The sequence below is a fragment of the Carnobacterium sp. genome (assembly GCF_040274945.1).
Classification (GTDB): domain Bacteria; phylum Bacillota; class Bacilli; order Lactobacillales; family Carnobacteriaceae; genus Carnobacterium_B.
Window position 1 is genome coordinate 173,015 of the sequence record NZ_JBEMAR010000002.1, and the last position, 57,671, is coordinate 230,685.

At 35.4% G+C, this 57,671-nt stretch carries 49 protein-coding genes (2 of these 49 running past the window's edge); 16 read left to right on the forward strand and 33 right to left on the reverse strand.

Annotated features, from left to right (window positions below; all coding sequences use genetic code 11):
* A protein-coding gene (locus tag ABS916_RS03225; RefSeq protein WP_350450535.1) for a YeiH family protein crosses the window boundary here: on the forward strand, positions 1–49 show its 3' end. Its footprint begins 935 nt before the window's first position; the window shows 49 of its 984 coding nt (coding positions 936–984); its start codon lies beyond the left edge, outside the window; it ends in the stop codon at positions 47–49.
* Positions 50–185: 136 nt separating this feature from the next.
* Positions 186–1,010, forward strand: a complete 825-nt coding sequence (locus ABS916_RS03230) for an undecaprenyl-diphosphate phosphatase (RefSeq protein WP_350450536.1) — start codon at positions 186–188, stop codon at positions 1,008–1,010.
* A gap of 345 nt (positions 1,011–1,355) precedes the next feature.
* On the opposite strand, the gene ABS916_RS03235 is transcribed toward ABS916_RS03230, so the two are convergent.
* Entirely contained in the window at positions 1,356–2,708 is a 1,353-nt protein-coding gene (locus ABS916_RS03235) for an aspartate kinase (RefSeq protein WP_350450537.1), read from the reverse strand.
* A gap of 311 nt (positions 2,709–3,019) precedes the next feature.
* Between ABS916_RS03235 and ABS916_RS03240 the strand changes: the two genes are divergently transcribed.
* Positions 3,020–3,394 (forward strand): DUF4828 domain-containing protein, encoded by a 375-nt coding sequence (locus ABS916_RS03240; RefSeq protein ID WP_350450538.1) that lies wholly within the window; start codon positions 3,020–3,022, stop codon positions 3,392–3,394.
* A 139-nt stretch (positions 3,395–3,533) separates the two neighbouring features.
* Positions 3,534–3,890, forward strand: a complete 357-nt coding sequence (locus tag ABS916_RS03245) for a hypothetical protein (protein WP_350450539.1) — start codon at positions 3,534–3,536, stop codon at positions 3,888–3,890.
* Between the two features lie 110 nt (positions 3,891–4,000).
* Here ABS916_RS03245 and ABS916_RS03250 read toward each other — a convergent pair whose 3' ends face one another.
* Positions 4,001–5,674 (reverse strand): peptide ABC transporter substrate-binding protein, encoded by a 1,674-nt coding sequence (locus ABS916_RS03250; protein WP_350450540.1) that lies wholly within the window; start codon positions 5,672–5,674, stop codon positions 4,001–4,003.
* Between the two features lie 188 nt (positions 5,675–5,862).
* On the opposite strand from ABS916_RS03250, the gene ABS916_RS03255 reads away from it, so the two are divergent.
* On the forward strand, positions 5,863–6,489 hold the full coding sequence (locus tag ABS916_RS03255; RefSeq protein WP_350450541.1) for a DsbA family oxidoreductase: 627 nt from the start codon (positions 5,863–5,865) through the stop codon (positions 6,487–6,489).
* Between the two features lie 145 nt (positions 6,490–6,634).
* Positions 6,635–7,369, forward strand: coding sequence for a ZIP family transporter (locus tag ABS916_RS03260; RefSeq protein ID WP_350450542.1), 735 nt, complete (start codon positions 6,635–6,637; stop codon positions 7,367–7,369).
* A 102-nt stretch (positions 7,370–7,471) separates the two neighbouring features.
* On the opposite strand, the gene ABS916_RS03265 is transcribed toward ABS916_RS03260, so the two are convergent.
* From ABS916_RS03265 to glgB, 7 genes are all read right to left on the reverse strand, one after another.
* Complete coding sequence (locus ABS916_RS03265) at positions 7,472–8,749, reverse strand: NCS2 family permease (RefSeq protein ID WP_350450543.1); 1,278 nt, start codon at positions 8,747–8,749, stop codon at positions 7,472–7,474.
* 236 nt (positions 8,750–8,985) lie between these two features.
* On the reverse strand, positions 8,986–10,845 hold the full coding sequence (locus ABS916_RS03270; protein ID WP_350450544.1) for a glycoside hydrolase family 13 protein: 1,860 nt from the start codon (positions 10,843–10,845) through the stop codon (positions 8,986–8,988).
* A gap of 43 nt (positions 10,846–10,888) precedes the next feature.
* Positions 10,889–13,324, reverse strand: coding sequence for a glycogen/starch/alpha-glucan phosphorylase (locus ABS916_RS03275; RefSeq protein ID WP_350450545.1), 2,436 nt, complete (start codon positions 13,322–13,324; stop codon positions 10,889–10,891).
* Between the two features lie 114 nt (positions 13,325–13,438).
* On the reverse strand, positions 13,439–14,875 hold the full coding sequence (gene glgA / locus ABS916_RS03280) for a glycogen synthase GlgA (protein WP_350450546.1): 1,437 nt from the start codon (positions 14,873–14,875) through the stop codon (positions 13,439–13,441).
* Between the two features lie 4 nt (positions 14,876–14,879).
* A complete protein-coding gene (gene glgD, locus ABS916_RS03285) occupies positions 14,880–16,052 on the reverse strand; it encodes a glucose-1-phosphate adenylyltransferase subunit GlgD (protein ID WP_350450547.1) in 1,173 nt (390 codons plus the stop codon).
* A complete protein-coding gene (locus ABS916_RS03290; protein ID WP_350450548.1) occupies positions 16,042–17,190 on the reverse strand; it encodes a glucose-1-phosphate adenylyltransferase in 1,149 nt (382 codons plus the stop codon). Before ABS916_RS03290 ends, glgD begins: the two co-directional genes overlap by 11 nt.
* 54 nt (positions 17,191–17,244) lie before the next feature.
* The gene (gene glgB / locus ABS916_RS03295) at positions 17,245–19,155 is read right to left on the reverse strand and encodes a 1,4-alpha-glucan branching protein GlgB (protein WP_502880579.1); all 1,911 of its coding nucleotides are present in this window, start codon (positions 19,153–19,155) and stop codon (positions 17,245–17,247) included.
* 502 nt (positions 19,156–19,657) lie between these two features.
* Here glgB and ABS916_RS03300 point away from each other — a divergent pair.
* Genes ABS916_RS03300 through ABS916_RS03310 form a run of 3 tightly spaced genes read left to right on the forward strand, consistent with a single transcriptional unit; the run spans position 19,658 to position 21,881 of the window.
* Entirely contained in the window at positions 19,658–20,266 is a 609-nt protein-coding gene (locus ABS916_RS03300; protein WP_226776605.1) for an NfeD family protein, read from the forward strand.
* 2 nt (positions 20,267–20,268) lie between these two features.
* The gene (floA, locus tag ABS916_RS03305; RefSeq protein WP_350450550.1) at positions 20,269–21,270 is read left to right on the forward strand and encodes a flotillin-like protein FloA; all 1,002 of its coding nucleotides are present in this window, start codon (positions 20,269–20,271) and stop codon (positions 21,268–21,270) included.
* Entirely contained in the window at positions 21,270–21,881 is a 612-nt protein-coding gene (locus ABS916_RS03310; RefSeq protein ID WP_350450551.1) for a hypothetical protein, read from the forward strand. The genes floA and ABS916_RS03310 overlap by 1 nt, the downstream gene beginning before the upstream one ends.
* A 61-nt stretch (positions 21,882–21,942) precedes the next feature.
* Here the strand turns inward: ABS916_RS03310 and ABS916_RS03315 are convergent, their stop codons facing one another.
* Complete coding sequence (locus ABS916_RS03315; protein ID WP_350450552.1) at positions 21,943–23,712, reverse strand: ammonium transporter; 1,770 nt, start codon at positions 23,710–23,712, stop codon at positions 21,943–21,945.
* 144 nt (positions 23,713–23,856) lie between these two features.
* Positions 23,857–24,756 (reverse strand): ROK family protein, encoded by a 900-nt coding sequence (locus ABS916_RS03320; protein WP_350450553.1) that lies wholly within the window; start codon positions 24,754–24,756, stop codon positions 23,857–23,859.
* 265 nt (positions 24,757–25,021) lie between these two features.
* On the opposite strand from ABS916_RS03320, the gene ABS916_RS03325 reads away from it, so the two are divergent.
* The gene (locus ABS916_RS03325) at positions 25,022–26,506 is read left to right on the forward strand and encodes a peptidoglycan DD-metalloendopeptidase family protein (protein WP_350450554.1); all 1,485 of its coding nucleotides are present in this window, start codon (positions 25,022–25,024) and stop codon (positions 26,504–26,506) included.
* Between the two features lie 321 nt (positions 26,507–26,827).
* Here the strand turns inward: ABS916_RS03325 and ABS916_RS03330 are convergent, their stop codons facing one another.
* The 5 genes from ABS916_RS03330 to ABS916_RS03350 form a co-directional block, all read right to left on the reverse strand.
* Positions 26,828–27,379, reverse strand: coding sequence for an ECF transporter S component (locus ABS916_RS03330; protein WP_350450555.1), 552 nt, complete (start codon positions 27,377–27,379; stop codon positions 26,828–26,830).
* The gene (locus ABS916_RS03335) at positions 27,366–27,785 is read right to left on the reverse strand and encodes a DUF4430 domain-containing protein (protein WP_350450556.1); all 420 of its coding nucleotides are present in this window, start codon (positions 27,783–27,785) and stop codon (positions 27,366–27,368) included. The genes ABS916_RS03330 and ABS916_RS03335 overlap by 14 nt, the downstream gene beginning before the upstream one ends.
* A gap of 47 nt (positions 27,786–27,832) precedes the next feature.
* Positions 27,833–28,417: a cob(I)yrinic acid a,c-diamide adenosyltransferase gene (locus ABS916_RS03340; protein ID WP_350450557.1), complete on the reverse strand. Its 585-nt coding sequence runs from the start codon at positions 28,415–28,417 to the stop codon at positions 27,833–27,835.
* A gap of 156 nt (positions 28,418–28,573) precedes the next feature.
* Positions 28,574–29,221, reverse strand: coding sequence for a CAP domain-containing protein (locus ABS916_RS03345; protein ID WP_350450558.1), 648 nt, complete (start codon positions 29,219–29,221; stop codon positions 28,574–28,576).
* A gap of 139 nt (positions 29,222–29,360) precedes the next feature.
* A complete protein-coding gene (locus ABS916_RS03350) occupies positions 29,361–29,690 on the reverse strand; it encodes a DUF6054 family protein (RefSeq protein ID WP_350450559.1) in 330 nt (109 codons plus the stop codon).
* Between the two features lie 126 nt (positions 29,691–29,816).
* Here ABS916_RS03350 and ABS916_RS03355 point away from each other — a divergent pair, with 126 nt between their 5' ends.
* The gene (locus ABS916_RS03355) at positions 29,817–30,551 is read left to right on the forward strand and encodes a YjjG family noncanonical pyrimidine nucleotidase (RefSeq protein ID WP_350450560.1); all 735 of its coding nucleotides are present in this window, start codon (positions 29,817–29,819) and stop codon (positions 30,549–30,551) included.
* Between the two features lie 249 nt (positions 30,552–30,800).
* Positions 30,801–32,165 (forward strand): FAD-binding oxidoreductase, encoded by a 1,365-nt coding sequence (locus ABS916_RS03360; RefSeq protein ID WP_350450561.1) that lies wholly within the window; start codon positions 30,801–30,803, stop codon positions 32,163–32,165.
* Between the two features lie 114 nt (positions 32,166–32,279).
* Here the strand turns inward: ABS916_RS03360 and gcvPB are convergent, their stop codons facing one another.
* The 4 genes from gcvPB to gcvT are packed head-to-tail and all read right to left on the reverse strand — an operon-like array spanning position 32,280 to position 36,630.
* On the reverse strand, positions 32,280–33,740 hold the full coding sequence (gene gcvPB / locus ABS916_RS03365) for an aminomethyl-transferring glycine dehydrogenase subunit GcvPB (RefSeq protein WP_350450562.1): 1,461 nt from the start codon (positions 33,738–33,740) through the stop codon (positions 32,280–32,282).
* On the reverse strand, positions 33,737–35,083 hold the full coding sequence (gene gcvPA / locus ABS916_RS03370) for an aminomethyl-transferring glycine dehydrogenase subunit GcvPA (protein WP_350450563.1): 1,347 nt from the start codon (positions 35,081–35,083) through the stop codon (positions 33,737–33,739). Before gcvPA ends, gcvPB begins: the two co-directional genes overlap by 4 nt.
* 4 nt (positions 35,084–35,087) lie before the next feature.
* Entirely contained in the window at positions 35,088–35,486 is a 399-nt protein-coding gene (gene gcvH / locus ABS916_RS03375; protein ID WP_350450564.1) for a glycine cleavage system protein GcvH, read from the reverse strand.
* Positions 35,487–35,517: 31 nt separating this feature from the next.
* Entirely contained in the window at positions 35,518–36,630 is a 1,113-nt protein-coding gene (gene gcvT, locus ABS916_RS03380) for a glycine cleavage system aminomethyltransferase GcvT (protein ID WP_350450565.1), read from the reverse strand.
* A gap of 267 nt (positions 36,631–36,897) precedes the next feature.
* Between gcvT and spx the strand changes: the two genes are divergently transcribed.
* Positions 36,898–37,302, forward strand: a complete 405-nt coding sequence (gene spx / locus ABS916_RS03385) for a transcriptional regulator Spx (RefSeq protein WP_350450566.1) — start codon at positions 36,898–36,900, stop codon at positions 37,300–37,302.
* A 203-nt stretch (positions 37,303–37,505) separates the two neighbouring features.
* Here spx and ABS916_RS03390 read toward each other — a convergent pair whose 3' ends face one another.
* The 5 genes from ABS916_RS03390 to ABS916_RS03410 all read right to left on the reverse strand — a co-directional run bounded on the left by ABS916_RS03390 (position 37,506) and on the right by ABS916_RS03410 (position 45,048).
* Positions 37,506–38,828 carry an FAD-dependent oxidoreductase gene (locus ABS916_RS03390; protein WP_350450567.1) on the reverse strand — a complete coding sequence of 441 codons (1,323 nt, stop codon included), beginning with the start codon at positions 38,826–38,828 and terminating at the stop codon, positions 37,506–37,508.
* Between the two features lie 202 nt (positions 38,829–39,030).
* Positions 39,031–40,413 (reverse strand): allantoinase AllB, encoded by a 1,383-nt coding sequence (gene allB, locus ABS916_RS03395; RefSeq protein WP_350450568.1) that lies wholly within the window; start codon positions 40,411–40,413, stop codon positions 39,031–39,033.
* Between the two features lie 250 nt (positions 40,414–40,663).
* Positions 40,664–41,899, reverse strand: coding sequence for a dicarboxylate/amino acid:cation symporter (locus ABS916_RS03400; RefSeq protein ID WP_502880577.1), 1,236 nt, complete (start codon positions 41,897–41,899; stop codon positions 40,664–40,666).
* 125 nt (positions 41,900–42,024) lie between these two features.
* Positions 42,025–43,287 (reverse strand): MFS transporter, encoded by a 1,263-nt coding sequence (locus tag ABS916_RS03405; protein WP_350450570.1) that lies wholly within the window; start codon positions 43,285–43,287, stop codon positions 42,025–42,027.
* Positions 43,288–43,833: 546 nt separating this feature from the next.
* Positions 43,834–45,048: a pyridoxal-phosphate-dependent aminotransferase family protein gene (locus ABS916_RS03410; RefSeq protein WP_350450571.1), complete on the reverse strand. Its 1,215-nt coding sequence runs from the start codon at positions 45,046–45,048 to the stop codon at positions 43,834–43,836.
* Positions 45,049–45,473: 425 nt separating this feature from the next.
* Between ABS916_RS03410 and ABS916_RS03415 the strand changes: the two genes are divergently transcribed.
* The gene (locus tag ABS916_RS03415; protein WP_350450572.1) at positions 45,474–47,111 is read left to right on the forward strand and encodes a PucR family transcriptional regulator; all 1,638 of its coding nucleotides are present in this window, start codon (positions 45,474–45,476) and stop codon (positions 47,109–47,111) included.
* A gap of 347 nt (positions 47,112–47,458) precedes the next feature.
* Here ABS916_RS03415 and arcC read toward each other — a convergent pair whose 3' ends face one another.
* From arcC to allC, 7 genes are read right to left on the reverse strand one after another with little or no spacing between them, the layout of a single operon-like run.
* Complete coding sequence (gene arcC, locus ABS916_RS03420; RefSeq protein WP_350450573.1) at positions 47,459–48,403, reverse strand: carbamate kinase; 945 nt, start codon at positions 48,401–48,403, stop codon at positions 47,459–47,461.
* Positions 48,396–49,271: an oxamate carbamoyltransferase subunit AllH family protein gene (locus ABS916_RS03425; protein WP_350450574.1), complete on the reverse strand. Its 876-nt coding sequence runs from the start codon at positions 49,269–49,271 to the stop codon at positions 48,396–48,398. Before ABS916_RS03425 ends, arcC begins: the two co-directional genes overlap by 8 nt.
* A 35-nt stretch (positions 49,272–49,306) precedes the next feature.
* Entirely contained in the window at positions 49,307–50,572 is a 1,266-nt protein-coding gene (locus ABS916_RS03430) for a YlbE family protein (RefSeq protein WP_350450575.1), read from the reverse strand.
* Between the two features lie 15 nt (positions 50,573–50,587).
* Positions 50,588–52,351, reverse strand: a complete 1,764-nt coding sequence (gene fdrA / locus ABS916_RS03435) for an acyl-CoA synthetase FdrA (protein WP_350450576.1) — start codon at positions 52,349–52,351, stop codon at positions 50,588–50,590.
* Between the two features lie 32 nt (positions 52,352–52,383).
* On the reverse strand, positions 52,384–53,454 hold the full coding sequence (gene allD, locus ABS916_RS03440; RefSeq protein ID WP_502880578.1) for an ureidoglycolate dehydrogenase: 1,071 nt from the start codon (positions 53,452–53,454) through the stop codon (positions 52,384–52,386).
* A gap of 11 nt (positions 53,455–53,465) precedes the next feature.
* Positions 53,466–54,251, reverse strand: coding sequence for a (S)-ureidoglycine aminohydrolase (allE, locus tag ABS916_RS03445; RefSeq protein ID WP_350450578.1), 786 nt, complete (start codon positions 54,249–54,251; stop codon positions 53,466–53,468).
* Positions 54,252–54,269: 18 nt separating this feature from the next.
* Positions 54,270–55,496 (reverse strand): allantoate deiminase, encoded by a 1,227-nt coding sequence (allC, locus tag ABS916_RS03450; RefSeq protein ID WP_350450579.1) that lies wholly within the window; start codon positions 55,494–55,496, stop codon positions 54,270–54,272.
* A 179-nt stretch (positions 55,497–55,675) separates the two neighbouring features.
* Between allC and ABS916_RS03455 the strand changes: the two genes are divergently transcribed.
* Together ABS916_RS03455 and ABS916_RS03460 are read left to right on the forward strand one after the other, a co-directional pair.
* The gene (locus ABS916_RS03455; protein ID WP_350450580.1) at positions 55,676–56,527 is read left to right on the forward strand and encodes an alpha/beta hydrolase; all 852 of its coding nucleotides are present in this window, start codon (positions 55,676–55,678) and stop codon (positions 56,525–56,527) included.
* 137 nt (positions 56,528–56,664) lie between these two features.
* Entirely contained in the window at positions 56,665–57,471 is an 807-nt protein-coding gene (locus ABS916_RS03460) for a MurR/RpiR family transcriptional regulator (protein ID WP_350450581.1), read from the forward strand.
* Positions 57,472–57,537: 66 nt separating this feature from the next.
* On the opposite strand, the gene ABS916_RS03465 is transcribed toward ABS916_RS03460, so the two are convergent.
* Positions 57,538–57,671 carry the end of an N-acetylmannosamine-6-phosphate 2-epimerase gene (locus ABS916_RS03465; protein WP_350450582.1) on the reverse strand. It continues 559 nt past the right edge of the window, so the window shows 134 of its 693 coding nt (coding positions 560–693); the start codon falls outside the window, past its right edge; the stop codon is at positions 57,538–57,540.

A 57,671-nucleotide genomic window follows, 5' to 3' on the forward strand; every position in this document is an offset into this window, starting at 1 on the left:
TGTTGCAGCTAGTAGTTTACTTGTCCAGTTCATTCAAGGTCAACTTTAATTTTAGTTAAAGGCTATTGATAGTCTGATTAAAAAATTATTTAATTTTGTCTAAAGACTATAGGATAACGAGCTAATCTTAGGTATACTTATTTTTGTGAGTCTTAATTCACGCTTTGATTTGAAAGGAGAACAACATGATTTTTATTGAATTATTAAAAGCGGCATTTTTAGGAATTGTCGAAGGAGTTACAGAATGGCTACCTATTAGTAGCACAGGTCATATGATTTTGGTAGAACAATTTATTAATTTAGATGCTTCAGCAGGATTTAAAGAAATGTTTTTTGTTGTCATCCAACTAGGTGCCATTCTGGCAGTAGTGTTGATTTTTTTCCATAAGCTAAACCCATTTTCACCCAAGAAAACGGCCGAAGAAAAGAAAGATACGCTTTCTATCTGGTACAAAGTAATCGTTGGGGTGCTTCCGGCAGCCGTATTAGGTTTTCTATTTGATGACTGGTTAAACGAGCATTTATACAATTATTGGACAGTTGCCATTATGCTAATTGTTTACGGAATTTTATTTATTGTTATTGAAAATCGGAATAAAGGAAAAGAAAGTTCGATCACTTCTTTTAAAGATTTGACGTATAAAACGGCTTTTCTTATTGGAATGTTCCAAGTTCTTTCATTGATTCCTGGTACTTCTCGTTCGGGAGCAACCATCCTAGGAGCTATCTTAATCGGTACTTCTCGTTTCGTTGCTACAGAATATTCATTTTTCTTATCGATCCCTATTATGTTTGGCGCAAGTTTCCTTAAACTCTTTAAGTTTGGGTTTGCCTTTACAGGTATGGAAGTAGCGATTCTTTTAACTGGAATGCTGGTTGCATTTGTAGTGTCTATTATCTCGATTAAATTCTTAATGGGCTACATTAAAAACAATGACTTTAAAGCTTTTGGTTGGTACAGAATTGTTTTAGGTGTACTTGTTATTGCTTATTTCCTTTTATTTGGTTAATCACTAGATGGCTCAGGACAAACGTCCTAGTTCAAAACACATTCGTACTTTTGATGTTTTTTTTCATCAGAAGTACGAATGTGTTTTTTTTCAGCATTTTTCAAGCTTTTCTGATCACCATTTGGTACCACTCTTCCATGAAATGGCCTTTGATGGACAACTGGAGCGAAAAATTCGGCTCACTCATCCATGAAACGGTTCTTAACGGAAGAGGGAACTAAAAAAAATGGCTCACTTGTCCATGAAAACTGGTTTCATGGACAAGTGAAGCAAAAAAATCCCATCCTTCCATAGAAGAATGAGATTAACAACTATTGATAGTGTTCCAGAGTTTTTATAAAACTCTTATTTTACAAAAAACGCTTCATATAATGCTTTTACTGCTAGGTCTTCGTGTTTAGCTTGAATACCAAACATGACACTAACTTCCGAAGCTCCTTGGTTGATCATATCGATATTGATATTGTTTTCAGAAAATGCCGTCGCTGCTTTAGACATTGTAAACATTTTTTCGCGCATGCCCTCTCCTACAATCATGATCAATGCAATGTTGCGTTCAACTGTTACGCTATCTGCATCCAACTCTTCTTTCAATTGTACCAATAAAGAGTGTTCTTCTTCTGTAGTCATTTGATCGCTGTGCAAAATAATCGTTAAATTATCAATTCCTGAAGGCATATGTTCATAACTGATCCCTTTTGATTCCAGAATTTCCAAAACTTTACGCCCAAAACCAATTTCGCGGTTCATCAGATACTTATCAATATAGATACTGCTGAAGCCACTTGAACTTGCGATCCCGATGACGCTTTGTTCCGACATTTGACGTTCTTTCATGATTCGTGTACCCGGTGCTGATGGATTATTTGTATTTTTGATTTGAACTGGAATTCCTAATTTAAATGCCGGTTGCAAAGCTTCATCATGTAAAACTGAAAAACCACCATATGAAAGCTCACGCATTTCACGATAAGTTAATTCTTTTATACCAATAGGATTCTCTACTACATTAGGATTAGCAGCAAAAATAGCATCGACATCTGTAAAGTTCTCGTATAGATCTGCTTTTATTCCATTTGCTAATATTGAGCCAGTAATATCTGATCCACCTCTGGAAAAAGTACACACTTTTCCATCTTTAGTGTAGCCAAAAAAACCTGGGAAGATAATGACTTCTTTACTCTCGCGCAATTTATACAATTGTTCGTAACTTTCCGATAAAACTTGAGCATTTCCTGGTTCATTCGTTACGATCAAGCCTGCTTCTTGGGGATCCATATAATGAGCTGGCACACCTTCTTGATTAAAATAAGCCGCTACTAATTTGGCATTATTATTCTCACCACTTGCTTTAAAAGCATCTAAATAATAATCAGGTTCGTCTTTATTGCCGTTAACTAATGAATCTAAATTGGTTTTGATTTCATCAATGATTTCATTTCCCAACCCTAACTCTTCTGCAATACTTTGGTACCGATTTATAATCTTACCCAATACTGCACTATAATCATGTCCGACAAGTGCTTTCATTCCAAATCCAATCAACAGGTCTGTTACCTTTTCATCTTCTGCTGAACGCTTACCAGGAGCCGATACGACAACTATTTTCCGTGCAGAATCTTCTTTTACGATTTGCACTACTTTTTTTAACTGACTTCCTGAAGCTAAAGAGCTTCCACCAAATTTAATCACGTTCATCAAAGTAACATCCTTTATCATTTTTTATTTACTTTCATTTATTACTATACTAGGGAAAGAAGCATATTTCTATATTTTGGACTGTTTTTTATTGATAATCAAGTCTTTCTATTGATTTAAGAAAAAAGTAGCTATATTTCATTTATTCTTGCTCTTTTACTTTTAGTAATCTATTTAACATCAATTTGACATCAAAATAATACTTTAGTCCCTATTTAATTCACATAAATAAGCATATAATAAAGAAGTTGAAATTGACAACATTTTTTATAAACGCACTTATTCTATTACTTATTTATGGGAGAAAAAATATGAAGATAAATAAATACATTAACTATTTTTTTGGATTTTCTGTTGTGGCAGGATTGCTAGGAAATTCTGTTTCAAAGAAAAAAAATACTTTATCTAAAAGTCCATTTATTCAAGATCCATTATCTTCTTTTATTGGAACTTGGAGCAATCAGGAAACAAATGATAAACGGAGGCTTTTAAAAATCACAAAAGATGGCGAGTTTCTTATTAATGGTCATCCTATTGCAGGAAGCATCACGTCTATCTCCCATCAGCAACTTGTTTTCACCGATCATTACGGCTATGAATTAATTGCTAAACGTCAAGCGAATGATACGTTGTCTTTTTATGATGATGCAGATGAGAAAGATTGTTTATTTGTTTTAACAGAGTAAAACCCATCCATGATATCAACCTCATGGGTGGGTTTTACTAGTTCCAGTTGTCTATCTATTAATGAAATTATTTTCTATATCCATTATGTTATAATAGGTATTCAAAACATTCTTCACTGCTCAGAAAGGAGTACTGCTCTTGTTTCAATACCTTTTAATCGGATTGATTGTTTTCTACGTGATGGGTAATTTATTAGCCTTACGTCATTTTAGTGCCTATGATTTTGAGAATCAATTTGTGCGCATTTTTCTTGTGAATGATCGTAGGATCATAAAAAAAATCAAAGAAAAGCCAACTGTACCACTAGTAAAAAAACTTAAGCAAGTCTTTAGCCTCCAGCTTATTGCAAAAATAATCATCTATTCTCTCTTTGTTCATTTTTACCTGGGGGATAATACAGCTGTGAGTGTCTTCATTTTAGCTGCTCTGTTTGTTTGCAACATTCTTTTTGATTTACAAACAAATCGAATAGTTTCTAAAGTGAATCAATCCTAAATACGTAGTTAAATAGAAAGAGCTCTAAACCAAAGATATAGAATCTTTGTTTAGAGCTCTTCTCATTTTTAGTCCTGCTTATTAAAGGATGACTTAAGCTTAGTCAACTTTTAGTGAGCTTCAATATAAGCATCTTTGTAAGTGTATTTAGCTCCAACTTGGTGGTTGTAAATATCCTTAACATATTCTTTTTGTAAAGTTGCTGCAGCTCTTTGGAATAGAGGAGCAACACCTGCTTCTTCTAATAAGATTTTTTCTGCATCAAGCAAGTTTGTCCAACGTGCATCAACATCTGTTGCGTTCTCTCCTTTAGATAAAGCAACTAGTTCGTCAAATTCTGCATTACTATAGCTAGAACGGTTGTATGGACTTTCTGATGTCATTAAATCAATAAAGTTTACTGGATCAGCAAAGTCAGCTCCCCAACCACCTAAAGCAAAATCGTAATCTTGTTTTGTTTGCAATTCTAAACGAGATTTAAAAGGAACGTTTTTCAAGGTCACTTCTACACCAGGCAAATTCGTTTCAATTTGATCTTTCATGTAAGCTCCAACTTTTTTATTTGTTTCATCATCATCGCCAAGTAATTCTAATGTTACAGTATCTGTACCTAGTTCAGACTTAGCTGCTTCCCAATATTCTTTAGCTGCATCAGGATCAAAGGCTAGGTAGTCTCCAGATTCTGCACGGAAGTCATCTCCAGAAGTTGGATTCGCTGCTAACTCAGAAGGAACAAGACCTCCTACTGTTTGAGAACCATTTGCTAAGATTTCGCTAACCAATAGTTCATGATCATAAGCAGTTGCAATTGCTTTACGTAAGTTTTCATTAGCTAATGGTGTTTCTTCTCCATTTTTTTCTTGATTCAATTGAAGATAAGATGTTCTTGCTTCTGTTTCAACAGTATAATCTGCATTATCTTTGTATTGTTTAGCAAACTCACCGGTTAAATTAACTCGATCAATTTGACCAGAATCGTATAAGTTTAGTGCTGTAGACGTTTCTTTAATAACTTCAACATTAATTTCTTCTAAAGTAACATTTTCAGCATCCCAATAATCATCATTCTTTTCGTAAGTCCAATTTAGGTTTGTTCCATCCCAATTGCTAAATGTGAAGGGTCCATTAAAGACCATTGTTTCTGCTGAAGTACCGTATTTGTCTCCTTGTTCTTCTACAAATGCTTGGTTTTGAGGGTAGAATGTTGGGAAAGCCATTAAAGAAATAAAGTATGGTACCGGTGTTTCCATCGTAACTTTTAATTCATAATCGCCAACAGCTTCCACTCCTAAAGTTTCAGGTTCAGCCTCTCCACCAATGATAGCTGTTGCATTTTTGATTCCTTCAAATAAGTAAGAATATGAAGCGGCTGTTTCAGGATCAACAACCCTTTGCCAAGCGTAGACAAAATCCTTAGCTGTTACAGGATCGCCATTTGACCAAGTTGTATCTTCACGTAATTTAAATGTGTATTCTAAACCGTCTTCACTGACTGTTGCTTCTTCTTGAGCTAAAGCTGGAATAGGTTGGCTATCCTTATCAAGGCGATACAATCCTTCGTTGATGTTATTAAAAACGGTAAAACTAACTGTATCTGTAGCTAATGCTGTATCTCCTGTAGGCAATTCCGCAATCTCAACTAAGTTCAGTACTTGTTCTTCTGCTAAATCTCCTTCGCCTGAATTTGATGAAGATGTTTCACTATCTGCTTCATTTCCACAAGCTACCAAAATACCTGCTGTTAATAATAAGGCTCCAGATTTCCACCATTTCTTCTTCTCCATAACTAAATCCCCCGTTTTTAATCTTATTTTAATCTTTTTTTAATTAAATTAGAACTTGATAATAAATATACACATTTCATTTATTATTTGCAAGCTTTTTTTTATCTAAAAAATCAACTTTAATTGACTTTTAAGCTCCGTTACCTTTATGCTTATCATTAGTAAGCATTTTTAAGGAGTGATCAAAGATGAAAATTGCAATTTGGTCGGATTTCGTATGCCCTTTTTGTTATATTGGAAAACGTCATTTAGAAGCCGCAATTAAAGACCGTACAGACATAGAAATCGAATTTCATAGTTATGAACTGGATCCAACTGCACCCGAAAAGGTTGAAGGTACGATGGAAGAGTATTTTGCTGAACATAAAGGAATGAGCGTTGATCAAGCTCAATCAATGTTTAATCAAGTTACTCAAATGGCTAATAATGTTGATTTAGATTACCATTATGAGACTATTCAACATGGTAATACGTTAAAACCACATCGTTTATTTCAATTTGCCAAAGAACAAGGTAAAGGAAATGAATTTATGGAATTAGCTAAAAAAGCTTATTTTATTGAAGGCAAATGGTTAAATGATGATGATTTCTTAGTTCACTTAGCCGAATCAATTGGATTAGAAGAAGCACGTGTTAGAGAAATTCTAACTTCAAATGCTTATTTAGATGCTGTACGTTTAGATCAAGCTCAAGCAGTTGAAATTGGCGTTCAAGGTGTCCCTTTCTTTGTTATCGATGAACAATATGGTGTTAGTGGTGCTCAACCTATTGAAGTATTCGAGCAAGTGTTAGCAGAAATTGATGCAAAATCATAAATAGAATACCAAAAAGGAGCTGAGAATAAAATCTCAACTCCTTTTTTATAATCCTATCTAACTATTATTCTCCAACATAAGACAAAATAGTTCTGTTTAATCCGCTAGAAAGTTAGAATAGGATTATCGAGATAGGAGGAACATCATGTATATTTTACTCAGCTTTTTTTGTGCAGTAGGCTTTGCTTTGATTCATTTTTTCTCTAAATCTATCCGCTTTGCGAATGTCGTGCCAAGAAGTAAATTCTTATCTTTTTCAGCAGGAGTTTCTGTTGCCTATGTATTTGTCCATTTATTGCCAGAATTAAATCATTACCAAGAAGTACTAGTCAATGAACTAAAAAATAGTCCCTGGAGGTACTTAGAGCATCATATTTATGTCATTGCTTTAGCTGGACTAGTCTTGTTTTACTCTTTAGAACGTTTAGTCAAGATTTCTAAAAATAATCCTCGTTTTAAACAACCCGAAGATGCTAGTTCAGGTATCTTTTGGCTTCATATTGGTTCCTTTTTTATTTACAATGCCATTATTGGGTATTTACTCGTACAAGAAGAATTCAACACTGTTCTTGGAATGCTATTTTATTTTATCGCTTTAGGTGTTCATTTTCTAACCAATGACTGGAGTTTACGCAAAGACCATCAGCATATTTATGATCAATATGGTCGAGTACTTTTAACCGTAGCTATTCTTTTGGGATGGCTTATTGGAGCATTAACCGAACTAAATGAGCTGCTTCTCTCTATTTTGCAAGCCTTCATAGCTGGTGGCGTTATCCTCAATGTCATGAAAGAAGAACTTCCTCAAGAACAAGAAAGCAGCATAGGCAGTTTTTTGTTTGGCTCGTTCGGGTACTCTCTTCTGTTAATCTTTCTTTAAGGTTCATTTTGAACGCATAGAAAAACCCTTGAAATCAGAATTTTGATTTCAAGGGTTTTTCTGTATAATTTTTTTATAAACACATTTTAGTACTATTACTGCTTAGATAATTGCAATAGCAACCATCGTGAGTAAGAATAAGAAGGATACGACTTTCATCGCTTTTTTTACTAAGAAAAATTCGCCATTTGCTAATTTAAAAATAGGATAGGCTACAAAACCAAAAGCTAATCCATCAACGATACTTGATGTTAAAGGAATCATCACTATAATTAAAAAGGCAGGGAACCATTCACTAAAATCATCAAATGGAATATGTTTTAAGTTTTCCATCATAATCGCTCCAGTTATTACAATAACAGGTGATAGTGCAGCATTTGGAATATAAGACAACAATGGTGTGAAAACTAGTGAAAGTAAAAATAGTCCTCCAGCAAACACAGCTGTTAAACCGGTCTTTCCACCAGCTTTAATACCAGATGCACTTTCAGCTGCTGGTATAGTCGGGCTCGTTCCAAGTAGACTTGATACAAGCGTCATGACTCCACTGACTTTAAAAGCGCTCGTAAAACGATTCTTATCTTCTAACATGCCTTCAAACAAACCTATAGATTCAAAAATTAAGATCATTGTCAAAGAAAATACGGCTAAAATAAACGGCACACTAAGGATTGTTGAAAAATCAAAAGCTCCTACAAGTGCGGGATAATTTGATAGATTACTCAATGAGAATGAAGAGGCTCCTGCTTCATGAACGCCAGTTACCAATGAAATAATAGTAATAACTGCAATTCCAATAAAAAAGCTTCCTGGTACGTTTCTTAGATAAAGCACACCGGATAATAAAATTCCAATGACAGCGAGTAAGACAAGCGGCTGAGACAAATCTCCTAACGTAATAAATGAGTTGGCTCCTCCATCCGTAAGAATACCACCATTTTCTAGTCCAATGACGACTAAGAAAAGTCCGATTCCGGCTGTAATACCGTGTTTTAATGAATCGGGAATCGCATCTACTAACAACTTGCTGATAGAAGTATAGGCAATACCAGTAAAAATTATTCCAGAGACAAAAACTACCGCTAAGGCTTGCTGCCAAGATAGCCCCAATGAACCTACGATTGTATACGTAAAGAAAGCATTAACTCCCATACCAGGAGTGAGCACCAGTGGAGCATTTCCCCATAAACCCATTAAAATGCTTCCAACAGCAGAAACTAAAATCGTACCGAACACACTTAACTCAGGTGGAATCCCTGCTTCAGCTAATATTAATGGATTGACTATAATAATATACGATAGCGCGAAAAATGATGTAATACCCGCTATCATTTCTTGTTTAATACTTGTTTGGTTTTCTTTCAATTTAAAAAAATTCACTATTTTTTTCTCCTTTTCGATGTGTTTTCTCAAACACAAGTAATCTGGAGACATGGGCTGCAGTCTTTTTAAAGCTTGCACAGCAAAAAAGAAAGTTTTCTTTCCTTACACGCCCCAACGTTTGATTTTAACATCTACAGCACAAAAAGTCATGTATTTTTTTTACGATAGAAAGACAAAAGAAGTATTCATAGAGAAATATATTTCTCTATAAATACTTCTTCATTTATCGATGCTTAAAATATAGTAGTCTTTGCTTCTTGACCTTGTTCTTTTATCAAAAGAACAGCTTTATTGGGTTGTAGTTGAATATGATTCAGTTGATTTTTGTCCAAAAAAGATGAGATTTTAAAATCATACTGCTCTGGAATAGCCGATGTTTCTAAACGATTCTCTTTATTAGCTGTGTTTAAAATCATAATGACAAACTCTTCTTGGTTGCTCAACCTAACGATTCCCATTAATTCACCCTGTGAAAAGGAATAAAAGTCCCCATCTTTCAAACTGGTTTCTTTGCTACGGATAGCAGCTAATTTTTTTACAAAAGTTTGAATCTCTTTATTCTCTTTTCCCCACGGATACATCCGGCGATTATCAGGATCTGCATTTCCTTCCACACCTGCTTCATCCCCATAATAAAAACAAGGAACTCCTGGAACAATAAATAATAAGACCATTGCTTGTTTTAACTTTGCTACATTCTGATTTAAAACAGTGTAGATTCTTTCGGTATCATGTGTGCCAATATTATTAAAATTACTTTTAAAAGCTTCTACAGGATAATTTTCTTTTAAATTCATCCACATCTCAGCAGCTTCTTGCGGAGTAATTGACCCTTGAAGAAGTCCAATAATAATTGCCCGAAAAGGGTAATTCATCGCCCCATGCAATTGACCTCCTTCAATGTAATGACGGCGTTTATTATAAGCAATTTTATTTGAGGCATCTTCCCACACTTCACCAATCAATACTGAATCTTCAACTGTTTCTTCTAATGCCAACCGTATCCCTTTTAGTACATCATCAGATAATTCATCAGCTACATCCAAACGCCAGCCGCCTAATCCTAATTTTGACCATTTTCGGATTACACTATTTTGATCTTTATACAAAAAGGACTGGACCTTTGGATTTTCTGTATTCAACTTTGGTAAATCTTTTACACCCCACCATGATTCATAGTGATCTGGAAATTTTTTAAACGTGTACCAATCAAAATAATGACTTTCCTTAGATTGATAAGCTCCCATTCCAGGATATGTTCCATATCGGTTGAAGTAACGGCTGTCTGCACCTGAATGGTTAAATACGCCGTCTAAAATAATCCGCATCCCAAACTCTTTAGCTTTTTGAATCAGTTCCTTAAACGTGTCTTGATCGCCAAACATTGAATCAATTTTCAGATAGTCACCTGTATCGTATTTGTGATTGCTTCGAGCTTCAAATAATGGACTAAGATATAAAATAGTGATACTCATTTCTTTTAAATAAGGTAATTTTTGGATGATTCCCTTTAAATTGCCACCATAAAATTCCCAACGAACAACTTCTCCCTTTTCATTTTTGATGTACATGGGCAGGTCCTCTTGATCAGCATAGAGAAAGGAATTTTTTTTAGGATTCAGCACTTTTCCGTCCTCAGTGCCATTGTAAAAACGATCTACAAAAATATGATACGCTATTCCCTCTCGGTACCATTTAGGTGAAGAATCTGTATATAAATAACTCGTTAGTTGATATGGCTTCACCTCATGTTCTCGTTTATAAACTTGGCCTTCTCCACCCTTAGACCGTTGATTGTTCCCATAGTAAACGACTTCGTCTTGTTGATTTTTTTGAACAAGTACTTTAAAAAAATAATAATACAATCCTTGTCCTTCCGTTAATTGAATCGTAACTTGGTATTGAAATTGTCCGATAGAATGCATCTTGACTTCAAATGTATCTCCAAAATCCTTTTGTACAATTAGGTAGACTGGTTCGATTACCGGCCACTTACATGTAATCGTAAAGGTTACTTTTTGATTGATCGGTACAGCTCCAAATGGTTTTTTATATTCTGATAACCACGAATTGTAATAAATCATTTCAGTCATTTTATTTCCTCAGTTCTATTGTAGTTGCCGTCTTATTAATCTTTTATATTGGCTGGTTGCCTTTTAAAAAAGAAGCCTGTTTTTCAGATTTCCCCTTAACATTCCATATTTCATCAGCGTAGCGCATGATTGTAAAATCGGCAGAAAACGGACCAGAACTTGCAATATTGATCAATGCCTTTTGGTTCCACGCCTGTTTGTCTTGATATAGGTTATCTGCTCTTTCTTGAGCTGCAACAAAACTTGCAAAATCTTGCAAAACATAATACTCATCATTAAATAATGTTAATGAGTCATAGATTACTTGGCCTTCTTCTTCGATACCTGGAATAGTACCATTGATTAGGCAATTTAGGACTCGAGTCAAACGCGGATTGGCTTCCATAACGGCTATCGAAGAATAATTACCCTCTCGATTCATCTGATTAACTTCGTCATTCGTCAAACCAAATAGAAAAATATTGTCTTCTCCTACTAAATCTTTAATTTCAATATTAGCACCATCCAATGTTGCCATGGTCAAAGCACCATTTAACATCAACTTCATGTTACTTGTTCCTGAAGCTTCTTTTCCTGCTAATGATATTTGTTCACTGATATCTGCAGCTGGAATAATCAACTCGGCTAATGAAACACCATAATTTTCTACAAATACCACTTTTATTTTATTGCCTATATCTGGATCGTTATTTACTAACTGAGCTAATGCATTAATAAACTTAATGATTTGCTTTGCATAAACGTAGCTAGGAGCTGCTTTTGCTCCAAAAATAAAGACTCTTGGCTGTAAATCAAGGGTAGGATCGTCTTTGATTTTCAAATAACGGTCTAAGATATGCAACGCATTTAATAATTGACGCTTGTATGCATGTAGTCTTTTTATTTGCACATCAAATAATGCTGTAGGATCAATTTCAATACCGTATTTTTCTTTTGCATAAAACGCAAATCGTTTTTTATTTTCAAGTTTGATATCAGATAATTGTTTTAGTGTTTCTGGATCTTTTGAATAGACCTTAAACTGTCTTAATTCAGCTGGATTCGTTTTCCACTCTTGATCGATCTTATCATCAATCAGCTGCGTTAACTTTTCGTTAGCTAAATGAAGCCATCTTCTTTGCGTAATACCATTCGTTTTATTATTAAATTTAGATGGATACATTTTATAAAAATCGTGCAGCGTTTCTTCTTTTAAAATATCTGTATGTAATTGGGCAACCCCATTTACACTGTGACTTCCAATGATAGCTAAGTGCGCCATTTTAACATAACCGTCTGAAATAATAGTAGTACGATACGTCAATTCTTCTCCATATAAGGGGATTTTTCTATCTATATGACGTTGATTGATTGCTTCAATGATTTGATAAATACGAGGCAGCAACCCTTGAACCATATCGACCGGCCATTTTTCCATAGCTTCTTGCATGATGGTATGGTTGGTATAACTAATAGACTTTTTCGTAATATCCCATGCATTTTCCCAACTAAGTCCTTCTTCATCTAATAAAATACGCATCAATTCTGGAACACATAAAGCTGGATGTGTATCATTTACATGAATAGCGATTTTATTTGGAAACTCACTCCATGGCTGATTTTGTTTTTTGAAAAATCGTACAATACTTTGAATACCTGCAGATGTAAAAAAATACTCTTGTCTCAACCTAAGAAGCTGTCCTTCATAATTTGAGTCATCTGGATAAAGTACCTCTGTAATCTGGTTGACTACTTCTCGTTCAGCAATCGTCTTGTAACGTATCTCTTCTTCAGGGGGAATTTCAGCTGACCATAAGCGAAGATTGTTTACAACATCATTCTCATATCCTATCATTCCTGTGTCATAAGGCACTGCTAAAATATTTTGGGTATTCGAATAGATAGGGCGCAGTTTATTTTCGCCATCTTCTTTCAAATACACTTCGCCGCCATAACGAACCATGACAGCTTTATTTTCTTTTCTGACTTCCCAAACATTTCCGTTACGTAGCCAGTTTTCTGGCAATTCAACTTGATACCCATCTACAAATTTTTGTTGAAACAAACCATAACGGTAACGAATACCTGTACCGTTGCCCGGAATACCTAGAGAAGCAATTGAATCCATAAAACAAGAAGCTAATCGACCCAATCCACCATTACCTAAAGCTGGATCTACTTCTGATTTTACAATCGTTTCGAAATCTAACCCCATTTCAGCAATTCCTTCTCGCACAATATCTAAAATACCTAAATTCAACAAATTGCTTTTCAGCATACGCCCAGGTAAAAATTCCATTGAAAAATAGTAGACTTGTTTTACTTTTTTTTCTAAATACAGTTGATTGGTTTGGTTCCAATTATCAGAAGAATAACTTTTTATAAAATTGCCTAAAGCTGTATATTGCTGTATGGAAGAAGTATCTTCTAAATTTGAGGCATAAAGTACTTCAATTATTTTCTCGAATTCTTCTTTAAATTCAGTAGTTGTTAACATCATTATTCTCCTCTTATTCTTTTTGATTGAACTATTGAATCTTCTGGTAAATAAAGAAACTTCAACAGTCAAAATAAGAATAGTTGCCTATTTTTATGTGCCTGTTGAAGCTCTTCATTATGCTTTAACCATTGCTGTATAAACTTGTATATAATCGTTAGTGGATTTTTCCCAACTAAAGTCTTTAGACATTGCTTGTTTTACTAATGACGTCCAATTTTTAGGCTCATCATAATAAACCGTCAAGGCACGGTCAATCGTTTCGACCATGACAGTCGAACGGAAATCATTGAAACTAAAGCCGGTCCCTTCCCCTGTATATGGATTATAAGGTTGAACGGTGTCTTTTAATCCACCCGTTTCATGAACGATCGGCAATGTACCATACCGAAGTGAGTTAAGTTGAGACAATCCACAAGGTTCAAATGCTGAGGGCATAATAAACAAATCGCTTCCTGCATAGATATGCTGGGCTAGAGCCACATCAAAATCAACAATCACTTTAAATTTATCTGGATATTTCCAAGTGAAATAATTGAAACTGTCTTCGTATTCTTTTTCACCGGTACCTAATATGAGAACTTGAATATTACGATGCATCAGTTCATCAATTTTATCTCGCAATAAATTGCAGCCTTTTTGAGTTGTTAACCTACTCACCATAGACATTAATGCTATTTTCTCATTTACCGGTAATCCAACTCGCTCTTGCAAAGTTGTTTTATTAACCGTCTTTCCTTTTAAATTTTTTGTGGAAAAATGTGCTGGGATAGCATTATCTGTCTCAGGATCAAAGACCTCATAATCGATTCCATTTAAAATACCGCTTAACTTGTAACTATTGAACCGTAATACACCGTCTAAATTTTCGCCAAATTGAGGTGTTTGGATTTCCTGTGCATATGTTGGACTAACGGTTGTGACTTGATCCGCATAAAAAATCCCACCTTTTAAACAATTGATATCATCATAATATTTTAAGCCGTGTTCGTGAAAAGCATTGTACCCTATTCCATATAAATCAGATAATACAAGTTGGTCAAAAACACCTTGAAACTGTAAATTATGAATAGTCAAAATCGTTTTTATCGATTGGTAACTTGTGATCCATTGATATTTATCCTTTAGCAAAACAGGAATAATAGACGTATGCCAATCGTTCACATGCAGAACATCTGGGACAAATTCTATTTTTTCTAACATCTCACAAATAGCTTGTGCAAAAAAAGCAAATCGTTCGCTATCATCGTCAAAACCATAAATGCTAGGGCGATCAAAATAATACAAATTATCAATAAAGTAATAGATAACCTCATCTTTCCGTAACTTTTTAATCCCACAATATTGACTTCTCCAACCAACTTTCACTTCAAACTGCGCTACATCTACTAATTGATCTTTGTATTTTTGAGGCATCGTACCATACAATGGCAATACAACACGTACATCTATTCCTTGTTTTTTCAACTCTTTTGGCAAAGCACCTGCGACATCCCCTAATCCTCCGGTCTTAAAAAAAGGAGCACATTCCGCCGCAGCAAATAAAACTTTCATTTTTTCAGCTCTCCTTTTCAACTGTTATTTCGCTATTTTTTTCTATCACTATAGGATTTTCTTTTGTTCCTATTAATTGAACTCCCGGACCTATTTTTACACCTTTATCTAAAATAACGTATTGCAATTCGGCACCCTGAGCAATTTTACAGCCTTGCATAATCAAAGAATTTTTGACCGACGCTGTTTTTTCTATTAAAACTTTACGGAAAATAATAGAGTCTTCAACCGTTCCATCAATCACACAGTCACTTGCCAGCTGTGAATTACTGATATCCGCTTCTTTTGAATAATAGGTAGGCGCTCCATTTTTAACTTTTGTAATAACCGGTTGGCTACGATAAAATAACGCATTGTAATTATCTTCATCTAGCAAATCCATGTTCGCTTGATAATAATTTGAAATATTATCGATATTTTTTAAATATCCTGTATACTCATAACTATTTACGGTGGTTTCTTTTAGACTATGCCTAATTAAAACATTGATGTCTCCTTTTATTCGATTACTAGCTGCTTCTCTTGTTAATTCAATAAATTTTTCAGCTTTCATAATCGCGATGCCCATACCGATTGCTATTTTTGTTTCTTCACTTGGAAGTTCATGAGCTGTAAGCAAATCAATGACCTTACTTTCTCCTTCTCCTTCAAAAGTTAGGCATGTATCAATAGAATCCGGCGAACAAAATTCTCTGGAAACATTTTTATATACCACTGTGACGTCAGATTTACTTTCAATATGATTTCTCAAAACGGCCTTAAGATCGACATTGCACAGCATTTTACTACCCATAACAACGACATATCCTTTAGTCGAATGTTGGACAAAGTCTATTTGATCTTGGTAGTAACTGCTAATTTGCCCTGATTCCAACTGCTCAACAGCTTCTTTTATTTCGGCTCCAGAATGAATAAATAGCCCACCTCCAATGGTAGATTCCATTCCCCAAGGGTAACCACTTCGTACATGATCCATTAAAGCTCTTGCCCTACCTCTTACAAATATAGCAACTGACGTTACCTCTGCACTATAGAGACTAGAAAGTGGAAAATCAATTAACCTATACCGTGAACCAAATGGCAATGCAGCAACTGCTCTTCTTTTTGTTAAAGGCATTAATTGAGATTCTGATTCATCCAGATTCAATACTGCACATAATTGCTCATTAATCTTCATTTTTAAGCCCTCCTACCTCTTCTGCATAGCCAACAACCGTAATATTTTTTTCATCACCATTAAGTTGAGCTCCATCATGAATTTTTGCATTTTCTCCAATGATGGCACAATTGATTGTTACATTTTCTCCTATGGTCACATTTGCCATAATCAAGCTGTCTTTTATGATAGAGTTTTTACCCACTTTAACATTATGAGATAAAATAGAATGATTGACCTCCCCAGCGATATAGCATCCATCTGCAATCATAGAATCTGAAACTTTAGAAGATTTTGTCAAAAATTGAGGTGGCGCAGAAGGATTTTGTGTGTATACCCTCCACGATGAATCTCTTATGTTTAAGGCATGGTTTGGATTTAAAAATTCCATATTTGCTTCCCACAGACTTTCAATTGTTCCAACATCTTTCCAGTAATCTTTAAATGCATAAGCAAATATATTTTCACTATTTCTTAAGTAAGCTGGAATAACATCTTTTCCAAAATCTTCCATTGTACGGTTTTTAGCGTGGTTATCAACGAGGTAACTTTTTAGCATAGGCCAGTCAAAAATGTAAATTCCCATTGAAGCTAAATTGCTTTTAGGTTCTGATGGTTTTTCTTCAAATTCAATAATTCGGTCTGTTTGATCAGTATTCATAATTCCAAAGCGAGGTGCTTCTTCAAGAGGAACCGGAATGACTCCTACTGTTAAAGCTGCATTTTTTTCTTTATGGAATGTAATCATATCTTGATAATCCATTTTATAAATATGATCACCTGAAAGAACTAATAGGTATTCTGGATTATACCGATCAATAAAATCAATATTTTGATAAATAGCATGAGCCGTTCCCTTAAACCACTTTTCTCCATCAACACTTGAATAGGGTTGTAGAATAGTAGCCCCACCATCATGTGTATTCAAGCCCCAGCTTTCTCCATTTCCGACATGAGTATTTAGCTCCAGAGGCTGGTATTGAGTCACAACGCCCACATTCTTGATTCCGGAATTAGCGCAATTACTTAACGCAAAATCAATGATTCTATATTTCCCACCAAATGGTACAGCCGGTTTAGCAATATCTTTAGTTAATTTTCCAAGCCGAGTTCCTTGCCCTCCTGCCAAAATCATAGCTAACGTTTCAGTTTTTTTCATTATACTATTGGAAGAATCTGCTTAGCATTCTTCCTCTACCCTCCTTTTTATCCATTAATTTTTTGGGACTCCAAAAATTCTTTTTGGTCGTAAAATCAAAACACTCATTGCCGGTACAATCAATTCAATGGTGTAATCTTGCTGGTGAGTCATTTCTTTTGTCGTTTTCAACGGCCCTTGCTGGGTTGTCCAGACTCCTCCGTATTCCTGCATCTCAGTATTTAAATATTCTTCGTAGACTCCTTCAAAAGGAACGCCTACTTTATAGCCTTTACGTTCATTTGGAACAAAATTACAAATAACGATTACAAAGTCACGCGGTTTTTTTCCTTTACGTATGAATGCTAAAATGGTTTCAGCAGCATTATCCGCATCTAAAATTTGGATACCTTGCGTTTGATGGTCCATTTCCCAAAGTGAGCGTTCTTTTTTATACAGCAAATTTAGTGATTCCATAAAATACAAATGTTTAGCATTCATTTCATCATCTAAGCTTTGCCATTCCAATCCTTCGTGAATTCGCCATTCCAGAAACTGACCAAAATCATTTCCCATAAAATTCAACTTTTTACCTGGGTGAACCATCATATACGCTTCTAACGTGCGTAAGCTGGAAAATTGATTGTAACGATCACCTGGCATTTTATGTATCAAAGATTTTTTTCCATGGACCACTTCATCATGCGAAAATGGCAAAATAAAATTTTCGTTGAATGCATACATAAAAGAAAAGGTGATTAAATTAAAATGATGCTTACGAGATGACGGATCCATTTCAAAAAACTTCAGTGTGTCATTCATCCATCCCATATTCCATTTATAGTTAAAACCTAAGCCTCCCATATAGACAGGTTTTGTGACTTTTGACCATGCGGTACTTTCTTCAGCAATCATAAGTGTGTCAGGATGCCTTTCAAATACTTTTTCATTTAATTTTTGTATAAATTCTACACCCACCTTATTATGGTTGCTTCCGTCTTCATTAGGAATCCACTCACCAATATCATAATCGAGGTACAACATACTTGATACTGCATCAACTCTTAACCCATCTAAATGAAATTGTTCGATCCAATAAAGAGCATTTGAAATCAAAAAACTCTGAACTTGGTCCTTTCCTAAATCAAAATTCATCGTACCCCATCGATTGTTTTCTGCTTTATGCTTATCTTTGTATTCAAATTGAGGTGTTCCATCAAAATAAACCATTCCGTAATCATTTCGATTGAAATGACCCGGTACCCAATCCATTAACACACCAATATTTGCCAGGTGAGCTGCTTCTACAAAATTTTGAAAGTCTTCCATAGTACCAAATTTCGAAGACAACGCATAATAACCAGTCAGTTGATACCCCCAAGATGCGTCTAAGGGATGTTCCATCAATGGCATAAATTCAATATGTGTGTACCCCATTTTTTTTACATAAGGAATTAATTCTTGCTGCAATTCGGGAATGGAGTACCATGAATCATCTTCATGGTGTTTCCAAGAGCTGAGGTGTACTTCATAAATGTTTAGTGGGCGTTCATAAATAGAAAAGCGTTTCTTATTTGCTGTCCAAAGGCCATCTCGCCATTTTTTTTCCGGCAAATCTTTTACGATCGATGCATCGTTAGGTCTTACTTCAAATTCAAAAGCATATGGATCAATTTTTAATTTTACCGTTCCATCAAATTGCTCTATTCGATATTTATAGCATTGTCCTTCAATTGCTTGATCATTGAACATCGTCCAACAGCCAGTTTTTCCGATTCTTTCCATTTCAATTCCCATATGCCAATCTGAAAAATCTCCTACTAAACCTACACTTTTTGCATTGGGAGCCCAGACAGTAAAACGAAAACCATTATTTCCTTCATAATTTTCATATTTACACCCCATAGTTAAATAACTATCAAAGTGTTCTCCGTTATTAAATAAGTACAATTCTTTTTCAAGTTTTTCCTTAATATCTTCATTCATGGATCGATTCGCCAATTGATTCACTCCCAACTATGCATCGCATTTTTTCATCGTTTTATAATCATATTTTCATTTTACAATGTATTCGTTTAATAATCGACTTATTTTTCAATTTATTTTAAGTTAATTTATTATTTAATTATGTAGTTAGTATACCATCATTCCAAAAAAACGCTTACTGTTACGCTATTAGGGTTTTCTTTTTTTAAACATCCTCTAAAACCGTACGAGTATGTTTTTAGGAGGATGTTTTAGAAACACTTTATTGTTTTTATTTCTTATTAATGGAGTTCCTTTATCCCATAATTTAATGGCACACGTAATGACTAATGCACCAAGTAAGCCAAATGGCAGCATAATGGACGGATGAAAGCAATAATAAAAAAGATTAGGAAATGTTGAGTTAAAAGTGCGTTACGGTGTTACTAATGGTAAAATGATAGTAGGTAAGTCCAACTATAACTTAGTCAGGCAACTATTAAAGGAGCTTATCGTAAAGGGGGTGAACAGATTGGAAATACTATTATTGACTGTTGGTTTTGTTGGTTTAGTAATAGCGGCATTAACGCCTCAATCCACTTTAGGAGGACTATTAGCATTAGCAAGTTTTGGTGGCTATTTTTATTTAAATAGTCTAGAAAATTGGATTCCCATCATTATTTTTATTTTAGGAATCTGTCTTCTGATTTTTGAAGTTTTTATACCAGACTTTGGAGTAGCGGGCATAATTGGTTTTCTTTTAATTATCGGCGGTGTCTATTTAACCAATAATGATTTAGGAACAACCTTGCGCGATTTAAGTATCGCTGTGGTCGCATCTTCATTCTTAGTGATCATGCTTATAAGAAGGGGTTACTCGCTGACACATTTACAAAAACTCGTTCTTAATAATAACTTAGATAAAAAAAGCGGATTTTCGAGCAACAATGACGCTACAGCTTATTTAGGAAAAACTGGAAAAACAACTACTTCTCTTAGACCATCTGGAAAAGTAGCATTCGATGGTACAGAGTTAGATGTTGTCAGTACAGGCGAACACATAGACGAAGGCGTTCCCGTTATTGTCACAAAAGTAGAAGGATATAAAATTAGTGTTAGGAGAGTGGATTAAACATGACAACAGTTGCAGAGAGCCCCACAAATTGGATTGGCTTTTTATTCATAGCCATTATCGTTATTATCGTTATTAGTTTATTTTTCCGTTTTGTACCCGTTGGATTATGGGTTACTGCCTACTTCTCAGGTGTAAAAGTTAATATAGGAACACTTGTAGGAATGCGCTTAAGACGAGTAGCTCCGCAAGACATTATCCGTCCATTGATCAAAGCAACTAAAGCTGGCTTAGATATTGATATTAATGAATTGGAAGCCCATTATCTAGCCGGTGGAGATATTAATCAAGTTATAGACGCTTTGATTGCCGCACAACGTGCAAATATTGATTTAGTTTTCAAACAAGCTGCCGCAATTGACTTAGCAGGAAGAAATGTTTTTGAAGCTGTTCAAGTCAGCGTTAATCCTAAAGTAATTGAAACTCCTCAAATTGCTGCAATGGCAATGAATGGTATCGAAGTTAAAGCTCGTGCTAAAGTAACTGTTCGTGCAAATATCGAACGCTTAGTCGGTGGTGCTGGTGAAGAAACCATTATTGCTCGTGTTGGTGAAGGAATTGTAACCACCGTTGGTAGTGCCGCGAGACATACGGATGTACTAGAAAATCCAGATTCTATCTCAAAAACTGTTTTAAGAAAAGGGTTAGACTCTGGTACGGCTTTTGAAATTCTTTCCATTGATATTGCAGATATTGATGTTGGGCGTAACATCGGTGCCAGCTTACAAATGGAACAAGCCCAAGCAGATAAAAATATTGCACAAGCTAAAGCAGAAGAAAGACGTTCTATGGCGATTGCTCAAGAGCAAGAAATGATTGCTGAAGTTCAAAAAATGCGCGCACGCGTAGTTGAAGCTGAAGCTGAAGTACCTTTGGCATTAGCTGAAGCTTTAAAATCAGGAAACTTAGGAGCAATGGATTATTACAATATGAATAATGTTAATGCCGATACTAAAATGAGAAACTCTATTTCAGATTCTACTGAGAGAGAAAGTGATAGATAATGAATACTTTAATAGCCCTTGTCGTTTTATTTCTCATAGGGACTACATTCTTTTCTATTATCGCTACTATTTACCGCTTTTTCATTGCGTCTATTGGAAGCAACTCTTCTCCATCACAAAGTAGTCAAAGGCAAACTTATCAAAGAGAAGCTTTAAAAAATAAGGATTCTATTTCCTTAAAAGATGCTTTTCTAACGAATAACACCACTCGACAAAAGTATGCAAGCAACGCTAATGGTTCTTCACAAAAACGAAACCAACAAGCGCATTCAAAACAATTATCTAGTCGCATGCAACAAGATGCAGCTCGTAGAAGAGCCGAAAATCTGCAACAAAATACTAAAAGAAAACCAGAACCCGTTCACTCTTCTACAGCTCCAAAATCAACTCTATTTAATGAAAAAGACGTTAAGAAAAGCAAAAGTCAGACGCTTTTTGATAGAGATGACCTAACTTCATTAACCCCAATTGATAAGGTAACTTCTACCAAAAAATCAAGTTATCAAACTGAGGTTAAAGCTAAGAAACTTCATTTTCAAAATGATTATGTAAAAGGAATCATCTACAAAGAAATTTTAGATAAACCTGTTAGTTTAAGAAACAATAAATAGAGCAGTAAATAAACCAATAAGGAAGTTCTTAGAGAACTTCCTTATTGGTTTATTTTATTTATTAGACCCTAACTTCTTCTTTCTCTTCATCATATTCTAAAGCTTTTGTTCCTTGGTCTCCGGAACTGACTCGAACGACATTTTCAACATTGTAGACAAAAATTTTCCCATCTCCAACAGTACCCGTATATAGCGCTTTTCGAGCTGTTTCTATAACCAAAGAAACTGGAATACTGCTAACCACTACTTCTAATCTTATTTTAGGAAGCAAATCTGCTTCGATTTCAACTCCTCTATAATAAGCTGTTTGGCCTTTTTGAAGGCCATATCCTTGTACTTTTGTTACTGTCATACCTGTGATACCAATACCATTTAAAGATTTTTTCAAATTTTCAAATTTAGACTCATTTGTTATGATGTCTACTTTCATTAAACGAGTCTCTTCCTTTTCACCAGTAGTAAAAGGCTGTTTTAACTGCTCATGCACTTCAACTGTCTCATGACTATCTTCCTTATTGATAGCAAGAGATCCTACACCAGAAAATGCTAATTCAGGTTCTGGACTTTCAAATTTCAAACCTTCAAATAGAGGTTTTTGGCCAAAAGGAACCGTTACAAAGTCACCATAGCTTGATTCTAATCCATGTTCTGAAATATCCATCCCTGCAATTTCTTCTTCTTCTGTTACTCGTAACCCAATTGTTTTATCAATGAGTTTAAACGTAATAACCATTGTGACGGTCACCCATACAACAACAGATACTACTCCTAATAGTTGAATGCCTAAGAGATTAAATCCACCACCATAAAGTAAACCTCTGTCTGTTGCAAAAACCCCTACTAGAATCGTCCCTAATGATCCCGATATCCCATGAACACCAAATGCTCCAACTGGGTCATCAATTTTAGCTTTCTTTTCGATAAATTCAATTCCATAAACTAACGCACTAGCAGAGATTGCCCCTATCGCTACAGCTCCAAATGGTGAAACTATCGCACATCCAGCTGTAATTCCTACTAAACCAGCTAGCGAACCATTTAGCGTCATAGAAATATCTGGTTTTCCGTATTTTGTCCATGTAATCACCATAGCAACTAAGGTAGCCGTTACTGCAGATAAATTTGTATTTAAAAAGATCGTCCCAATAAGAGCTAATGTTTCGTCACCCGTAGCAGAGACCGTTGAAGCACCGTTAAATCCAAACCAAGCAAACCAAAGAATGAAAACGCCTAAGGCGCCTAATGTTAGACTATGTCCTGGAATAGCTTTTGCTTTTCCATCATTGTCGTATTTTCCAATTCTAGCCCCAACAAGTTTTGCTCCGATTAAAGCTGTTACTCCACCAACCATATGAACAGCTGTTGAACCAGCAAAATCGACAAATCCTAATTGTGCTAACCATCCTCCACCCCAGATCCAATGTCCAGAAATAGGATAAACAACTGTAGAAATAACCAATGTGTAAACTAAGTATGCACTAAATTTTGTTCTTTCTGCCATTGATCCAGAAACAATTGTTGCTGCAGTTGCAGCAAATACCGTTTGAAACATTAAAAATACATACCCTGGTATAGTGGTGTCATAATTGCCTTGTACAAATAAATCTGGTGTTCCAACTAAACCAGCTATACTTGGACCAAACATTACTCCAAAACCAATGATCCAGTACATTAAAGATCCTAATACAAAATCCATCAAATTTTTCATGATAATATTACCAGCATTTTTTGCTCTAGTAAATCCAGTTTCTACCATTGCAAAACCTGCTTGCATAAAAAATACTAATACCGTTCCAACAAGAACCCATAACGTATCCACAGATGAAAACATATTCTTACCTCCTTTTTTATATGTTATAAAATCTAACATTTAAAAAAGCTACAAACAAGCATTTTAAATTAAATTGCAAAGATAACCTAAAAAAGCTTTCAAATCATGTTACTTTATATAACATGGTTTGAAAGCTTTTTATTTTTATTCTTCATTTAATTTATAATTGTATAAAGCACCAATGATATTTCCATTGTTTCCAAACCTGCTTTTCATTATTTCAGGTACAATAAATACCCCTTCACCTAACTCCTCTTCATACACTTTCTTTACGTTTTCTTTAATTAGTTGAATCAATAATGGATTTCCACTGATTCCGCCGCTAATAATAATTCTTTCTGGATCTAAAATAGTTTGTAAGTTGAATAATTGAATAGCTAACGTATAGCAGTAGTCATTCAAACAGGATGCAGCTTCTTTATTTCCACCTTCAATTAGTTCAAACATTTTAAAACCATCCATGGACTCTAATGGTATTTTACATTGCAAAGCTATTTTTTTAAACAAGTACCTTATTCCATTTTGATACCCAAACATGTAGGATGCATCCTTACTTCTAGCCGTATTCGTTTTAATAAATGAAAACTCTCCGGCAGAATAGTGCTGTCCTTTCAACACTGCACCGTTTACTACTATTCCTCCACCGATACCCGTTCCAAGATTCAGCATGACTCCATGTTGAATCCCTTTTAAATTCCCTTTCCATAATTCTCCAAGGGTTGCCGCTTTGCCATCATTTTCTACATGAATCGTCGTTTGGCATCTCGTTTCCAACATCTCAATCATATTCATTTTCTTGATGTAATTTAAAGATCCACCATGAACAGCATATCCAGTTTTGGAATGAATAATTCCCGGCATACTAATGGCCATACCTTCAATTTGATGAGCATATTCATCATAAATATCTCCCATCATATCTAGGAAATGCGTTAACGATTTCATAGGTGTTTTTCTAGTCTTAATTTCCCCTAATTCACCTTGATCATTAATCAATCCATAATTCGTTTCTGTTCCTCCAATATCAATACCTAGATAATACACTATTTTCGCCTCCTTCATCATTTCCACTCTACTTTTCTTGCCTTTAGTTTACCACTATCTGTTAGTGAATAGAACGGTTACACGCTATCCATTTTTTTATTTTATCTCAGTTATTATCAAAATGAATGCCGTTGTTTATTTCAGCTTACAATTGTTATGTAATACTATTCTAGCTTTTTGTTACACAACTAACATCCTATCTGCTCATTATCTATGCTATACTTTTTAAGTATGAAAATGCAAGACGATTTATGGGGGTAAACTATTGAAAAAGAGAGTATTAGCAGGAATTATGGCTTCGATCATGTTCGCTAGCCCATTTTTACCAACTGTTGTTCAAGCGGACACATTGGAAGAAATGGAACAACAAAAAAACGAACTTGAATCACAATCATCAGAGCTTAATAATAGAATCCAAGAGCAAGACGAAAACTTAAACGATTTAGAAGCAGAAAAAGGTCATTTAGAATCAGACATCACTGCACTGCAAGTTCAAATAGACGAAACTGTAATGAAATTACATGATCAAGAACAAAAATTAGAAGAGTCTAAAGCAAAAGTAGAACAATTAAAAAATGAAATTGAAGCTTTAAAAGAATTAATTGCTCAACGGACAGGCAAACTTGAAAACCAAGCACGTTCTGTACAAACGGACGGCAGTGCTTCTAATTTAATAGGCCTTATTGTAACTGCTGAAAGTTTTTCAGACTTAGTAGGCCGCATAGGTATTATTAATCAACTTGTTACTGCTAATAAAACTATTGTAATTGAACAAGAAGCGGACCAAACAACATTAGAAGCAAGTGAAACAGAAGCAGAAGATGAAAAAGTTGCGATTGAAGAAACTAAAAATGCGATTGAATTATCAAAAAATAACTTAGTCGCTCAAAAAGCTGAAATGGATGATAAAATCGTCCAAGTTGCTATTCAATACGATATGACAGAAGATGAAAAAAATACATTTGTTCAAGAGCAGCAAGTAATCGCTACTCAAACAAGTACTTTATCTGAAGAAATGCAAGAAGAACGTCAACGTATTATTGAGGAAGAACAAGCAAGACAGTTAGCCATTCAACAGGCTGCTGAAGAAGAAGCTAAAAAAGCTGCTGCTGAAGAAGAAGCTAGATTAACTGCCGTTGCGGCTCAAGAAAAAGCTGAGCAAGAGGAAGCTTCTAAAAAAGCTGTCGAACAAAAAACAACAATTGCCAGCTCTTCTCCTGATAAATCAACAAGTGCTAATAAATCGAGCAGTTCATCAAACGGTTCTAGTAATTCAAAAGCTTCAAGTAACTCAAGTTCGTCAAAAAAACCGACTATTACACCCAAACCACAACCAGAAATAAAACCAGAATCAAAACCGTCATCTAATTCAGGTTTTATTCATCCTAGTGGCGGATATTCAACTTCACCTTATGGTTACCGTATACATCCAATTACGGGCGAGCATAAATTACATGGAGGAATTGACTTTGGCGGTGGCGGAGCAATCGTAGCCTCTCAAAGTGGTACAGTTGTCATTGCAGGATATCATTCATCATGGGGTTACTATGTAAAAATTGACCATGGAAATGGTATGCAAACTCTTTATGCTCACATGGTTGCCGGAAGTTTACTTGTTACTCCAGGACAACAGGTCTCTCAAGGCCAACAAATTGGAACAATGGGAACAACTGGATCTTCTACCGGTGTACATTTACATTTTGAAATGTACAAAAATGGAACTCGTGTTAACCCTGCTTCATATTTATAAATAGAACAGTTAAAAAAAAGACAGAAAGTTCAGTTTTACGATGAACTTTCTGTCTTTTTTTTATTTGGCTCTTCACCAAATGGTTTGGATACAATAAAATAGAATTTCTTCTGGAATAGACGGGCTTGCTTGTGAAAATCCATGTGACCGTTTGAAGCCAGAGTCTTCAAACTTTCAAGCCTTAAACAAAGCGTAACCGCTGAAGCGTTAACGCTCTGTAATTCGCGTTGAATCCTTAGACATGGCTACAAGCAGCCCTTATTCCTACAGAAATATCCTTTACTCGATTTAACGAATCAACACTAAAAATTGTAGAGCCTTTTATTTCCAATCATTATTGGAGTAATACTTATTAAGAAATTTTTTTAATAAAGGAAATAAAATCGGTGCTAGGATCAAATAAAATCCGATATTCCCTACTGCGTGCATTGTATCAAAAGGAATACCTGAAGCATAATAAACCCAAAAATTTTGAATTCCAAAAAAAGGAGCTTGGACTAGCGAAATAATGAATCCATATAAATAGCCTGTAAATCCGGCATAAAAAACCATCAGTGCAAAAGGAACTTTTTTAAACATAGGTTTGATTACTAGTCCAGTAACCAAAACCACTACAAAGAATGAAACGATTTGAGCAATTGTCCAAACACCCATCCCAAGTGTCATATTTGATAAAAGAATCGACAATACAGCTACAATTAATGCATCACTTATTCCTAAGGTTAACGTTAAAATAATTAAGATAACCGTTACTGGCTGGACATTCGGCAGGAACTGAAGCAATTGTCGACTAACTTGGCAAAGTGCTGTGAGAAAGGCAAGTAAGGTTATTCTTTGAATGGATAGTTTTTCGACACTTTTATTGCGAAGCATTTAAAAACCACTTCACTTCATCTCCATCTTGTAACTCGTATTCAGCTGCTCCTACAGTTGCCTCTGTATTGTTTACTTCGTACATCCAGTACTTCCCTACTTCATCGTTTTGTTTCATTCCTTCAATAGAAGCAATAAAACCGCCTTCTTCAACTACTTCATATTCTTTTTTTAGAGCTTCTAAGACTGATGTACCTTCAGAAACTTCTAATTTTTTTGTTGCTGTGTCAACTTCTTTTCCGTCTTCTTCTAATGCAATAACAATAGAGAGTGTTTCTTTAACCTGACCTTCTACTAAGGAAGTACTTTGAGCAGTAGAAGAGTCTGATACTTGCCTAGACGTTTCTCCACAGGCTGCTAAACTAAGAGCTGTTAATCCTATTAGTCCTAATTTAATTAGTTTCATTTTATTTATTCCTCCAATTATCGAATAACTCTGCTCACTTATTCTTTTTAACTCAAATCTTCTTTTTTTAATTCAGGATGAAAAACTTTTCCTCCTCTTTCGTATAAGATTTCTTTTACGCTATAGTGATGATTAACAGCTCTAGCAACAGCAAAAAAATAATCAGATAATCGATTCATATAAACTGCTACATATTGATTCACCGTTTCTTCAAACCCTAGACTAACGATAGATCTTTCTGCTCTTCTAACAACTGTTCGTGCCATATGTAAAAGACTAGCTGTCGGATGTCCACCTGGTAACACAAATGATAAAATCTCAGGAGCTTTATCGGCATAACCATCAATACTCATTTCTAAGTTTTGCACCATCTCTTTTGTTACTTTATAGGTTCCTTTCCCATGGGGAGTAGCTAAGTCTGTTCCGCAATCAAATAGATTCTGCTGCATTTCAATAAGTTCTCCTTTTAACGATGAATCTCTTTCTTCTAATTGGCTCACAATATATCCGATCAATGAATTCAGTTCATCTATTGTTCCATAGGCATCCACCCGATTTGCGTCTTTTCTTACCTTCTCGCCGCCAATTAAACTTGTATACCCTTTATCGCCCGTCTTTGTATAAAGTTGCACAAAAATCCCCCTCCCATTTAGTTGCATCTGCTTAAAACCACTATATATCAGATGAATTTATTTTTCAACCACAACATGTAGTGGTAACAAAAAAAGATTGAGTTTAATAACTCAATCTTTTTTACTATTCATCTGATGGATTTATGCATAATTCACTTATAATGGTGTTCCAAAAATTTGAACAATATAAAGATTGGTGCCATCATAATGAACCCCAATTCCCACTTCTTCAAAATCTTTTTTTATCATATTTTCATAATGTCCTGGACTATCTTTTAATCCTTTAAACAACCATTCAGCCATTTCTTTTTCCGCTAGGTAATTCGTTCCCATTGCTAAATTTTCTCCTGCTAATCGGTAAGAATAGTTAACTTCCGGCTCTTCTAATACGGTAAAAGTAGCTTTTCCATCTGGTCGTGTATGAGAAAACGATTCTTCTATTTCAATTGCTCGTATATTAGCTGCTTTTTTTAATTGATCATTTGAACTTACAGGTGCAACACCCACTTCACTTCTTAAATCATTTAATAACTCTAACATTCGGTTCTCCACAACTGCAACGTCAATTTCATTGGTTTCTGTTAAATCATTCGTGCTTGCTGAATCCATACTCGTTGATTGTTCTTGTTCACTCGTATCTGGGGATTCTTCTACAAGTACTAATGGATTATCTTTTAATTTATTCTCCATTAGAGAGATAGCATCACTAATTTTTGTACCTTCTAAACTAGTCGTACTGCCCAGCCAGTAGCCAAAACCAATTAATACGATCAAAAGTAAACTATATGAGAAAAATTTTCTCATTCCATCAAACCTTTCTTTTTGTTCTCATTCACTTACTGCTTGTAGTATACCAAAAATGATTGAGTACACATATACGTTAAAAGGAAAACGATTGTTTTATTCTCACATTTAAACTTGATCAACTTACTTTTTTATCTATCTAACTAAGTTCCTCTATTAATTTATCCATTGTTTTCATGATAGACTTTCCTATCCACCAATCTATTTTGAAAATCCCAGTTTCACTGCCTGATACGATCATGATCACTTCAACTTGTTCATTTTCTAAAGGATGGATATGAAGAGTCAAACTTGCTACGCTGTCATTTCTGGAAAAGTATTTTTCAAAAACAGTTAAAAAGCCTTTTCCATATTCAAAATTAAGTCCGTAGGTAGTCGATTGTTCATAATTATCAACAGTTAAATGCTGTTTAAAATATTCCAAAATATCAAAACTATTCCCATTCAATATAACTTGTTTTTCTTTCATTTCATCCATCCTTTAAATTTGATTAGTTACCTTTATTATGCTGAACATTCTACCTCTATACAAGATAAATGGTATACTTTTTAAAGAATATTTAAAACAACTAATTTATTAAGGAGGTTCACTCATTTGAAACAATACCAAACACTTTTATTTGATGTAGATGATACATTGCTTGATTTTAAAGCCGCTGAAAATTATGCTTTACAAAAATTATTTAGTGAACACAATGTTGTCTTGACAGATGATATTAAGCACTTTTATCAAGAAATGAACCAAAAATTATGGTCTTCTTTTGAAAAAGGAGAAATTAAACGGGAAGAATTATTGCATACCCGCTTTTCAATTTTATTTAAAAAGGTTGGATTAACATTAAATGGGGTTCATTTAGATAACTTATATAGACAATATTTAGAAGAAAGTGCCGTATTGATTGATGGCGCAAAATCTTTACTTCAGAAATTAGCCAAACAGTATGACCTTTATGTGGTAACAAATGGGGTTGCACGTACGCAATTCATCCGTCTAAACAACTCAGAACTGACCACTTACTTTAAAGATATTTTTGTTTCTGAAGAAGTTGGCTATCAAAAGCCTATGAAAGAATTTTTTAATCATGTTTTTGAAAAAATCCCTTACCATGCTGCGGATAAGACATTAATTATTGGAGATTCTTTAACTTCTGACATTCAAGGCGGAATAAATGCTGGAATCGATACATGTTGGTTTAATCCTAAAGGACCTATAAACGTAACACATATTCCAACTTATGAGATTCACCGACTACAAACATTAGAAAATATGCTTTTAGCACCTAATTCTACAAAGGAAACACCTAATAGACATTCTGTAGTAACTTTCTAATCAGCTAAAAAGAGGTAGAGACTTCCATCTCTATCCTTTTTAGTTTTGTTCCAATTATTTTATAAAAAGAATGACACATTAACTTTTTTCACAAAATTGACCTATACCACTTTTTAAATCATTGATTTAGCAACGTTTCAGAGCATTCTTATGCTATAATTCAATTGCATTTTCTAGTAGTTAAGTGCTAAACTAATGAATGTAAGAACTAAAATACTTATCTATTTTATACCCAAAAGGAGATTTTTTATGTCATTAAAAGAGATTATTACCGACTCAACCCGTGTTTTTGAAGGGAAAGAAGTTCCTGAAAAATATTTGTTTGATGAATATGTAGGTCATGCTGAGAGCGTTTATGGCGTTGCATTACCCAAAACAAAATCTGAGGTTATTGCGTTAGTTAAATTTGCTAATCAAGAAAATCTTTCCATTATTGCTCGCGGAGCAGGTACAGGGTTATCTGGTGCAACGGCTCCAGTTCAAAATGAATTGATTATTGACTTACACCTAATGAACCAAATCATCGATTTAGATTTAGAAACATTGACCTTAACGGTTGAACCAGGTGTGTTGCTTCATGAGATCCAAGAGTTCGTTGAAAGTAAAGGTTTCTTCTACCCACCTGATCCTGGCTCAAAAAATTCTTCTATTGGTGGGAATATTGCTACAAATGCTGGTGGCATGCGCGCAGTTAAATATGGCGTAACAAGAGATTACGTTCGTCAATTGGATGTCGTTTTAGCAACTGGTGAAGAATTGACTTTAGGTAGTGTAAATATCAAAAATAGTTCTGGTTATGATTTAAAAGATTTATTTATTGGATCTGAAGGAACACTTGGAATTACTACTCAAATCAAGTTAAAAGTCATTCCATTGCCCAAAGCTAGTTTATCTCTTATTGTCGCTTTTCCTACTCTTAAAGAGTCGACAGATGCTGTTTTATCTATTTTGCAAAATGGAGTTGATCCAACTGCTCTTGAATTTTTTGAAAGAGAAACGATCCACTTGAGTGAAAAAGAAAATGGTGTTCTTTTTCCTAGTCAACAAGGAGAATCGTATCTTTTAACGACATTAGATGGCGACAGCATAGAGGCAATTATGAATCGTGTTCAATTGCTTGAAAAAAGTGTTCAGCCTCATAATGTTTTAGAAATCGTTATTCTAGACACACCTGAACTAGAGAAAACGGCATGGGCATTACGTGATTCTTTGTTAACTGCAGTTGTAAATTACACTGAACAAGTAACGATGGATGAAACTGTTCCTATTAATCAACTTTCTGTACTTTACCAATACACAAAACAATTAGAAGCTGAAAGTGGTCTAAGCATGATTAGTTTTGGACATGCTGGAGATGGAAATCTTCACACTTGTGTTGCTCGTGGAACGATAGAAGATCAACAAGAGTGGGAAACAAAACGTGATGACGTGTTGACAAAAATGTACGCAAAAATTAAAGAGCTTGGTGGACTCCCTTCTGCAGAACATGGTATCGGAATTATCAAAAAACCTTATCTTGCTAAAATGACTGATCCAAATTATTTATCTTACATGCGTAAAATTAAACAAGTTTTTGATCCAGACGGTCGTTTGAATCCAACAAAAGTGATGTAAAATCGTAATAGTATAAAAAGTAGTTAAATCCGTATAGCTTTAGACCATTATGTTTGGTTTTAAAACAAAACAACCCAACTTCGTAAAATTACGAGGTTGGGTTGTTCTTTCATTCTATTCCTTTGAGTACTTAACAATGAGCTGTCTTGCAGCTTTCACTTCATCTAACCGTTTTACAACGGTTGTATGTGGTGCTGTTAACACTAATTCTGGTGTTTCTTCAACTTCTTTAGCAATTTGAATCAGTGCCTCTGCAAATGTATCCAACGTCTCTTTTGTTTCCGTCTCCGTTGGTTCAATCATTAATGCTTCTTCCACAATTAAAGGGAAATAAACTGTTGGAGCGTAATACCCAAAATCGAGAATCCGTTTTGCAATACTAGTCGTTGGAACCCCAAGTTTTTTCTGTCTTGACCCGGATAAAACAAATTCATGCTTGCTGTATTGAGTATAAGGTGTATCGTAATAAGGCTCTAATTTCTTACGTAAATAATTGGCATGCAATACGGCACTTTCGGATACTTGTCTTAATCCTTCAGGCCCCATTGTGCGTATATACGTATACGCACGAACATTGACCCCAAAATTTCCATAATAGCCTTTTACTCGACCAATAGAATCAGGGTAGTCCGTATTTAGGATGTACTGGCCTTCATGTTTTTCAATTCGTGGGACAGGTAAATAAGGAATTAAGAATTCTTTGACTCCTACTGGACCAGAACCAGGACCTCCTCCACCATGTGGAGTACTAAAAGATTTATGTAGATTCAAATGAACGATATCAAAACCCATCATTCCTGGAGTTGTCTGACCTAAAATAGCATTCAAATTTGCTCCATCATAATAAACAAGTCCACCTGCTTGATGAACAATTTCAGCCATCTCTATAATATCTTTTTCAAAGATACCTAGGGTATTCGGATTGGTCAACATCAAACCAGCAGTATCGTCGCCAACTTGTTTCTTTAATGCAACTAAATCCACTGTTCCATTTGAATTAGAAGGAATTTCTACAACATCAAAACCGGCAGCATGAGCACTAGCAGGATTTGTCCCATGAGCAGAATCTGGAACTAAAACCTTCGTTCTAGTTGCTCCATCACCATTTTTAGAATGATAGCCCTTCATCATCATTAACCCCGTCCATTCCCCTTGAGCACCAGCTGCTGGTTGCAAAGTAATGGCATCCATGCCGGATATAACTTGCAGATCTTCTTGTAACTCATAAAGTAATTGAAAAGCTCCTTGAACTGTTTCAATTGGTTGAAATGGATGGACTGCTGCGAATCCGTCATAACGAGCGACATCTTCATTAATTTTTGGATTGTATTTCATCGTACATGAACCCAGTGGGTAAAAGCCATTATCCACGCCAAAATTTTTCGTTGATAAAGAAGTATAATGCCTCATCAATTGAGGTTCTGATACTTCTGGCAATTCGGCTGGCTCTTGGCGAATCAAGTGTTCTGGAAACTTAGCCATCAAATCAACTGAAGGAACATCACTTTCGGGAAGGCTAAAAGCAGTACGTCCGGGTTGACTTATTTCAAAAATCAATTCATTGTATTCCGTCATTTAGTCATCCCCTCCAGTGCTTCAATAAATTGATCGATTTCTTCTTTTGTACGTTGCTCCGTAACAGCTATTAAGACTTCATTCTCCAAGCCATAATCAGGCTCTAAATCATATCCTCCAATAAATCCTTTTTGAAGTAATTCCTGATTGATTGTTCCGACTGGTTTATTCAGCTGAAGAATAAATTCATTGAAAAAGGCTGCTTTATTCTTTATTGAGAAACCTTTACTCTCCAATTGTTTCGCCATGTAAGCTGCTTTTTCAATATTGAGTTGAGCCATCTTCTGTAAGCCTTCTTTACCTAAAGCAGACATAAAAACAGATGACGCTAAAGCATTTAATGCTTGGTTTGAACTCATATAGGAAGTCGCTTTTTCACGACGTATATGCTGTTCACGTGCTTGAAGTGTTAGAACAAATCCGCGCTTCCCTTCAGTATCCGTAGTTTGACCAACGATACGTCCAGGGATCTTACGCATATGTTTCTTCTTAACTGCAAAATAACCGCAGTGGGGTCCGCCAAAGTTCATGGCTAATCCCATGGGTTGCATGTCCCCCACAACAATATCCGCTCCTAGCTTACCAGGTGGTTCTAGTAAGGCTAGAGCTAAAGGATTTGCCATAACAATAAGCAAAGCTTTTTTGGCTGCTGCCACTTCTTTAATTGCCGTCAAATCCTCAACTGAACCAAAAAAATTAGGGTATTGGACCACAACCGCTGCTGTTTCATGATCTAATTGTTCTGCTAACAAAGATAAATTAGTACTGTCATTAAGTAAATCAATCTCTTCAACTTGGTATTCTTGCCCCTTTGCAACAGTTTGCAAAACTTCTCTTCCTTGTGGATGAACAGCTTTAGAGATAAGAATTTTAGAACGCTTTGTGGCTCCAATAGCTAAAGTAGCAGCTTCACCAAGTGAAGTGAATCCATCATACAGTGAAGAATTGGCTGCATCCATACCGGTCAATTCGCACACCATTGATTGAAATTCAAATAATGCTTGCAGTTCTCCTTGGCTAGCTTCTGCTTGATAAGGCGTGTAGGCCGTATAAAATTCGGAACGAGAAATCACATGGTCTACTACACTTGGAATGTAATGGTCATATGTTCCTGCTCCTAAAAAGAGGCTGTATTCATGTGCAGTAGCATTTTTAGCTGCTAAATACCTCATTTTTTTTGTTAGCCCCGATTCATGAAGAGCAGATGGAATGGCTAAACCTTCGTTTAAGGTGATGTGTGCTGGAATATCTGAAAATAATTCTTCAACTGACTCAATCCCTAAAAAGTCTAACATATCTTTTTGATCTTGTGCAGTATCAGGCAGGTATCTAAATTCATTCAATCGCTTATGCCTCCTCTTCAACTGCCAGTTCTGCAACATAGGCTTGGTAATTTTCTTCGTTTAATAATCCTTCTAATTCAATAGGATTTTCTAATTGGATTTCAGCAAACCAACCTTCTTCAAAAGGAGAAGCATTCACTAATTCTGGAGCATCTTCTAATTCTTCGTTAACTGCTAGAATGATTCCTGTGACCGGCGCAAAAATCTCTGAAGCCGATTTGATGGATTCTACCGTACCCATTTCACTACCAATAGAGACTTCTGCATCCACTTCTGGTACTTCTACATAGACAACGTCTCCCAGTTGTTTAACCGCATAATCTGTAATCCCAACACGTACTGCATCTTCCCCTAATGGTAATATCCATTCATGTTCCTTGCTGTATAATCTATCCTCTGTCATGATTAAAACACTCCTTTTCTTTCCTTCTTTTTTAATCGATTTCTCTTTTATAAAACGGTAGTTGCACGATTACAGCATCCACCAATTTATTACGAATCTCAATTTTCACTTTTGTCCCAATTTCATTGCCATTTGTAGACAATAAAGCTAATGCAATACTATTGCCAAGTGTTGGAGATTTTGTTCCTGAAGTGATTACCCCAATTTCCGAACCAGCTTCATTAAACACTTTGTATCCATGTCGTGCAATTCCTTTTCCAATGAGTTCCAGACCTGTTATTTTTTTATCCACTCCATTTTTTAGTTGCGCTGTTAAAGCAGCCTTACCAATAAAATCAGCTTCCTTTTTAGTCTTAACAGCAAATTCAATTCCTCCTTGAAGAGGGGAAATCTCATCTGATAATTCATTTCCATATAAAGATAAACTCGCTTCTAAACGTAAAGTGTCACGAGCACCCAATCCGCAAATCTGTAAACCCTCTTCCATACCGGCTTCTACTATAAGATGCCATAATTTCTCAGTTTCATCCGTTTCTAAGTACAGTTCAAAACCATCTTCTCCAGTGTACCCCGTGCGAGAAATCAGTACTGACGTAATATCGTTTAAAGCAACATGCTGAAAAAAATGGAACGGTTTAAGTTTACTTAAATCATCATCTGCTAATTTTTGCAAAATTCTCTCAGCATATGGCCCTTGAAGTGCAATCAATCCAATATCCTCAGACCTATTTTCTAAAATAACGTCTTCGACTATTTCATTTTTCATCCATTGAAAAACTTTTTCGGTGTTCGAAGCATTAGGAGTTACTAAGTATCCTAGTTTATCTAATTTAAAAATAATCAAATCATCAATTGTACCACCATTTTCATAAACCATGGCGTTATATTGAGCTTTACCAACAGTAAGTTTTGAGACATCATTCGTTAATATATGATTTAGAAACCCTTCGGAACCTGCTCCTTTTACAAGAATCTCTCCCATATGTGAGACATCAAATAAACCAGCTTTTTCGCGTACACTTTTATGTTCATCTGCTATACTAGAAAATTGAATAGGTAAAGCCCAACCTCCAAAATCCATCAACTTGATATCATTCTCTTTATAATAATTGAATAAAGGTGTTCTTTTCAATTCTTTTCCCATTTTATCTCCTCATTCTATCGTAATATGCCAAACTTCATTCTCTTGTCGTTCCTTTTTAACTGATTTATTAAATTAAATTTACCATTTTAACGAACAATTTCATAGTCTACAATCAAAATTGTTAAGAATAAATTTTTATTCATCTATTTAACTGTAGGCAAAATGATTGCTTTTTAAGAGCATTTCACTTAAGCTTTTGATTGAAAACGTTTACGTATATTGATATAGTATACTACTATTCAATGAAATTGAGAAGGAGGGTTACACATGATTACGTTATATTCATCTGCTAGTTGTACCTCTTGTCGCAAAGCCCGATCATGGTTAGAAGAACATGACATTCCATTTACTGAAAAGAATGTATTCACTGAAAAAATAACGGATGAGGAATTGAGAGCTATTTTGCAACTAACGGAAAATGGAACAAATGAAATCATCTCGCAACGTTCTCAAGCTTTAAGAGAGTTGGATATCAACATAGAAGAAATGCCTTTAGGAAGAGTGCTAAAACTCATTCAGCAACATCCAGGTATTATGCGTCGTCCTATTCTTGTCGATAATAAACGGTTACTCGTCGGTTATAACGAAGAAGACATCCGTTGCTTTTTGCCAAGGGAAATCAGAAAAATTGAACTATCAAAATTACACGATCAATTACCGGTTAATTTCTAATGACCATAAACCAAATCATTAACATGATTTGGTTTATTAGTTCTCTTAGTGGGTAAGTTTATGCGTAAATTCGCATAACTTACCCACTTTTTCTGTTTCTTGGACAGATTTTTTTTTACATGGTTAGTTATCCAAGAGAAATTTAGCGAATTTTATAGATAAAAAAATCTCTTCACTATTTAAAGTGAAAAGAATTTTTTTATTTAAAGATCAAATAGGGTATTAAAAATCTCAGTCATAACAGGATGGGTAACAACTTGATCTCTCAAATAAGTGTAAGGAATACGATTATCCATTGCCATCTTAACTTGATTGACCAATTCATGCGCTTGATCACCGAAAAGAGTGACTCCTAAAATCTCATCTGTTTCTTTATTGACAACAGCTTTATACAACCCTCTAGTATCATTAATAACATCTGAGCGAGTTGTTCCGCTAACGGGAGCAGTGTTGGTAATCACTTGATACCCTTGATCTTTTGCTTCTGTTTCAGTTAAACCAACTCGAGCAAATGAGGGTTCCATAAAAATGGAATAAGGAACATGTTGGCGCTCAGAGCGTTTCCGGTTGCCTTTGTCTAGTACATAATCAGCAATGAGTTTCGCATCATTAATGGTGATGTACGTAAACTGATAGCCTCCTTTAACGTCTCCTAAAGCAAAAACGTGCTCTACGGCGGTTTCTAAATAGTCGTTCACTTCAATTCCGCCTTTTTCATCAATGACAATATTTGTATCATCCAGATTTAAATAAGCAGTATTGGGTTTGCGACCGGTAGCAACTAAAACAGCATCAAATAAAAATTCCTTATTGTCCTCTGTTTCAAGCTTAACTTGTTCATTTTCATTTGAGATTTTGTTTACTCTTGCGTTTAGTTGGATATCAATCGATTTATCTGTCATAACTTTTTGGACGGCTTCTGCTACTTCACGTTCTTCTTTTGGCATGAATTGTTCGCCTGTTTCAAAAAGAGTTACTTTTGAGCCAAACATTTCATAGATAGAAGCGAACTCTAAACCGATATTCCCTGCTCCAATAATCCCTAATGATTTAGGCATTTCAGGTAACGATTGAAGTTCAGTGCTATTGTAGATTCCTTTTGTTTCTTTTAATCCTTCAATTGGCGGATAATTACTTTCTGAACCAGTATCGATGAAAATATATTCTGCTTCAAGCTCTTCCTTTTTATCGCCTAAATCAACAGTCACAACATGATTCGATTTAAATGAGCCAGTTCCAGTGTATAAATCAACCTGTTCATTTTTTTGCATGCTTGTAAACTCTGTGTTTCGATTTCTTTGGGTCACTTCATTTTTTCGTTTTAATGCTGTAGCATAATCTTTTTGCTCCCTTGCATCATGTTCTAAAATTTTGGTAGGGATACAGCCAATATTTACACAAGAGCCACCATACATCAATTCATTTTTCTCAATCAATGCTACTTTCCAATCGTTCGCTGTTAACTTAGTTGCCAAGGTACGAGCACCTTGTCCAAATCCAATAATAATCGCATCATACTTTTTCAAAATAACACCGTTCCTTTCTAAACTTAGTTGTATTCGTTATCCTAATACAAATTTAGTATAACATTCTAGATGAAAAGTAAAAATTGATTAGCCTACAAAATCTACTCTATAAAAATAGTCGTACCTACTAAGATCATTACTGAAAGATAAAAGACATACACCTTGATCCTGTTAAAGAAGGACAATGACAGATTTCTATCTATTATTCCTTATATTGTTTAACAAATATAAATTTGCCCCGTCTAGTATCGACAACCCCTTCCTCAAGACTATATATCGTTTGACCTCTTAAAATTGTGCGTACTACTTGAGCCCCAATTTCACGACCTACATATGGACTGATTTTATTTTTATATTCTAAATCTTCTGTCTTTAATGTATACGGAGCGTTGGGTTTGATGAAAACAAAATCTGCATCTTTACCAATGGCAATTCGACCCTTTGTATTTAAGTCATAGCGATCTGCAGGATTGGTAGCAATGATATCAGCAAATTGTTTCAATGACATGCCACGCTTTTGAACCGCTTCATCATATAAAATATCCACATTATTTTGAACTCCTGCAATACCGCCCCAAGCTTCAAAAGCATTGTTTGTATCTTTTAAATTTGGAGTACATGGAGAATGATCTGATGTAACAAAATCAATCTCTCCTGCTATTAATTTTTTCCAAATACCATTTTGGTTTTCTTTATCACGGATTGGCGGTGAACATTTTGCAATTGGTCCAATAGCATCTATCTCGGCTACATCAAAATATAAATAATGGGTACACGTTTCACACGTCACATCTATGCCCTTTTTACGTGCACGTGTTACTTCCTCTACACCTTCTGGACAAGCAATATGACAAATGTGGATACGACAGCCTGTTTCTTTAGCAAAAAAAATGGCGCGTCTGATGGCTTCAACTTCAGTAAAAACTGGACGAGTTTTAGCATAAGCCTTTAAAGTTGTTTCACCATTTTGATAAGCAATTTCACCTAATCTATCTGTAATTGTGGCATTTTCAGCATGAATTGCTAAAACTTTACCTGTTTTAGCAATTTGTCTCATTCCTTCATAAAACGTGTAATCATCCGAATTCATGAAATCTCCTTCAATTGAACGATCTCCACAGGTTGCCATAAAACATTTATAAGCTGCAACTCCACCATCGTGTAATTCTTGAATCCCATCGCCTAAGTTAAAAGGAACTAACCCTCCGAATGAAGCAACGTCAACTGTTAATCGATCAACACCAGCATCTAATTTTATTTGTAATGATTTTTGATCTACAGTTGCTGGAACTTGATTTAAAGGCATCTCCATAAAAGATGTTACTCCACCTTTAGCGCTTGCTTTTGTTCCTGTTAAGTAACCTTCCCAGTCATCACGGTAACTGCCACCTGGATCTGTAATATGAACATGAGCATCTAACATGCCTGGACTTACAACCAATCCTTTAGCATCTATTACTTCTAAGGCTTCTCCTAAGTTAGTACCTATCGCACTAATTTGACCATCTTTTACGGCTACATCCGTTTCTACCTCACCATTGTCTAAAATTACTAAACCATTTCTTATGATCAAATCATAACTCATAAATCAATTCCTCCTAATAGCTGTTCCTTATTAAATTAACGTAGTGTGTCACTTATTTAACTCACATTTAGTCACCATTCTAATTTAAGTGTATCATGAACGACTTACTTTATCTGTCTTGCAAAATCTTTCCAATGAGCTTTTGATAAAGAGCATAGATGCCCCTACAATATTTTTATTTTCATTTATAAATAAAAATAGATGTCAGTGATTTTATCCACTAACACCCATTAATAAGAAACAAGTCTTACTATTCCTTTACTTTTTCTTCGTTAAATATGGAATAATCTAATTCCTTTTCGTCATAAGCAAGAATCATTGCAATTGTGGCATCTGCATCAACATTCAGTACTGTACGGAACATTCCAGAGAACCAATCAATGCCTGCCAATAAAGCAATACTTTCTGTAGGCAAGCCTAATGAGGGTATAACTATTGCTAATGCAACAAGTCCGCCTCCTGGAACAACTACGGTCCCAAGGCAAGCTAAAGTTGAAAGAACGACTATTTGCAGCATATCCGTCAATGTAAAGTGCACTTCATAAAACTGAGCTAAAGTAATGGCGGCTAAAGATAAATAAAGGGCTAGTCCATTACTATTTAAAGCCATTCCAAGAGGACCAACCAGTCTAGAAATTCTTTTACTAATACCCAATTTCACTTCTTGATCTTCCATTTTTGTAGGCAAGGCAATTGCTGAAGAGGTCGTCGTAAATGCAACAAGCGTCATATTTGATAATTTTTTCCATAATTTTAAAGGGTTAACTTTAACATAAGCTGCGGTTATAATGATCCATAAAATCAGAAATACAATCGTGCCTATAGCCATCGCCGCTAAAAATTTAATTAAAGGAATAATTACAGCTATTCCAATTGTTCCTGTTACCCATGCAAGCAAAGAAAAGATTCCTAAAGGTGCCATTACCATGATCATTTTAACAATTTGTAAGATAATAATATTAAATTGCTTAATACCTGTCTTTAAAATCGAAACATCCATTTTAGTAGAAACAATACTAATTGAAAGTCCAAATAAAACTGCGAACACAATTACTTGAATCATATTTGCATTTGCCATAGACTCAATAATATTTGTAGGAAAAAAACCTAAAATAATTTCACTTAAACTGCTATTACTGATTTCTACCACTGTGCCACTAAGTTGAGCTTCTACTCCAGTTCCAGGTTGTATAATATATCCTAAAACAATACCAAGTGCAGCTGCTAAAAAAGTAGAAGCCATAAACCAAATCGCCATTTTCAATCCTAGCTTACCTAGTCCTTTGGCATCTAAATCTCCAACTGCTTCGATTACAGCTCCCATAACCAATACTACAACAGACATTTGGATTAAATTAAGAAAAATATCTCCAAAAATTTTTATTGGTTCAATAGACGGCCCTACTGCAAGTCCAACAACTATACCTAATACCATTGCTATCATGATCTGATTTGTCATGTTCATTTTTTTTACTATTGCCATCATTAATCACCTCTTATATTATCCAGTAGGATGCAATTCCATTTGTTAGCGTTAACAAAATTATACTATAAAACTAAAGGTGTTAGTGCATAAATCACTAACACCTTTAGAGTTTTTAAAAGAATAAGTTATTTTTTAATTGTACTTTGTTTTTTTGATAAATTGGCCATTAAGAATAATAACGATCCAATAACTAATAATCCCACTGAGATATAAAATCCTAATACTTTTGAACCAGTATTATCCGAGATCAGACCTGTCAAAGCCGGAGCAACTACAGATGACATCATTCCGAAGAAGTTAAACACTCCAAGAGTTGTTCCAATCCCTACAGATGGAGCATTTTCACCAAGCCATGAAATAATTATTGGCTCTACTGCTAATTTTCCTAAAAAACCATACATGATCAATGAAATTAGTAAAAAGGTTGAGTTTGTAGCTTGTACTGTCAGCAATAACATTCCTGCTGCTAACAACTCGAGGATTACAATAAACTTAACTTTATGTGTCATATATTTATCTGCTAATTTACTAAAAATTAAAGCTCCTGGAATTGAAGCAAATGCAACTAATGAAGAAGAAAATCCAATTGCTGCTCCTTCAAAACCACGTTCAGTTGCTAGAAAATTCGGTAACCAAGTAACCGTCATGTAGTAAGCATAACAAGTTGCAAAATATAAGATATATGAGAACAACATACGTGGAGCTAATAAAGTTTTTAATGATACTTTTTCTTTTGGAGCTTTTACTTTTTCTTGAACAGTGGTTTCAACTAAATATTCTTTTTCTAATTTGCTGCTTCTAATCACAGAAGCAAATGCTATAATCATAAATACTATTAGTACAATAGAAAGATACATCATAGTCTGCCAAGGCATTTTTAACTGAACAACTAAGTAACTGGATAAAATCATTCCTAAACCAGACCCTACTGCTGAGCCACTATTGACAATAGCTGTTGAAAAACTTTTTTTGTTTTGAGGAATATTTTGTGCAGTCAAAGAATATGCAGCTCCATAGAATGAACCTGTACCAACACCAGCCAACAAACTGCCCACATAAATCATTGTTAAACTCGATGCTTGTGCAACAAGAAATGCTGCAATCGCAAATAAAATGAATCCTGGAATCAAAACTTTTTTCTTCCCTATTTTATCTACTAAAAAACCTGCTGGAATCTGCATTGAAACATATCCCATGAAATAAAAACTTGAAATAGACCCTAATGCTGTATCTGAAATATTTCCACCTAAAGATTGATTTATCTGAGGATATAAAGGTGTTAAAGCTGCACGATAGATCCAAATAGCCACCCACCCAGCACATAGTAAAATAATTATTTTCTTCCAGTACTCCATACCATTTTTAGCGGTAGTCTCCGTTTTTTCCATTGTAAATTCTCCTCCATTTCTTTCTAACAAAAATTCATCTATTTATTATATACAACTAATAAGTGCTATAAAAAAATAATTAACTCCCTTCTACCTTGTTTGATACCTTAATTGTAAGCGTTATTACTTTTCTAATCATTGGCATTTTTCACAAAGAGATGAAGTTACTTGTGCTAACTATACAAAATGATGCCGTTTATGATTAGTCTAAAAAAAACAACTATAAAATAAGTCTTATAGTTGTTTTCAAATTATTTATTAGGGTCTATAATTTTTAGTATTGGTAGATTTCTAAAATTGATTATACAAAATTTTTAGAGGAATAGGGGTTGCTTGTAGCCGTGTAAAGGATTCAATGCGAATTACAGAGCGTTGACGCTTTGTTTGAGGCTTGAAAGCCTGAAGATGATAAGCTTCAGGCGGTCTCATGACTCTATACAAGCAAACCCGTTCATTCCAGAAGAAATTTTAATTTGATGCACCAACACTATTTGTCATATAACCATTTATTAGCTGTAAAATTTTTCTTTACGTTAGCACAAATATTTATTTTTCTGAAAGATAAACTTCTAATGCAGCTTGTACAGCTTTTCCAGTTTGAATGTCAGCCCCATAGTATAGGAGTGTTGCTTCAAATGCACCTAGTACATGTAGAACATTTTCTCTGCGACTGCTAAATCCCATATTTCCGAATCGCCATATCTTGCCATTTAACGGTCCAAATGAAGAGGCAATTTCTACACCAAATAATTCTAACAATGTATTTTTTACAGCCTCACCATCTATCCCATTAGGTATAAGAATTGGAGTAACAGTGGCCATTTTACTTTCAAGGTCACCGTATAATTCTAACCCCATAGCTTTTATTCCTGCTTGAATAGCTTTATCATTTAATTGGTGTCTTTCATAACCATTTTCAAGGCCTTCTTGTATCATCATACGTAATCCTTCATGTAAAGCGTAGATCATGCTTGTTGCTTCAGTATGATGATTGATCCGGTTCTCGTCCCAATAGCGTTGTAACTGGCTTAAATCAAAGTAATTACTGCTGATATGTCTGTCATTACGGAAATCTTTACTTAATCCTAATTCTTTTTGATAACGAGCAGTCAATACTTTCTCTACACGATCATTATAGGTGATCAATGAAAGGCCAGCAGGCACTCCAACACATTTTTGTGTTCCGGCAATTGCAATATCAATTCCCCATTCATCTACTTTTACAGGAACTCCACCATAAGTCGCAACTGTATCAACTACTAGAAAGATGCCTTCTTTTTTACAATAAGCACCAATTTGGTCTAAAGTTTGTACTTGTCCATTAGCCGTTTCACCATGAACCATGGCAACAATTTTTGGTTGATGTTTAGTAATTGCTTCAATAACATGACCTTGCTCAAACGCACTGTCCCATTCTTTTTCTACATATACAATATCTGCTTTTGCACGTTCACAAATTTCACCTAATAGATAGGCAAAACGACCGTAAGCGGGTATTAACACTTTATCACCAGGTTCAATCAGCCCAATTAAAGCTGCTTCTAAGCCTGACCTGGAAGTTCCATCAATAGCAAAAGCTTGTTTATTTTTTGTTCCAAAAGGTACTTTAATCATTTCTCTAACTTCATTCATAATTTTCAAAAATGCTGGATCAAATTGTCCTAGAATCGGCGTACTCATCGCTTGTCTTACTCGCGGGTGTACTTCCACAGGTCCTGGGGTCATTATTGTGCGAATAGGTGTATTCAATTCATTATACATATAACTGCCTCCCATTATTTTGTTTTTTAAATTAAATAGTATTGGTGATTCAAAAAATTTCTTCTGGAATGAACGGGTTTGCTTGTATAGAGCCTTGGCACCGACTGAAGCTTATCATCTTCAGTCTTTCAAGCCTCAAAAAGAACGTAATCGCTAAAGCGCTGACGCTCTTTAATTCGTATTGAATGCTTTACAGGGCTACAAACAACCCTATTCCTCCAGAAATTTCAACTCAATCTGTTTATTATTCTACCAATACTAAAAATTGTAGAACCAATATTTTATATTATCTCTAGACTATAATACCAAATTAGAATAAAACTTCATTGGGCAATTCAACTAAATTTTCAAGTAACTTGTTTTTAATGCACAAATAATTGCTGTAAACGCTTCTTTCCTTTAAACTAAAAAGAAGAGGTGATTTTGTGACAATTATGAAAGAATTATTAGCTGTTCCCCGCTTTTCAACTTTAAAATCCTTAACGTCTATCAACCATCTTGAACACAAGGTTGACAGCATAGAAATTACAGAAACGCCTGATGTTGCATTTTACATCCCTGAGAACGCGTTTATTCTTACAACAGCCATGATTTATAAAGATAATCAGACTCAGCTTATTCCTTTAATCGATTCTCTTAAACGAGCAAATTCTGCTGGTTTAGGTATTAAAGTGGGACGCTTTATAGATAAAATTGATCAATCTGTTTTAGACTATGCAAATGAACTCAGCTTTCCAATTATCCAAATTCCAAACACCGTTCCATTGGGTTCTCTATTGCATCAATTATTAAATTATATATGGAATACAAAAACTGAGCAACTTTCATACGCTTTGGATATTCAAAAGCGGTTTTCCACCCTTTTAATGAATGATGCAAGTTATGCTCGTTTTATTGCAGAATTTGGTAAATTAGTTAAAACGCCTGTTATTTTGCTTGATCCATTTCGAAAAGTCGTTGCTCATTCAAAACATTTCAGTCATTCAAGTAAACCTGCCGAATATTTTGTCAATCAAATCATTCAGCGAAAACACCAGTGGAAAGCAAACGAAACAGATGTGTTTTTAATTAAAGATACCGATGATATTGAAGCTCAAATTTCTGTTTATCCTGTTCAGTCAAATAACCACTTCCCTTTTTACCTGTTAATTTTACGGCCTGAACAAATTCCGTATCCTATATCTGAATTTGCTATTGATCAGGCTTGTTTGGTTCTCTCGTTTATTATCTTTAAAAATGAAAAAGTAGACGAATCCTTAAAAATACTAAAAAGTGATTATTTTGCTGAGTTGATTGAAACTCAACAATCAACTCAACCTAAACAAAAAGATTGGATCGATTTGGGAAGAAAATTTGGCATGCAACGCTCTAACTACTATCAAGTTGTTTATGTTAATTGTATAAATAAAAGCGTTAGTAGCACTCCTTTTGCCTATCAAGAAGAGATGGTAAATCTTGCTGCTCAATGGTTAGATGAAACCTTACCTGCTGCTGTTAGAGATACCGTTGTTTTCCGATTAAAAAATACGACACATCTAGCTATCCTCTTTCAAAAGAAACAAGAAGAGATAGAGAGTATACTGGGGGCCACACTAAAAGACCTCAGTGAAGCACTGCCAATACAATTAGCTTTTTCATTTGGAAGTGCACATGAAACTGTAGATAAGATTGGAAATTCTTATATTGAAGCAAAATTAGCGTATGAAGAATCTTCTACCATGGATCATCAACCTACTTTTTATTATTACCACCACCGAGGAATGATTAATTTATTTGAACGTATAGAATCCGAGGAAGTACATTACTTTTGTCAATCGATTTTAAAGGAACTGGCTTATCCAAAAGAAGATTCGCTCATCGAATTGCGAAAAACATTGCAAGCTTATCTTGATTTTCAATGTGAAATTGCGAAAACCGCTAAAAAATTATTCATCCATCGCAATACGGTCAAATACCGTATTGATCACTGCGAAACGATCCTTGGTACTCCTATTGCTGATCCCACTACTAGTTTGAGCTTACGTTTAGCTCTTTCTCTATCACAGAAAGATACGGAATATTAGACTTTAATAAATGGCTCTTCATCAAATGGGGTGGATAGAATAAAACAAATTTCTTCCGGAATAGACGGTTTTGCTTGTGAAAAGCCATGGGATCGTCTGAAGCCAAGGGCATCTTCAGACTTTCAAGCCTCAAACAAAACGTAATAGCTGAAACGCTAACGTTTTGTAATTCGCATTGAATCCTTTACATGGCTACAAGCAACCCTTATTCCTTCAGAAATAAATTCGCGTCATTAAGTTAACTTAACTATCAATACTAAAAATTATAGAACCAAATAAATAAAGAGGTGGAGACTGTTTAGTTGTCTCCACCTCTTTATTTTTCTAACCATTTCGAGTTATCTATTCTAGTTGATTCCAACGATTCGTGTTCCAGCATTTCCTTTTACAGCATCAGCAGCTTGTTCAAGTGAACAAATAATACTTATTTTTCCTTTTTTAGCAAAATCAATGGCTGCTTCCATTTTTGGTCCCATACTCCCAGCAGCAAATTGACCGTCTGTTAGGTGTTTTTGAGCTTCCTCGATAGTAATTTCATCTAACCGTTCTTGATTTGATTTCCCATAGTTAATGTAAACATTTGGTACATCCGTTAGCATCATAAAAACATCGGCGTCAACTTGCTCTGCTAATTTTTTACCTGTACGGTCTTTATCAATAACAGCCTCAATCCCTCTAAGCTGATTGTCTTCACCTAGAACTACTGGGATTCCGCCTCCGCCAGCTGCAATAACAACTGTATTTTGCTTTAAGAGTGTAAGGATAGACTCTACACCGTGAACTTTTAAGGGTTGTGGCGATGGTACGACTCTTCTATATCCACGACCAGCATCTTCCATCATCGTCCAACCTTTTTCACTCTTCATTTTTTCGGCTTCTTCAATAGAATAAAATACACCAATTGGTTTGTTTGGGTTTTGGAAAGCTTTGTCATCAGGTGAAACTTCTGTTTGTGTTAATAAATTAACGATATTGCTGGTTAGACCTTTTTGGATCCATACATTTTTTAGAGATTGCTCCATCATATACCCTATAAAACCTTGAGATTCTGCTGTACATACATCTAAAGGAAATGGGGGCACAACATCTTTTGCTTCTTCATTTTGACGAAGTATATTCCCAACTTGTGGACCATTTCCATGAGTCAAGACGATCTCATAATCTAATTTATCAATTTCTGCAATCAATTCTGCACTTGTTCTCACATTTTCTAACTGGTTTTCATAAAGCGCTTCTTGGTTTGGTCGTAATATTGCATTTCCTCCCAAAGCGATCACTACACGTTTAGCCATTTTCTTCCTCCTTAATTTTACCAAATAACATTATAGTTGCTGCAAATCCTGTTAACATATCCAATCCAGAAGTATGACCAATTCTAATAATGCTTTGGATGACTTCTTCGATTTCATTTTCAGTTGACTCTTTTGATAAGACTTGAATTAAATGATGAATCGGTTCATTCCATTTTTTCTGAAGCGCACAATTTAAATAATGGATGCTTACAGTAGTGGTACGAACCGGTTCTCCATATAACTTTAGTTTTAACGTTTCTTTAAAGATAGAATTCAGCCTTTTATAAAAGAGATCTGCTGCTAAGCAACCGATCAACATATCATCTCCAGAAGGGGTGAGTCCTTTCCCTCTACCTAACAAATAGTCCAGACCACTCGTCTGTTCTCGTTCATTTCCACAAGCTATTTTTTTTAATGCATCCAATTCCCATCTACTGTTAAAGTCTTTTGCGTACCCTAGTTCACTTAAGGAAAAAGAAAACCCGTTCAAATCCGTTACTTGATGCAGATAATGGAATAATTTTTCAACACTAGCTGAATTTAATTTACTCTCACCTTCAAAAACTGAAGAGTAGTGATCGGAATTGTGCAGACTCAGTTGAGTATTGCCTATTCTGACCCAACCATCGGCAATTTCTACACTATCATTTTTCATTGTGGTTTTGATTAACGTTTGTAAACACTCTTTTTCAACATAAATGGCCTGTGGTAGTTTGGGATAATCTAAGCCACAAACTAAAATCAGTTCATTTTTTTTTTCATTTTGCAGATTAATGCTTTTGTCGAACACACTTTGGACAGACCACTCACTAGTTGAAAATAACGTTTCTCTTAATGCCTCATCAAATAAAACAGCTTTTTCAAACATCGTGGTCCCTCCTGTGTTCACGCATTTTTTAAATTTTACTCATTAAAACCAAGTTTTTTAGCATAAGCTAAAACAGCTTTTTCAAAACAATCAATAGGAGGATGAACCGTTCCGGCTCCTATTTGACCTAAACCAGCTTTTTTATTAGCGATCCCAGTATTAATAACCGGAGTGATCCCTGTTTCTACAACTTTAGCTGCATCAATTCCTAAACAAATCCCTTGGAAGTCCCATGTTGGAACAGTAAAGTTAGGGTTTTGATCAATACAGATTTCTTTCATTTCATTACTGGTATTTAAAGCGTCTTGGAAACCACCTGAACCTACAAAGCGTGTTACTGCAGGAGCAGCGATCATCGCCATTCCCCCAACCCCAAACGTCTCAGTAATTGCACTATCTCCCATATCTGGTGCAGCATCTGCTTCGCTGAATCCTGAGAAGTATAATCCTTGTGGCGTATTAACAGGACCTGTAAACCATTCATCACCCATTCCGGCAATGCGAATACCAAATTCATATCCATTCCGGCACATTGCAGTTACCACAGTTCCTTCTTGGATCATGCGTGCCCCATCCATTACTGCTTTAGCTGCAGCCATCATAATATTTAAGAAAAATTGGTCAGTGTCTGCTAAGAATGTAATAACTTCTTCTTTTTCTTTTTGATCATTCTCTAATGCAACAATACTAGGTGCCATTTCTTTTAAAAATACTAATGATGCTGCAATATTGCGTTGGTGAAATTCATCGCCCATTGCAATGGATTTAGCAACCATTACATTAATATTCAAACCACTTTCTTTTGTTTTTAATGCTTTACTTAGTACTGGACAAAGCACATTACGCATCCAATGCAGACGAGTGACTACTTCGTCAGAATAAGCACCAAAGCGTAAAACAGCTCCTATTCCTTCATTCATCGTACAATAAGCAACGTTACCATCCGTACGATTTTCAACAACTAAGACAGCCATGTTTCCTGAAGTAATGCCTCCCATAGGTCCTACTGCGTTTACGTGGTGACATGGCATTAATGTCACTTCCCCAGATTCAAGTAACGTACGGGCGTCTGTTTCATTCTCTGCCCATCCTTCAAATAATACTGCACCAATACATGCGCCTTGGATAGGATCAACCATCTTATCATAAGTAATCGGAGGACCTGCATGGAGTAATACTTTTCCTTCATTAAATTCTTTAATAACGGTATTTGCTGGAACCACATCTAATAAGAAAGGTGATCCAGCTACAATTTTAGAAATAACAGCCTGGTTAGCTTCATCGATTGTTTGGTAATTCATTGTTCATTTCCTCCCTTAGTTGTTCTCATTCGTGTAATTTTTCAAGAAATACAGTGCTTTTTGTAACGTTACATTCCCACCTGCTGCTGGACGCCAATCGAATTGAATAGAAGTACCTCCCATTTCACGAATAGCATCAGAAAAGCTACGTAAACCAATGTTTAAGAAGGTTTTTGTTCTTAACATATCCATCATTTGTTCTGATGGGATCAATTCCTCTTCAAAAGCTGGTGCTTCGACCGTTTGAATGGTTTTTTCAACCTCGTCTAATGAGATAGAAACTAATTTTAACGCCATACGGACGGCTTGGTTGTTGCTGTCAGCAACAATAACGCCTGCTTCTTCAAGAATCGTTTTTTGTTTTTTGATATCTTGAGGATCTTCATCCGTTCCAACGATTGCTCCAATAAATACTAACTGTTTGTTAGTTTCTTTAGCTTTATTTTGTGCTTTCTTAATCGCTGGAGCTAATTCAGTAGCCATATCGATATGCGCTCCATAACCTAACACAATATCCAATAAAATAATAGCGGTTTCAGAATCATCTGCAGCTTGCTCAATCATTTCAATTCGTTTATCTGGATCAATCATCGGGTGTGGCTTTCCTTGCGTGTAGATGTCATCACCTAAATCAATGATTTCATATCCCGCATCTTTTAAAATAAAGCCTTCTTTTTTATCAGCACTACCGGTTAATTCTAGTCCTTCTTTTATCAGCATCGCAGCTTCATTGGCTAGTGTTCCACCTGAGTAATATCCTTTAATATATTTTTGATCAGATGAAAAAGCTACTTCTGGAAGTTCTAAGGCTTGCTCTTCAACAGATACAGCTTCGTTGTTTAGTAGTTGAACTGCAATTCTAGCTGTTTCTTCTAATGTATACGCATGGTAAAGATTTTCTTCGTGATACATCGGCTTTTCACCCAAGAAAATCGTTACTGCAGGTTTAGTGATTTTACGTAAGAGTGCTAACACTTTTTCGCGAACAGCTGGAGCAGGTGGTTTTGAGATTACGACAATGACATCAGTATCCGGATCATTTTCAAGTGTGACAATTCCATCCATCAATGTGATTCCGCCAATTTCTTCTTTTAAATCACGTCCTCCTGTTCCAATCGCATTCGTTACACCACCACCCAGTTTATGAATGATCGTTGAAACTTCTTGGATACCTGTTCCGGAAGCTCCTACAATTCCAACAGCTCCTTTTCGAACAACGTTTGTAAAGGCTAATGGAATGCCATTGATGATACCTGTACCACAATCTGGTCCCATTAATAATAATCCTTTTTCATGTGCTTTTAGCTTTAAGCGTTTTTCATCTTCAATCGAAACGTTGTCACTGAAACAAAATACATGCTTGCCTTCATCCAAAGCCTTTTCAATCTCTAAAGGTGCATGTGTCCCTGGTATAGAGATTAAGGCCACTGGCGCATCTTTAGATAAACTGATAGCTTTATCCCATGTCCGGACAGATTCTTGAGTGTCACTGTTATCCATACCTTTAGATTGTTCTTCTAAAAATACATCAATCTCTTCCATGACGTTAGGAACAACAGATTCGTCCTTAACATCTAGAACGACAGCCATATCATTAGCTGATGCTTTTTCTAATTCTGGAGTATAAAGACCTCCTGTTTTAAAGATGTCTTTATTAGCAGGTGTTCCCATCATAATTGACACATTATTTACGCCTTCAACTGTATTGATTTTATTCGTTAATAGCATTAGGACAATCGAATCTTGGTAACTATTGTTTTTTATAATCGTCGTTAACATATTGTGGCCCCTCTTTCTCATTTTGTAATTATTTAGTCAGCAAATGCACTTTTCCCGCCATACTGATCAAAATGAACAGTTTCGCTTGTTAAGTAGTCATAAATACTTTTTTCAATCGGAATGCCTTCTTTTTGGTACTTTTCGTAATTTAATTGACTGAGTTCCCCTGGATAATATACTTGTTCAAAACCATCAGCAGGTTTCGTCTCATGCAATTCTGAAACCACTTGATCCATTTTTTCTTTAAATAGATCGAGGTCCGTAAAGCGCTTTGGATCAATCAATATAAATAATTGCCCTAAGTCACGCCCTTCAGAAATTTTGTCATACATAGAAGTGACGTGTTTTCCAAACGGCAGTCCTAAAAGAATTCCAGACAAGACATCAACCATCATCATCAAGCCGTATCCTTTTGGTCCGGCAATCGGTAACAAGCCATTTACAGCATGTGGATCTGTTGTCGGTTTGCCATCTTTGTCTACTGCCCAAGTGTTAGGGATTTCTAAATTTTTTGACCGTGCATCTAGAATTTTTCCCCAGGCTTGAACGGTTGTCGCCATATCAAAGACTACAGGAGCACCCGTTTTTCGGGGAGCTGCAAACGCAATCGGGTTGGTCCCATAATAATTTTCTGTTCCTCCGAATGCCACAACCATTGGGTCAGATTGACACATTGAAATGCCAATCAGATCTTGCTCAGCTGCTTTTTTGACATAGTAAGATAGTGCACCACTATGACTCATTTTTGATATTCCTACTACAGCGACTCCAGATTCTTTAGCTAATGGAATCGCTTCTGCTAATGCATTATTTGCTATAAATTGGCCTACTCCGTTATCCCCATGGAAAATAGCTGTACTTGGTCCTGTTACTTCAAAATACGTTTGCGGATCTAATGTAACGCCACCTTTAGCGATTTGTTCTGCATAATAATCTACACGAACGGCTCCATGTGAGTGGATTCCGCAGGCATCAGCAAATACTAAATGATTGGCTGCTTCTTGAGCTTGTTCCGTGTATAATCCTGCTTTTTCAAGTTTGACCTTGATCAATTGATGCAGATCCGAAGAGGGTACAATTACTGTATTTTCTTTCATATTCATTCACCCTCCCTTTAAATTTTTGGATCGCGATTGCAATCTTTAGAGTAAACGTAACTCAATGACTCGTTGCGACCAACAGCATAGGCTGCTTGTGGATTATACGCACCCATGAAAATATAATCGCCTTTTTCTACTGGCATCCATTCATTATCTAAGTTGTACATTCCTTGACCAGATAATATATACGCACCATGCTCTTGCACATGTGTCTCGACGTAACCATGGCTGGCGCCTGGTTTAAAGGATAAAACATGGAAGTTCATATCGAAGCCTAAATCTTTGGGCAATAAATCCCATATGAGAACATCTTCCATATCTTCATAATTTGTCGCTTCAAGATGTTCAACATTATTGAATAAAGTATGCGCAGCATGGCCTTCTAGTGGTTCATACCGTTTTTTGTATAAGAAAATCTCTGTATCTTGCGTTTGTGCATTTTCAAGATACATTTTTAGATCCGCTGGTACATAGGCATATCCACCAGCTATAAGAGTTTGTTCTTGGGTACCATCCCCTACTTTTAAAGCTCCTTCAATAACATAAACAAACGTTTCGACGCCATCTTCGCCAAATCCTTGTGTATTTCCACCATTTTCGTGCAAGGTAATAATGTAATCAACAAAGTTTGCTCCAAGTTTTGGTGAAGCAAGTATCGTTAGATCACAATTTTCAAATCCTGGCACAACATTTTTTACTAATCCATCATGTGGAATCAACGCATAATTTTGTCTCTTAATAACGGAACGTGACTCAAGTAATCCGTCTCTATACCCTTGTATATTATTTTTGTAACCCATTCTTATCACCCATTCTTTTTAGTTGTAAGCTAACTGATACAAAGCTCCTGCCAAAGTTTTAACTCCTGCAACTAAATCTTCTAACTTAGTTTCTTCAGCTGGGTTATGGCTAATCCCTTTGATACTTGGAACAAATATCATGGCTGTAGGATAGTGTGGCGCAATAATCTGTGAATCATGACCTGCACCACTATGCATGATCAGGTAATCAATGTTTTCACTTTTAACGGCTTCTTCAATAACTGAAACGATTGATTCATCCATTGGAACTGGAGCTTCATCCATCCATAGGTCAATATCGATTGTCATCCCCATCTCTTCAGCGATTTCTTGCATTCGTTTTTCTAGGGATTCAGTAAAGTCCTTTAGCTCTTCTTTATCTGTATGACGGCAATCGATTGTAAACAATACTTCACCTGGCACAACATTGACCGTATTTGGTTTAGGTTCGACTTTCCCAAAGGTCAGTACCAAAGGATCTCCAACTTCTTCTGCTTTAACAATCCCTTCTGAACAAATTTTACTAAATGCATATACAGCATCTTTTCGGTAACCCATTGGAGTGGTACCCGCATGATTTGCTTCCCCTTTTAAAGTAACTGTATAGCGTCTCTGACCTGCAATACTGTTTACAACACCAATTTGGAGTTTCTTGTTTTCTAATACATTTCCCTGTTCAATGTGTATTTCAAGAAATGCTTTAATATCCGTTCTTTTAGTGGCTGTTTCAGGTTTGAAATCAAATCCGCATGCTTTCATAGCATCAACAAACTTTACCCCTTTAAAATCAGCCATTTCATTAGCCTCTTCTTTGTTAGCTTCATTAACAAAATTTTTACTGCCCCAAAATGCCATTGGAAAGCGACTACCTTCTTCTTCAGCCATTGAGATAACTTCTAATGAACGCAAGGGTTGACCGTAAGTTTCTTTTAAATAGTGTACAGCTAGGTAGGCAGCAATGATTCCGTATTGTCCATCCAAGTTACCGCCATTCACAACTGTATCAATATGCGAACCTGACAAAATAGTTTCTTCTGGATACGTTGATCCTTCTAAGCGTCCAAATAAGTTTCCAATCTCATCAAAATGAGTCGTCATTCCATTTTCTTCTAAGGTTGCTTTCAACTGATTTTGTACTTCTAACCAAGAATCTGAATACAACAAGCGAGTCATGCCACCTGTAGGATCATTTCCAATACTTGTAAATAAATCAATATTTTCTTTTAACAGTGTTTTAATATCCATCATTTCTGCCTCCTTGATTTCTTATCATATATTCATTGTAAGCGTTTCTAAATTCTATAACACTATCATAACTGACAATTTGAATAGTCTTTTTGTGCAAGATAAACAGTTTGTAATAATAATTTTTTTCTGTACTATTAACATACTGAACTTTACTTACTTATGAAAGGATGACGCTAATGTCTACTATCTATACTTATGTTAAAGATAACGATTTTTCTTTACAAATGACTTTTTTTCCAGCTGTTTCTGAATCTGACAAACACTGTACACTTCTTTATTTACATGGTGGTGCCCTTATTTATGGAGAAAGAGATGATCTTCCCATTCTTTATCGTGAAATGTTTTTAACTGCAGGATATTCAATCCTAACAATCGATTACCCACTCGCTCCCGAAGTATCTTTACCTACTATAGTAGAGACTTTATTAGAAGGAATCGATTGGTTTAATACTCATGCTAAAGATACTTTGAAATTGCACTCATCAGATTACGTTTTATTCGGAAGATCTGCTGGTGCCTATCTTAGTTTTTTGCTTTCTAAACAATTACTTCCTATTTCTCCAAAAGGTATCATAAGTTTTTATGGTTATTCTTCGCTAATAGAAACTAGCTTTACTAATCCTAGTTCTTATTACAATCAATTTCCTAAAGTAACCAGTAGTAGTATATCTCATTTGATAAAAACTACACGCCTAGCAAACGCCTCTGTTCAAGACCGGTTTCCCATATACCTTAGAGCTAGGCAAACGGGTTTTTGGTTGTCGTTGTTATTGTCAGATAGATCTTTGTTAAGCAACTACAGTCTCAACGAAGTGGAATTAAAAAAATTGCCTCCTGTTTTTCTAACGGCTAGTTCTGCTGATCAAGATGTACCTTATAGTGTTTCACAGCAGCTCTCTCAAATCATTCCTAACGTAAAGTTTCATCCCGTGCTAGGATTGCCGCATGATTTCGATTCAGATACCTCTAATCCTGTTGGAAAGCGTGTCTATCAAGCTGCTATTAATTGGTTAGACCAGCTTCAATAAGGAGTGATCGCACTTAAATTATTTTATACTGTTTGTTTCAGTTGGATTTAAAGAAAAAATAACAAATTGCCTTTTGTAAACACCCGTTATAAATGGTATCCTTAAAAAAAAGGACTTAGAGGCAGGTTATTTTACTTATGACAAACAATCTTGATCTTTCTAATCGAATCAATCAAAATTATCCGCTACTATCAAAAAAAGAAAAACACGTAGCCGCATTTATACTAGAAAATAAAAATGATGTGGAGTCTTGGAATATTAAAGATCTTTCACGTTTAACAGAGACTTCCAATGCTACTATTTCTCGTTTTTGTTCAAAATTACATTATCGAAATTTTAGTGAATTTAAAACATTTGTAACGCAAGAATTAGGTGAGAACCCAGTACCCTTACAAGTACCTGTTAAAATTGCCAGTTACTATACACAGTTGATCAACTCTGCATCTCAACTGATTGAAACGCAACAAATTACCGATTTTGTGGAAGCGATTCATCTTTCCAATAAGATTTTAATTTGTGGAGTAGGGAATTCAGGATTGAGTGCTATGGAACTGAAGTATCGATTAGTTAGAATGGGCTTGATCGTTGACGTCGTAACAGATCCCCATATGATGTTAATGGACGCTGTATTGTTAAAAAAATATGATTTGATGATAGCTATTTCGAATTATGGACAAACACAAGCCGTCATTGATGCCTGTACGATAGCAAAAAAAGAACACGCTACCGTTTTTGTCATTACCAATCAAAATCACACACCTTTAACAGCTATTGCCGATCAAGTACTATTTGCTTCAGGTCGAACGTCTATTCCGGATGACCAATTTATCAACAGCCAATTGCCAATTCATTTTATTTTAGATGTATTGTGCTATGTTTTGTTAGAAAATAAATCTTATAAAAATAACCGTAAAAAAACGTTATCTGCTATAGATTCACACTAAAATAAAAAAAGTTAGTAAGGAAGTGGCATTAACCCCACTTTCTTACTAACTTTTTAATTTATACTTTTATTTTACTTCTTTCATTTTTCCAACAAACTCAGCCGTAATCAATTGAGGACGAGTGATCGCACTTCCTACTACGATAGAATGAACACCCAGTTCTTTACATCTCTTAGCTTTCTCTGGTGTATCTATGTGTC

Excerpts from the sequence above, each read along its gene's own strand:
- ABS916_RS03460 (WP_350450581.1), top strand. The coding sequence starts at position 56,665 with ATGACAAACAATCTTGATCTTTCTAATCGAATCAATCAAAATTATCCG.
- allE (WP_350450578.1), bottom strand. The coding sequence starts at position 54,251 with ATGGGTTACAAAAATAATATACAAGGGTATAGAGACGGATTACTTGAG.
- allB (WP_350450568.1), bottom strand. The coding sequence starts at position 40,413 with ATGAGTTATGATTTGATCATAAGAAATGGTTTAGTAATTTTAGACAAT.
- gcvT (WP_350450565.1), bottom strand. The coding sequence starts at position 36,630 with ATGGGAAAAGAATTGAAAAGAACACCTTTATTCAATTATTATAAAGAG.
- gcvPB (WP_350450562.1), bottom strand. The coding sequence starts at position 33,740 with ATGACGGAATACAATGAATTGATTTTTGAAATAAGTCAACCCGGACGT.
- ABS916_RS03360 (WP_350450561.1), top strand. The coding sequence starts at position 30,801 with ATGTCATTAAAAGAGATTATTACCGACTCAACCCGTGTTTTTGAAGGG.
- ABS916_RS03250 (WP_350450540.1), bottom strand. The coding sequence starts at position 5,674 with ATGGAGAAGAAGAAATGGTGGAAATCTGGAGCCTTATTATTAACAGCA.
- ABS916_RS03240 (WP_350450538.1), top strand. The coding sequence starts at position 3,020 with ATGAAGATAAATAAATACATTAACTATTTTTTTGGATTTTCTGTTGTG.
- ABS916_RS03270 (WP_350450544.1), bottom strand. The coding sequence starts at position 10,845 with ATGACTGAAATGATTTATTACAATTCGTGGTTATCAGAATATAAAAAA.
- ABS916_RS03430 (WP_350450575.1), bottom strand. The coding sequence starts at position 50,572 with ATGAATTACCAAACAATCGATGAAGCTAACCAGGCTGTTATTTCTAAA.
- ABS916_RS03235 (WP_350450537.1), bottom strand. The coding sequence starts at position 2,708 with ATGAACGTGATTAAATTTGGTGGAAGCTCTTTAGCTTCAGGAAGTCAG.
- ABS916_RS03455 (WP_350450580.1), top strand. The coding sequence starts at position 55,676 with ATGTCTACTATCTATACTTATGTTAAAGATAACGATTTTTCTTTACAA.
- gcvH (WP_350450564.1), bottom strand. The coding sequence starts at position 35,486 with ATGACAGAGGATAGATTATACAGCAAGGAACATGAATGGATATTACCA.
- ABS916_RS03310 (WP_350450551.1), top strand. The coding sequence starts at position 21,270 with ATGAATACTTTAATAGCCCTTGTCGTTTTATTTCTCATAGGGACTACA.
- allD (WP_502880578.1), bottom strand. The coding sequence starts at position 53,454 with ATGAATATGAAAGAAAATACAGTAATTGTACCCTCTTCGGATCTGCAT.
- ABS916_RS03255 (WP_350450541.1), top strand. The coding sequence starts at position 5,863 with ATGAAAATTGCAATTTGGTCGGATTTCGTATGCCCTTTTTGTTATATT.
- glgD (WP_350450547.1), bottom strand. The coding sequence starts at position 16,052 with ATGAAGATTAATGAGCAATTATGTGCAGTATTGAATCTGGATGAATCA.
- glgA (WP_350450546.1), bottom strand. The coding sequence starts at position 14,875 with ATGAAAGTTTTATTTGCTGCGGCGGAATGTGCTCCTTTTTTTAAGACC.
- ABS916_RS03405 (WP_350450570.1), bottom strand. The coding sequence starts at position 43,287 with ATGGAAAAAACGGAGACTACCGCTAAAAATGGTATGGAGTACTGGAAG.
- ABS916_RS03425 (WP_350450574.1), bottom strand. The coding sequence starts at position 49,271 with ATGTTTGAAAAAGCTGTTTTATTTGATGAGGCATTAAGAGAAACGTTA.
- ABS916_RS03260 (WP_350450542.1), top strand. The coding sequence starts at position 6,635 with ATGTATATTTTACTCAGCTTTTTTTGTGCAGTAGGCTTTGCTTTGATT.
- ABS916_RS03330 (WP_350450555.1), bottom strand. The coding sequence starts at position 27,379 with ATGCTTCGCAATAAAAGTGTCGAAAAACTATCCATTCAAAGAATAACC.
- fdrA (WP_350450576.1), bottom strand. The coding sequence starts at position 52,351 with ATGTTAACGACGATTATAAAAAACAATAGTTACCAAGATTCGATTGTC.
- arcC (WP_350450573.1), bottom strand. The coding sequence starts at position 48,403 with ATGGCTAAACGTGTAGTGATCGCTTTGGGAGGAAATGCAATATTACGA.
- glgB (WP_502880579.1), bottom strand. The coding sequence starts at position 19,155 with ATGAATGAAGATATTAAGGAAAAACTTGAAAAAGAATTGTACTTATTT.
- ABS916_RS03350 (WP_350450559.1), bottom strand. The coding sequence starts at position 29,690 with ATGAAAGAAAAACAAGTTATATTGAATGGGAATAGTTTTGATATTTTG.
- ABS916_RS03400 (WP_502880577.1), bottom strand. The coding sequence starts at position 41,899 with ATGATGGCAATAGTAAAAAAAATGAACATGACAAATCAGATCATGATA.
- floA (WP_350450550.1), top strand. The coding sequence starts at position 20,269 with ATGACAACAGTTGCAGAGAGCCCCACAAATTGGATTGGCTTTTTATTC.
- ABS916_RS03315 (WP_350450552.1), bottom strand. The coding sequence starts at position 23,712 with ATGTTTTCATCTGTGGATACGTTATGGGTTCTTGTTGGAACGGTATTA.
- allC (WP_350450579.1), bottom strand. The coding sequence starts at position 55,496 with ATGGATATTAAAACACTGTTAAAAGAAAATATTGATTTATTTACAAGT.
- ABS916_RS03335 (WP_350450556.1), bottom strand. The coding sequence starts at position 27,785 with ATGAAACTAATTAAATTAGGACTAATAGGATTAACAGCTCTTAGTTTA.
- spx (WP_350450566.1), top strand. The coding sequence starts at position 36,898 with ATGATTACGTTATATTCATCTGCTAGTTGTACCTCTTGTCGCAAAGCC.
- ABS916_RS03290 (WP_350450548.1), bottom strand. The coding sequence starts at position 17,190 with ATGAAAAAAACTGAAACGTTAGCTATGATTTTGGCAGGAGGGCAAGGA.
- ABS916_RS03230 (WP_350450536.1), top strand. The coding sequence starts at position 186 with ATGATTTTTATTGAATTATTAAAAGCGGCATTTTTAGGAATTGTCGAA.
- ABS916_RS03275 (WP_350450545.1), bottom strand. The coding sequence starts at position 13,324 with ATGATGTTAACAACTACTGAATTTAAAGAAGAATTCGAGAAAATAATT.
- ABS916_RS03410 (WP_350450571.1), bottom strand. The coding sequence starts at position 45,048 with ATGTATAATGAATTGAATACACCTATTCGCACAATAATGACCCCAGGA.
- ABS916_RS03345 (WP_350450558.1), bottom strand. The coding sequence starts at position 29,221 with ATGAGAAAATTTTTCTCATATAGTTTACTTTTGATCGTATTAATTGGT.